This window comes from Proteiniclasticum ruminis (assembly GCF_900115135.1).
Taxonomy (GTDB): Bacteria; Bacillota; Clostridia; order Clostridiales; family Clostridiaceae; genus Proteiniclasticum; species Proteiniclasticum ruminis_A.
Genome location: NZ_FOVK01000008.1, coordinates 1 through 55,566, shown reverse-complemented (window position 1 = coordinate 55,566; position 55,566 = coordinate 1). Strand labels below are relative to the sequence as shown.

Sequence of the window (55,566 nt, the reverse complement as noted above, 5' to 3'; positions counted from 1 at the left end):
GTCCTAAAAGCAGATGGATTTTCATTGCTGTTCACATTCAACCACTTATTTTAGCAGCAGTTCTACAAAGTCACTTTTTTATAGCTTTCATAATTTGGTCGTATACCATTGCAAGTGCATCTCTGATAAATATTCTAAGAGAGAAGGTTTACCACCGTTTGTTAGCAGGAGCTCTTTGTGCAATGGCTATTATCATCTTCATCTTAAGTGACATTGCCCTTCCCTTACCCCTTACCCTAATTTATTTACTCTATATGTTAAAGGTAGTCTACTGTTTTTCTGTAAATCATACTGGGAATCCTTAATTTTCCATTGATTCTGGTTTGGCCTCATAGTATTTGCTGATTGAAAATGATTTATGGTCAAACATTGCCTTGTCATTCACCGCATCCACTTAATCATTTCTAATAGTTAACTCCACTCATGAATCCCTTGAGGTGAAGCTGAAAGCAGTTTTTGAGAAATGATCTTGTTTTCTGATGTATATAGAACTCTAGTCCAAGTACACGTTCTCTGCACTCATATAGATAAAAACAAAGAAAGACCGTACTCTCTCCTTACCAAAGAGAGCTCGGTCTTTCTTACCTTTTTGTATCATTTTACCCTTCACAGCTTAAACATTAAGGTACTCTATCAATCTTTCCTTCTGTGGCGGAATCGCTTCTGAAGAGTTCAAAAACCTGAGAAACTCCTCTTCTCTTAACCATTGGTATCCAATAGTCTCCCCTTCCTGAAGCTTTACAGAGGTCTTGTCACAATCTGTAATGACCAGATAACTAATAAATATCGTATTCTCTGTGTATGTCTTTCCAATTTCCTGAAATGAAATCCCTGTTAGGCCAGTTTCTTCTTGAAGCTCCCGCTTGGCTGCTTCCACCGGTGTTTCTCCCTTTAGGGCACTTCCCCCTGCCGTCGCTTCCATCCACCCGGGATATCCTTCCTTCTGAAAGTCCCGCTGCACGAGAAGATAGTCTCCATCCACATGCCTCACAAGCATCTCGGATACTAGATGATATAACCCATAAGGAATGGGCTCCCCACGGATGAGATCTCTATCCGCTCTTCTTCCATCCTGATCATACGCGTCCCAAAGTTCCATATACTTCACCTCATTAATATCTATGGCCTATATTCTATGCTTTCTTCCTCAAAAACAACAGCACCTAGGCGATCATAGCTTACAATCTTTTGAAATTCTCCCTCACTTTCCCAAGTTAAAAGAAACATATCTCCATAGAACTTTTCTTGTGTGAGCACTATCCCTTCAGTTAAATATATTTCCAGTCTATCTATGCTCTTATCATTGACGATACCATAAACTTTTTTTCTATTATCTGAGCTAGACCAGGTATAAGAAATCGGTTTTTCTTCATTTACCTCAATGCCAGTTACCTGGCTCCCGAATCGCCAGAATATACCTAAGGCTCTATTAACCGTATTACAGGAGATCCATTGTTCATATTTTCCAAGATAATATTTACCACCTGGAAAGCTCTCTATATGGAGAACTTCTGAAGGTCCATAGTGAATACTTCTCTCAGAAGCCTTATGGGCGGCTAAAGGATCCAAGTAAAGATTGCTTGTTGTGATAAAGAGAAAGGAAAACGCCATAAGAAGTACAGTATTTCTAATAATCTTCTGTTTTCTATTCATGAGCACCACCTGCCTGTAGAGGGATTTCGAACTTATAATATCTGTTGTAGTAGTCATATTCTATATTAAGCATCTTTGCTTCTTCTGGGAAATCATGAATCGTCCGTAAGCTTTTAGAAAAAATCCCTCCGGTAGAAAATCCTGAACCATCAAAAAAATCTTTTCCAGTATCATCCGTGATAATACCCAAATTTCCAAAGGACCAACCTCCCCCAAAAAGCCTAGTATCCACATCGCTGTAGATGATATGGAGATTTCCATTTATTTCATAGATGATTTCTTCCACTTTGATGATACGGTCATCAATCTTTCTCTTCTCATTCACTTCAATGGAATAAAGAATATTTTCTTTGGGAATGGTCTTGGATGGATTCCGACCAAAAAAAGACATGCCAAAAGGAACCATAATCGTAAAGATCAAATAGAGGCTTCCTACAAAAAGCAATACGTTCGAAATATACAGAATCCAACCGATGATAGGATTATGCTCCTTATTGAGCGCTTTTCCGATTTCCTTGGGATCCCCAAAATTCTCCAAAGCCATTTTCTCAGCTTCTTTAGGAGTGTAGCCTTCTGATATATAGTCTTCCACGCGCTCCTCCAGATGACTTCTGAGCTCTTTCTTAATAAACTCATGATCAAACGAGAACTTCACCTGAGAAAGCACCTCTTTCAGATAGCTCTCTTTATCTTGCCAGCTCATACTGCCCCCCAAAAACAACCTTTTCCACAGACTCGGTAAAGACATTCCACTGCTCTTTTTCAAGAGCCAGCTGTTTTTTTCCTCTCACCGTGATCTGATAATACTTCCTTTCTCTTCCCGCATCCCCTTTGGACAGATAGGACTTCAGCCATCCCATATTCTCCATCTTATGCAGCACTGGATAGAGCGTTCCCTCTTTGAACTGGAAAGAGCTGTCCGAGCGAAGCTCCAGCTCCTTGATGATCTCATAGCCATACATATCCTGACTGGAAAGAAGAGACAAAAGGAGCAGCGCCGTGGTTCCACCCAATAGATTTTTATCAAAATTCATAAGAAATCCTCCTTTCTTTATACCTAGACCTTCTATGATTAGAATACCTTGAACTTCGAGGTATGTCAATGAGGAACTTTTCCATTTTACCACGTAAAAAAATCCGCCAGCCTTCGCCAGCGGACTTCATTATAACTAGGCTATTCTTCTGGAAGGAAACTTTCTTGGATGATCTCTTCGGTATCGGCATCCATATATTTTAGGTGAAGCTCCACTTCTTCCCCCTGGAATGTCTGATAAAATCCTACAGATAGAAGAATCGTTAACCCAGAAAAATCAAATGCATTCTCATATCCTGCCCGGTCCACATACACTTCTACTTCTTTGTATCCATTGCTTGTTCTGATGTCTTTGATATACGGCGTATCTTCTCCTTCAATGAGTTCATTGAAAGTTTCTTTGATGCTTTCTGACATCTCTTCCATCATCTCTTTATGCTTATCTCGGGACATCTTGATCCAAAGAGAACCATCCTCCATGACCTTAGCATCAGAAAAATCCGGGTTCTCTTTCAGATACACTTCTCTGTCAAAGCCGCTGAGATCCCCAGCCATGTCAGGAGGCAAAGTCACCTCAACACTGAGAAGATTCTTGTCCACATTAGGTCCAGCTGATTCTTCTTCCTCTCCGTCTGTCCCTACCGGTGACCCCTCTTGAGGTTCCTTCACTTCATCTTTCTTTGAGCATCCAAAACTGAATGCAAGAAGCAGCAGCATAAACCCTGCAATGATCTTCCTTTTCATTTCATCTCCTCCAATTTTTACTTAATTCAAATTGTCTGCTCTGATATAGAAATCAGAATTCGTATTAAACATATTGTCCTTGAACGCCAATACAAGGCTTCTACTGTCCTTGTGCGTGCCAAAGAACATCACTGCTCTGCTCTTTGCGCCCTTGATTGTCTCAGTGGGATATTCATCTGAGAAGTTGGGATACACATATCCTGTATTTCCCTGTTCATCAATGAGGGTGAAGGAGTACTCTGAAATGTACACCGGTTCCTCCATACTCACATTGGCATAGCTGTAAGCAATCTTGTAAACAGCCTCTGGGTTCTTCACTTCATACTCATTTCTCTCAGAGGTTTTTTCAACCGAATCTATGGTCACGGTATATACACCGTCTTCTGTGGTAATTTCAATGGTCTCTCCCACAGCAAAGGTATTCTCATACTCTGGCAATGTCCCGTTCAGATTCACTTCAGCCTCACTGCCTACTTGCAGGGAAAACACACAATCGGACTGGGATGAAAAGAAGTTGTCATAATAATGGACCTGAATCTTGCTGCTTTTTTCGGTGGTACCTACAGCGAAGGAAGCAAGGGTTTTCGCTCCCATTGGCGTATATTCCGGACTGAATCCAGAATCTACTGGATACGTGTCCATCATGTTACCCCCTTCATCCACCATCTTGAACTCCATATCAGAAATATAGATTTCATCCTCGCTGCGAAGATTCTCATAAAGATACTCAATGAGAAGCACCTGCTCCACCTCTTTCTCCGAGAACTCGTTGCGCTCCTCCGTTTCCTTCACACTGACAATGGTCAATGCATACTGGTCATCAAAAGCGATCCGGTCTCCAATGGTATACACAACATCTTCATCCTGTTCATCCACAGCATCTTCCGGGGCATCCACAGGTTCTTCCTTCTTCACCGGCACATCTCCATCGGTTTTCTTCACAGATTCTACACTGGAACCGCACCCAGAGAGTGCAAGAATAGACAAAAGCACTACAGCAATCCAGGTTTTTTTCATTTTACATTCCCCCATTATTGATTCATATAGTTCTATACGTACACTGTAGCACTTTCATTGTCCCGAAAACCGTACAGATGTTAGAGTGTTCATCTTTAATAATTACCACATTCGTTTTTCAACCAATGAAAAAAGCTCCAGCAAAACCGCCAGAGCCTTTCAATTTCATATCTCTTCCTTGAATGTCCATAAAGTAGGGTCAGATCTATTAGAGAACTGCAAGCTTTCATCCTTTAGGCTTTAACCGCCCACCTGAGCTTTGCTGATCTTGCCCTGCCGTTGCTTCTGATTTCCTCATCCGAAGGTCTGATGGGACTCTTGGCCACATCACTGTAAATGCCTTCCCTTTGATAATGCTTGAACGCTTTCTTCACAAGCCGGTCTTCCCCGGAATGGAAGGTAAGAATGGCGACACGTCCGCCCGGTGCCAGCACATGGGGAAGCTTCTCCAAAAACTCAAAGAGCACTTCAAACTCGCTGTTCACATCAATTCTCAATGCCTGGAAACATCTCTGACAGGACTTCTTGATGTCGTCTTTTCTCGTTTTTTCGGGAATGAACTGCAGCGCCTCAGAGATGATCTCCCGCAGCATGGTGGTGGTGGAAATTTCGATGCCCTTCTTATTGTACTTGGTAATGGCCTTTGCTATAACATCTGCATAAGGCTCATCAGCATTCTCGATGAACATCCCCTCTAGCTCTTCTTCTGTGAGGGATTTCAGCCGCTCCGCTCCAGAAACACCTTTCTTCGGATCCAGTCTCAGGTCCAATGGTCCATCCACCTTGAAGGAGAATCCTCTCTCCGGATTGTCGATCTGCATGGAAGACACCCCAAGATCCGCCAGGACAAAATCAAGAGGTCCTGACTCTTTTGCCACCTCATCAATCTCAGCAAAGTTTCTTTGAAGGATGGTGAGAATCTCCGGTCCAAATCCTTGGGCGGCCAGTCTTTCTCTTGTTTTCGGAAGCTCTATGGGATCCACATCCAAAGAATAGAGATGCCCTTTCCCCTGAAGCTTCGCTGCCATTTCTTTTGTGTGACCGCCATAGCCTAAGGTCGCATCAAGCCCCGTCTGGCCTGGCTGGATGTTGAGAAACTCCAGAATCTCCTCCACACAGATGGACCGGTGCATCCCTGCTGGTGTGCTCCCCTTCTCCATGACCTTCTTCACGGTATCCTGATACTTCTCCGGCTGAAGCTCTTTATACTTTTCCTCAAACTTCTTCGGATGGGTCCCGCTGTATCTTTTTCTTCTTTTATGTTTGATCTCTGTCTGCTCTACACTTTTCTTCTCGTCCATGTTCTATGTAAGAAGTACTTCCTAGGTAAACTCATTAAAAAGATGGGCTCTGCCTTTTTCCTTCTTCTCCTCCTTTAAAACTATTCTTTACTACCCATACTACCTTATTTTCAGTGTTTTGTAAGCTATAAGAATTCAGTCCTCATTGAAACAGGTCTCATCTTCCTTCTCAGACCTTTCCCTGAAAAACAAAAAATGCACAGATTTTCATCCATGCATTTTTGTGTAGTCAAGCTATAGAGAGCTGTTAGAAATTTCCATCTGCCTTCATTTCTGTAAGAAGGGTGTTTGCTAGTTTCAGGTAGTTATCCCAAGCTCCGTTTCTCACGGTGAATCCACTGGAAGCGTAGTTTCCGGATTCATCGATGGCTGGAAGCTCACTTAGATCCAGAAGATCCTGAGTGTCCACTACCTTTGCATTCAGCGCATCCATCTGGACATTGAATCCGATTCTGGATGGCTCATCGTACTGTACAGAACCATATTTGGAAAGACCATAGTACATTTTCTGAGCTGGAGCTTCAATGTCTTTCGCTGCATCTGCAAAAATCTCATCGTATCTGACAGAGGTGATCTTCTTGTCTTTCAGGGTCACCTGAAGACGGCCTGTAAGTCCACCGCTCAGTTCTTCAGAGATCTCATAGTACTTTTCAGTGGCAGGTTCAGCCATCAGTGCAGACAGCTTTTCTGCCAGAGGAAGCATGGACTGGTTGATGCTGTTGGAAGCTCCTGAAACCACTTCAAACTCTCCAGTGAGGCTCTGGGATTCCATCATCTGCTTTTCCACCAGAAGAACGCTCTCAATCCAAGCAGCGCCCTTTACGGCCTTCATGTCATAGTTGTATTCTGATGTACGCTTTGGCACATTCTGATAAAATCTGTTGTAATAGTTCGCTCTTGTCATTTCATTGAACTCCACAAGAACCATCTCATCTCCATTCATGACCACTTCAAGAATCCCTAAGTGACCCTGTCTGAAACGTTCTTCTACACGGAAGTAGTCTCCCTTGGTGATGCCAAGCTTTGGCTGGATGCTCCATTCGGAAGCTTCCACTTTTTCCTCTTCCTGAGGAGTTTCTGCTGGTGTTTCAACCTGTGGCGCTTCCTTTGCTGCACATCCGGAAAGAGTCAGCACAAGGCCAAGAGCAGTGATTCCTTTAAGAAGGTTGCTGATGTTTTTGTTCATATTCTGTACCCCTTATTTGTTTTATTTTGATCTTCGTTCCTGATTTTTGTTACGTATTTATCATACTAATCTTTCCAGGAAATCAGAATGCACAAAACAAGGGCAGCACCCCAACAAAACATGGATTCGTTAATTTCTAATCAATCTTCTCTTCCTTCATCCGGGCACGGTACTCCATGGGCGTTTCTCCCGTGGCCTTTCTAAACTGCTTTGCAAAGTACTCGGCGCTTTGATACCCAAGCCGCTCCGCAATCTCATAGCTTCTCAGCTCCTCCTCCTGAAGAAGCACCATGGCCCGCTGGACTTTGACACGGAAAAGATATTCGCCTAAGGTCAGTCCCGTCTCCTCCTTAAACACTTCACCCAGATGATTTTTGGTGAGGTAGAACTTTTCTGCCAAGCGGTCCAGAGTCAGCTTTCCTTCAGGATGCAAGAGGATAAACTCTTCCAGTTCCCTCACCAGGGGATGCTCTCCTTTATCTGGCAAAAGGTACGCCATGATGCTTACCAGTCTGCCCATTCGATCCATAAACTGAAGTTCCAGTTCCTGAATCGATGCCTCTTTGGACAATCGGGATCTGCTCATTTGGTAGTGCGGATAGAGGGGTGCCAGCCAGGGACTTCTTCTCTCCACCTCCATTAGAATCTCCTCATAAACCTTCTCCAGCACCAGTGCGGTTTTCAAAAGATCGAGATTCAGGGCATCGTAGGCGGTGTTCACTAAGGATGCACTTTTCTTTAACGCATCCTCCTGTCCAGAAACGATCCTTTCTGTGAGATCCAGCACTTCCTTTTGAGGATAGTAGAGGTCCACACTATCTAAAAGCTTTTCTTCCAGAAGTCTCTTTTCTTCTTTTTCCTTCTCCACCTGGGATAGATGAGCCGAAACCTTCAGAAAAAGACTCCGAAGCTCCTCCTCTTTCACAGGCTTCACAAGATAATCAAAAATACCAAAGGCGATGGCCTCCTTCGCCAAAGAAAACTCCGCATAATCACTGAGAAACACCACATACTTCGAAAGATTTCTGGCCTTCACTTCCTTCAGAAGCGAAAGACCATCCATCCGGGGCATTCGGATATCTGAGATGAGAAGATCCACCGGTTCCTTTTCCAGCATCCGAAGAGCTTCTATCCCATCTGCTGCTTCCGCATGAAGAAGGAAAGAAGAGTCTTCGTTCCACAGGGGCAGTCTACGGATCTGCCTTCTGAATACTTCCATATCATCCACAATCATGACCTTCCATGGTCTTTTCATCTAAACTCTCTCTCCTTCTTTTGGAAATCTCAGGTGCACTGCAGCACCTGCTCCTGGATTTCCTTCCATGGTAATCTCTCCCTGATGCTTCTCCATGATCTTTTTGACCGTGGCAAGGCCAATGCCCGTTCCTTCAAATTCTTCTTTATTGTGCAGCCTTTGAAGCACTTCAAAGAGTTTCCCGGAATCTTCCATATCAAACCCCGCACCATTGTCTTTGATGGTGAGAACATACCCTTTGTCCGTATGCTCTGCCTGCACCTCAACCACTGCTTGCTCTACGTTTTTCGTAAACTTCACTGCATTGGACAGAATATTTCTTAGAGCCTGCCTGAAGAGCATCCGGTCAGCCCATAGATCAGGAAGGGACTCCTCCATCTGAAGGACGATGTTTCTCTCCTCACAGGAAGCTTTCTGCTCCAGAAACAGGGACCACACTTCTTCCCGCACATGAATCCACTCCATCTTCAGCTGGGTTTTGGACACCACTGAATACTTCAGGAGCTGATCAATGAGGGCAATCATTTCCGTTGATGTTTTCTCAATCTGATGCAGCATGTCCTTGGGATCCTCTGCTATGGAGTCTGCCAGGTCCTCCTTCAGCATCTTCACATAGGCATCAATGGCCTTTAAGGGAGATTTCAAGTCATGGGAAATGGTATACGAGAAGCTTTCCAGCTCCGATACCGCCTTCTGAAGATCCTTTGTTCTTTCCTCTACCCTTTGGCTGAGCTCCTGATTGAGTGTGCGCACTTCATCCATGGCCTTCTGATAATTGGTCACATCTCTCCCCACAGAAATAATCTTCGGCTGTCCATCCTGCTCTTCCATTTTTGCATGGAGCCACAGATAATGGCGCTCCCCTTCTTTTCCAAGAATGACCACTTCAAAGTTGTTCACTTCTTTCTCTTCTTTCAAAAGCTCCACCAGCTCTTCCCGGACAAATGGATCCAGATAAAGGTCTTCCATGTTCTTTGTAAGAAGCTCCTCCACCTCATAGCCGAGGATCTCTTTCACCGAAGGAGAAGCAATAAGAACCTTGCCGCCCAAGGTGGTCTCAAGGTAAAGATCATGGATTCCTTCAAAAATGGTCATGTACTTCTTTTCGCTTTTAAGAAGAGACTCCTGGTTTTCTAAAGCTCTCTGAAAATACCGCACTGCAATGCCACCCATGATGATGAATAAAATCGTGGACAAAAAAAGCGTCACTTTCGTTTTATCATCGGGAGGCATCAGCCATTCTCCGACCTTTTTCTCCTCAATGATGCCATTTTGGATGGAAAGAATAAAGCCAATGAAAAGAAGCCCAAAAGAAACCATCCCTGCCATGATCCGTCCGCTGTATCTGCTGGAGGACGAGGACTTCAGGCGTAGAATCCTTCTTGCTGGTGGGAGAAGAAGCACTGCATCGCAGACCGCAACGAGCACGGATTCCATGAGGATCCCCCTCATAACAAAGAGCACCACGATGCTTCTGCTGATTTCCGTCACTGCTTGAGGATTCCAAAAAGGAGGATTCCAGCGGAAGAGAAGCGGAAAAAGAGTGCTGTACAATATCCATCGCACTGCAGCATGAAAGGCTTGAATCACGTACAGGTTCGTAAACCAAACCTTCTCCTTTTGTCTCCACTCTGCACCCTTTCCATGAAGATAGATCCAAAGAAGAAACGACAGGGCAGGCACCATTGATGCCCACCCATTGGAAAAGCCCAGTATAAAAGGGTACAGCACCGTGCCCCCAAAAAGCGCACTGATGAGTCCGTAAAAAGGTCCCCAGGCCAGGCTAACAAGAAGTGGAAATCCAATGCTCCAGACAAAATTCAGCCTGAATCCACTGAAGTTGAGCCTGATGGAGGCATAGATCAGTATCAGTCCCAAGAGTCCAGAAAGGAGAGAGACTGTTACTTTATACATCCTGTCAGAATCCTTCCCGAGCTGCTTTTTGTCTGCTGTTTCCATCTTCTTCCCCCCCTCACTCATCGCGAACTAAACTTTGTTTTCATTCTATCATAATTTCTGGTTATCCAAAGAAAATCTTAATCGAAAAATATATCAGAGAATATCACGTAGTGTTCATAAAAGAACTGTAGTGTTGTATGGCAAAGAATAGGAGAACCAAACGCATCCTCTTTCAACTGGCTTCAGTTTGCTTCCTTCAATGGAGTCCCCATAGTGTCTTTAATCTCTCATTAAAAAAGGCAATGAGCTCCATTACTCATTGCCTTCTACACCAGTGCAATCATACACTGCCCTATTCCTCTGTATCAAAATGATAAAAATCCAGATCTTTGCGGTAAGTTTTCTCTGTAAAATCTGACATCATCTCATGAAAGCTTCTCTTCTGCTTTTTCAAGCCTAAAGTTCTTCTGCTGACAATGACATGAAAATATTTTTCTTTCACATAGAGATGAAGATGTGCGGTTCGTTTTCTAAGAATCCGATCGGCAGGCTCGCATGACTCTATCTCCTCAAAAGAAAGTGGATATACAGCTTTAACCTTTGTCTGCCACTTATTAAACACATACAGCGTATAACCTCTTTCATCCAGAACCACAAACCCGGTGTCATTCAGAAAGCCTGAGGTGCCGCTCCAGAAAGCCACGGATAGAATAAACAGTATATTGAAAAGCCTGATCTCTGAAAACAGCACATAGAGGATGAAAAAAGCAAGTGCCATCCATCCTAGTATTTTCTTTCTCTTGGTCCAAAGAATCCGCTCATCATCCTCTACGCCATTGAGAATGATGAGATATAGTACTTTTTCCACCTTTGCAGAAGGATCCACAGCTCTGATGGCTTTTTCCACAGACTTATCCCGCAATATAAACATAGGTTACTCCTCCACGATGTCTTATTTGAATAATACTTATTGTCACTATCTAGTATGCACAATTTTACTCCATAGGACAATGCTTTTTCTGACGCCTTATGAGTATATGACTGTGGTGGATTCTAGTCCGTCAAAAAGTACCGGACCATGATGGCGCCAAACCCCAGCACTAAAAACATCAGCACATACACAAGCCACAGCTCCGCGGATCCAATGCCGCTGCCTCCCTGATTTCCAGACTCTCCTACAAGAAGAGACTCTGTGATGTCTTCTCCCGTCTCATCGTAAAAAGACACATCTGTAAGGTGATAATTGTATAACTCCTGATTTTCACTTTTCTTCAGCTCCTCCACCAGAGCCTCTAAAGAAAAGACTTCCAGAAACTGCAGGTTTTTCACAGGAAATGTAAGGGTCCTCTCTACTCTCTCATCCGATGCCCATCCTGGTGACTTATACGCACTGAACTCCAGCCCGTACCGTGCAATGTCTTTGGAAAGACTGTATCCGCTGACAACCACCTTTTTTTCTTCCTGATTTTCCCAGTTAAAAGTCTGGATCACAGAGCTGTAGGCTGAAGTTCTTAGATCTGCCCGGATGATCCGATACTTTCCATTGATCCCCTTCTCAAATTCTGCAACGCCGTTTCTCGTCTCTCTCTTCAGATCCTTAAAAGAAACAAGAAGTGCTCCAGCCTCAAGACGCAGGGTCTCCAGGGCATACCCTTCAAACTCTTCTTCAAAAGGAGAGACATAGTCCGTCACCGCTTTGGACAACTCCCCTTGATCCAAGGTGTATCTGAATTCATAGCTGTAGATGCCAAAAGCAATAACTAGCGCAAAAAGTGCACTCAGCACTGCGCCAAGAAGCTTTGTTTTCTTCACTTTTTTTAAAAAATTCAGTTCTCTTTCTGGCGCTTTCTCCATATGCTCCATCTCATGAGAGAGATTCTCCGCTTTTTTTCTGCAGGATGCACAGCCTTTCAGATGCCCCTCCATAAATTCATTGGTTTCTTCCCTTGTGAGCTCCTCCAGAAAACTTGGGAGCAGATCTTCCACAATGCTGCACTCTATCTTACTTTTCATTTGTTTCCACCTCCATGATCTTCTGCTTTCCTCGGTAAAAAGTTACACGCGCCCAGTTTTCTGTGCGTCCAAGAATCTCTCCAATCTCTCTGAAACTCAGATCCCCAGAAAGCCTTAACTGCATGACCTCCCGTGTCTTCTCCTCAAGCTTTTCGATTCTTTCGTAAAGAATCTTTTTCTCTTCTCTTTCCAGCATTACCTTCTCTGTCTCTTCCCCCGATGCCAGAGTATCCATAATCTCTTCCAGAGGTTCCGGCTTATACAGGTTTCTTCTTTTTGCTTCCTTATACCAAAGATGCTTTGCAATCTGGCAGAGCCAGACAGAGACCTTGCAGTCCCCACGAAAATCCTTGTAGCTTTTCACCGCCTGATAGAAGGTTTCCTGGGTCAGATCCTCGGACAGATCTGCGCTGCCTGAAAGCACATACAGGTATTTATATACCGTCTGAAAATATTCTTCATAAAGCTTTCCTACGTCTTTCACCTTCCACCTCCTGTTACTGATATGAGTATATAGACGCCGTTTCGTTACAGAATCTCAAAAGTTTTTTCACCCCAACCCCTACTGCCTTTTGATTCATTTAAAGATATCGGGTGGGAACCCTCTAAAGGTAGCGTACCATATCCTCAAAAGCCTTGCCATGAATCCTTTTTTTCTAAAAATAAAAACAAGGCAGTGGTCACATCATGCTTCCACTGCCTCTCATATATAGTTCTACTTTTCTTCTTCCTCTTTCTTCCAGGCAAGATACTGCTCTCTGCCCAGTTCATAAAGATCATTTCCCTTACTGTCAATGATGACCGTCACAGGGAAGTCTTTCACTTCCAATCTTCGGATGGCCTCAGGTCCCAGTTCCTCGTAGGCGATGGTTTCCTGGGCCAGAATGGTCTTTTTGATGAGAGCCCCTGCACCACCGATGGCGGCAAAGTAAATGGCCCCATGCTCCACCATTTTTCTCTTCACTTCCACATTTCTCTTTCCCTTGCCAATCATCCCCATGAGTCCCAAATCGAGAAGTCTTGGGGTATAAGCATCCATTCGAAGACTGGTGGTAGGTCCCGCAGATCCAATAACTTCTCCTTCTCTTGTGGGGGTGGGTCCTACATAATAGATCACTGCTCCCTCAATGTCAAAGGGCAGCGCTTCTCCTTTATCCAAACGCTCCATGAGCTTTTTATGGGCTGCATCTCTAGCGGCATAGATGGTTCCTGATAAAAGCACATTGTCTCCAGGCTTCAGGTGCATGACCTTTTCTCTTGTTAGTGGCGTTGTCAGTTTAATCTCCATTATAAGGTCACCTCCTTATGACGGGTGGCATGACAGTTGATGTTCACAGCCACAGGCAGTCCTGCGATGTGGGTCGGGAAATACTCGATGGCCACCTTCAGTGCTGTGGTCTCTCCCCCAAAGCCCTGGGGTCCGATGCCCATGGCATTGATGGTTTGAAGAAGCTCTTTTTCCATCTCCGCATAGTAAGGATTCTCGTTGTAGTCTTCCAGCCTTCTCATGAGCGCCTTCTTCGCCAGATAGGTCACCTTGTCAAAGGTGCCCCCAATACCAACGCCAACCACCATAGGTGGACACGCATTGGGTCCAGCCAGCTCCACGGTCTCTAGGATAAACTGCTTGACTCCTTCGACTCCTTCAGAGGGCTTCAGCATCTTCAAGCGGGACATGTTCTCAGAACCAAATCCTTTTGGCGCCACCATGATTTTCAAGGCATCTCCTGCCACCAGCTCATAGTGGATGACCCCTGGGGTATTGTCTCCCGTATTCTTTCGGTTTAAAGGATCTCCCACCACGGATTTGCGAAGAAGCCCTTCTTCATAGCCCTCCCGGATTCCCTGGTTTATGGCATCCTCCAGCAGTCCATTTTCAATGTGGACTTCCTGTCCCATTTCCACAAAGACCACCACCATGCCGGTGTCCTGACACATGGGTACCATATCTCTTTCAGCGATTTCCGCATTTTCGATGATCATCCCCAAGGTATTGGTGGCCAGGATCCACTTTTCCTTTTTCTTCTGCTCTCGAAGGGAGGTCATGACATCCTCGGGCAGGAAGTAATTGGCATCCATGACCAGTTTCTTGACCTCTTCCGTGACCTTTCTCGCATCAATTATTTTCATTTCGTATCCACCTTTATCTCATTCATCGATCCAAACAAGAAATGCCGCACTTCCTACATTCCATAGCTTGTGCGGCATACTTTCCTATCTACTGATTCTGTCTTCTTTTGGCCAGGGCCAGCACTCTGTTCATTTCGTTGTTGACGATCATGAAGCCTTCATCCACGCCCATACCAGGCTTTGCCAGCACCTGCTTGGCTCCGCAGGCCATACCGATGTTGGTGCAGACCTCTGCACTTCTGTTGGTCTCATTGCAGGTTCCGCCAAGATAGGCGCCAATGCCTTTTTCCTTGCAGTACAGGATGGCTTCAATGGAGTTGTTCACGCCGCCAAGATCCGGGGTCTTCACCTGAATCATATGACCTGCCTTATTGTCCGCGAAGTACACCACGTCATCATAGGTGTTGCACCACTCATCTGCCACCAGCTCCACATTGATGTTTCGATCATCAAGGATCTTAGTGAGGTCACGAAGCGCTTCCATCTGTTTGGTTCTTTCACCCACATCCATGGGTCCTTCGATACGAAGAAGAAATGGCTTTGCAGCCTCTTCCAGTGTCTTGAGATACTCTGCCATCTTCTCCAGGTCCTGGTTGAAGATTCTTCCGATGGTGCCATAAACATCCACATGGAAGATTGGGGTATAGTCTTCTGTCATCTTATACTGAAGCACTCTATTTCTCATCCAGGTGATGTAGTTTAAAAGGATTTCTCCGTTTTCACCAAGCTTTTCCTTCACATTGTTGATCAGGGCATGAGGCATGACGTCTGTGCCCTTGATGATCATCTTGTCCACATTGTTATACCTGTCGTCTCCACTCTGGGCAAAGATCGGTACACGGCTTAGTGTTACCCCTGTCTCATATTCCTTCTGAACAATCTCAGCCATGGTGACTCTGTTGCACTTGGCTGCCGCATCCAGAAGCGCCTGGGTCATCCCATAACGGATGGCGGTATGCAGTCTTTTCCCTTCATGGGACAGGCTGTCGATCTCATCTGCCAGAGGCTTGAACGAAGAGGCATCTTTCCCAATGAGATGCTTCTTTGCTATGTCTTCAATGACTGGAATAAAGTCCTTTGCAATGAAAAGAGGATCTCTTCCGCCTGCACCGGAGTACTGAACTGCAGCGCAGTCTCCATGAGCGATTTCTCCATTTTCCAGAATCAGCATCACAGAGATGCTCTCTCCAGGAACTCTGATGGAAGTGAAGCCCTCCGTCTCTGGTTCTCCCACATACATAAACCCGTCATGACCTGCACCATTCACAATGGCCTTCTGGTCATCAAAATAAAACCCGGTTCTGCCTTCTGAACACACCACATCAATAATCTTCATTTTACTTCTTTTCCTCCGGTCTGCCGATGAGATTTCCCTTACCAACGGCAAAAATATCGTCTACGGTCATCTGGAAAGTCACGTCTCTATTTTCAAAGCGTCCTCTCTCCATGAGTTTTTCTTTGTTGAAATCTATGAGATCCTGGGTGAAAGGAAGATTTCCTGGCATCAGGTATCTTACCGCTCCCTGGTTGTCTCTGGCAGGCATCATCTTTCCAGCGTTATACTTGCTTGGCGCAAATGGAATGTCCACAATGCCCAACTTGAATGCTTCCACCGTACCTCTGGCAAAGTCTCCCTTGCCCACTTCATACACACTGTCCAGCATGCACTTGGTTTCTGCCTTGATGATCCTGATTTCCATTTCCAGCTCCTTGCTCATGGGCATTCTCTGTCCCCGGAGCATGTTGAGGGTCATCTTGGTGTCTCTGATGCCCTGAGCGTTGGCTTCCATGGTTGGAATACCTAATGCTTCATGAGGCGTTTTTACGATAACCTTGGTGGCTCCTGCCATGGCTGCAGTGGCTGCGCCGAGAGAGATGACGCCAAAAGCCTTGGCTTCATCTGCTGGGAACCCGCCCATCCACTGATGGAATACTGTGGTGACAAACACATCGTTGTATCCGAATCTTTTCAGATATTCTTCTGTCTGCTCTTCCAGGGCACGGATGGCGGCCACGTCCTGGATGATGTTTCCACACTGTCCATAGCCTACGGTGATGTTCTTCACGCCCTGCTCTGCTGCAAGAAGCGCTTCCAGAATCGCCACAGTGTTGGAGATGGAAGGGGGCACCAAGGTCCCGGTCAGTGGTCCGAAAGGCTCACGGTTCAGTTCTATCCCCTGCTCCTGATACCATCCGGTGAGTCTGTCGCAGTACTGCCAGTCTCTGATGGTTCTTTCCATGGATACGCTCTTGGCGTAGGGAATGTTATAGCTGATGCCGCCGCCTTCATTGGAAGTCCATCCGGAAGCGGTGATGATTTCACTTAAAAGCCTTGCGTCCGGTGTGCCATGTCTTGCCTGGATGGGGTTCTTGATGGACTCATAGACTTCTCTGCAGCCTTTGACCCCATGATTCACCGCTGGGAATCCATTGAGAAGAGATCTTCCCGCCTTGATGGATTCGTCGATGCCCACCTGGCATTCATTATAGCGGTTCTGTCTGGTGTAGGAATCGATGGTGGAGGGCAGAAGATCTGCGCCACCTTCCTCTTCCAGGTAGTTTAACAGCTTGATGTGTTCACTGATGAGTGCCACACCTGCTCTTGGCTGAGCCAGGGTCACCCCTTCTTCCTTGGCTTTTCTGAGCTTTTTGGCAAAGTTCTTCTCATCAGGTACTTTCTTCAGATATTCTACAGCTTCTGTCAGGTCCACATCTTTTCCTGTGGGCCAGTGGGTGAGAATCTCTTCCCGGATCTTAAAAAATTGCTCTTCTGAGAGTTTTTTGTTTTGCAGGTCCATTTTTTTCTCCTAACATTTCACAACATATTTTTTCAGCATTCGTAAGGCTTTTTCCTCGTCCACCATGGCCAGTAGTCCAAGGGCGGAGAGTACATATTTTTCATCAATGAGATACTTCGGATGTCTTGGCTTCAGTGAATCCAGATCTTCCTCATGGAACAGTCCCGCTTTCAGGATCTCTTCCGGATTTCTGGAATTCACAATGACACCACCGGTGCCTACCAAATAAGGAAGCTCCATGAGATCCTTCCCTTCCTGGGAATACATCATCCCAAGAGGTGAATAGACTGGCGTCACAGTCCCCGCGTGACGTTTCATGGAGATGTCCACACAGATTTTCGCCATGACTTCATCAAACTGAAGCTCGTCTTCCGTGGAAGGCACAAAATCCGTATGCTCATTTCTGAAGGTGAACTCTTTCTCCACATCCATCTCTTCCAGGTGGCTGAGTTTATAACGTCTCAGATATCTTTTACCCGCCGCCTCATAAAGAGAAAGAGCGGAGTATCTCATCCCCAGGTCCCCTTCAACCGTTCTCTTTGCCACGGGCTCCTCCAGTCCTCTTAAGACCACAGAAGGCTTGCTTGGAGCTCCTTCACAAACGCTGTGCACATCTGTGGTGGCTCCTCCGATGTCCACTACTACAAGGTCGCCGATGCCATCTTCATGCTTTGTCCCCTGACTGAGCACTTCAGCAGCTTTAAGCACCGCTGCCGGTGTTGGCATCAGAATGCCACTAATCAGATCTTTGGCCTTGGACATTCCCTTGGCTTTCACAATATTTTCCATGAAAATATTCCGTATGGTCTCACGGGCAGGCTCCACGTTGATCTGATTGAGACTGGGCATCACATTTTCTGTGATGTGATAATTCATCTGCCCTTCAAATATCTCAATGATTTCATCGTTTGCGCTCTTGTTCCCCGCAACCACCACCGGAATCTTAATTTCCGCATCTTTCAGCATCCTGGCATTATGGATGATGACGTCTGTATTTCCTCCATCGGTTCCTCCTGCAAGAAGAATCATGTCTGCCTTGGCATTCTTGATTCTCTTCACTTCACTCTGGTTCAGTTTGAAACTGAATACATCTGTGACTCTGGCTCCTGCGCCCAACGCAGCTCTTTTGGCTGCTTCCATGGTCAGCTCAGGCACCAGGCCAATGGAGACAATTTTTAACCCGCCTGCAGCCGAAGAGCAGGCGAGTTTCTGTTCAAATTCTATATCATTGGGAAGATCGTTCATGAGCAGCTCAAAAGCTTTTCCGAACCCTTCCATCACGTCGGTCTCCACAGTCGTATATGATTTTGCAGTGGCCAGGATGAGGTCTTCCTCTTTGCTTACTGCTGTAAGCTTGGTGTAGGTGCTGCCAAAATCAATAAATAGATATGCTTTCATGGCGCATTATGCCCCTACCACAGCTTCAAGTAAACCCAAGTCTTCCTTCAGGTCATGAATGGCTGTCGCAACAGTGGTTCCAGGTGGATATACCCGGTCAAAGCCCATCTGCATGAATCTCTTCTTCACTTCCTGGAAGTCCTGCTTTCCTACTACGATGTTTCCACCGACATACAGCTTAATGCCAGAAAGTCCTGCTTCGTCACACTTTTCTCTCATGCCTCTGCAGTCAATTTCCCCGTGACCGTAGAGAGAAGAAACCATGATCACTTCTGCTCCCGTTTCAATGGCAGCATTGATGAAGTCTTCCTGTGGAGAAAGAACTCCAATATTCACCACATGAAATCCTGCTTCTGTAAGAGAATAGTCGAGGATCTTGTTTCCCACCGCGTGGCAGTCGGCTCCAATTACCCCTAGAACGATTGTCTTTTTACCCATATCTTTTTGTACACTCCTTATAAGTGAATGATTATTATCATTTTGTGTAGGCACTTTCTAAAATCAGTGTCATGATCCTGCAAGTTTTTCTTTCATGATTTTACGGCCTTCGACCTTCTTTACACTCTCATCATAGCACAGATTTTAATAGTTTCAAGAGGCCATTAAACCATGAAAACCCTTGTAAATTCAATGGTTCCATAATCATGCACCCCCTATTCCCCATGAGTGTTTGTCTCCGTTTCCAATCTGAATTCACATTTTCTCAAACTTTCATTTTAGGGGCAAATTGAATCAAATCTTGCATAAAACGATTCCATTCTGCAATTACAACCGCCAACTTATTCAGAGAGGTGGTTCATAAATATACTTCTCTTTATGCACTTTTTGTATAAATATTCACAAAAAATCCGAAAAAATATTTTTGATACCCTTTACATTCTTAATATTTTCTGAAGACGACGGATTTTATCTCCCATTCTTCTTTCCAGATTCCTGTGATAGAATGATATCAAAAGTAGAAAGGAGCAACGAGCATGAAAGAGATTTCAATCCATGAACTGGATGGTTTTTATATCGGCAATGCAGAGGATCAGGAGGGAGGAACCGGATGCACTGTGATTCTCTCCCCTGAAGGCGCAACTCCTGGGGTGGATGTGAGAGGAGGGGCTCCTGGTACCAGAGAGACGGATCTCATCGCTTCAGAAGAGATGGTGGACAAAGTACACGGACTTCTTCTTGCAGGCGGCAGTGCCTTTGGACTGGATGCCGCTTCAGGGGTCATGACTTTTCTAGAAGAGAAAGGCATCGGATTCGATACAGGTTTTGCAAAGGTGCCCATCGTACCCGGGGCAGTTCTTTATGACCTGGGTTATAAAAACGCAAAAAAAAGACCGGACTCTGCCATGGGTTTAAAGGCAGCAGAGAGCGCCATGGAGAGAAACTACAGGGATGGCAGTTTCGGCGCTGGAACAGGTGCTACTGTGGGTAAAATACTGGGACCAGAGGCTTCTATGAAGTCCGGCATTGGATCCTTTGCTGTTTCCCTGGGAGACTTAAAAATTGGATGCATCATTGCCGTCAATGCCTTTGGCAGCATCTATGAAGGAGAAAAGATTTTAGCAGGCCCCTGCCAGGGTGATGTGCTTCTTCATACAGAGGAACTTCTTTATAAGGGGTATGCTGCAAGTTTCAAAGGGAACACCACCATCGGATGCATCCTAACAAATGCAAATCTCACCAAGAGCCAGGCAAATAAAGCAGCTTCCATGGCACAAGATGGTATGGCAAGAGCCATCCGTCCTATCCACACCATGGTGGATGGAGATACACTCTTTGTACTTGGAAGTGGAGAGGTTTCCTGTGATGTCACAGTGCTTGGCACAGCTGCTGCCCATGTGGTGGAAAAGGCCATTCATCAGGCCGTAAAAAGCGCCTCCTGCAGTATATTAAAAAGCGTTTCCAGTGTTGGACATGTATAATATGCTCATAGGATGAATCATCGATTACCGAGAAAAAATAAAGAGCTGGGATCTCACTCACGATCTCAGCTCTTTTCTATACTTATTTTTCATCGGAACAATGAACATCAGGGGTGTACTTTAGCGTTCCGCGAAAAGTCTCTTAATCTCTTTCTTGAATTCCGGACACAACATCAGCCATATTCTTCGCATGATCTCCCACACGCTCCAGATTCGAAATGACATCCAGGAACAGAATGCTCGACAGAGCTTTGAATCTTCCCTGCTGCAGTCTCCTGATGTGGCTCTGACGGAACTCTTTCTGAAGGGCATCAATCTTTCTTTCCACCGCTTCAATCTTCATGGCATAATTCTTGTCATTCTCTTTATAACATCCAATGGCGATATTCATGGCATTCTCTGTTTCTGCAAAAATCGCACGAAGCTCTTCAGCACCCTCTGGTGTAAGGTCCGCTTCCTTTTTCTTTTTCTCTATGGCCAGTTCAAGAATATTTTCCGCATGGTCTCCCACTCTTTCAATGTCATTGATCACATGATAAGTGTTCCCGATTCTTCTGAATTCTTCTATGTTGATTTCTGTTGCAGAAAGCTCCACCAAAAAGTTCGTGATGATTTCTGTTACTTCATTGATTCTTTCTTCATTCTTCATGATTTCATCTTCATGAGTCAGGTCTCCGGTGAGAAAAGCCTCTGTAGCCAAATGAACATTTTTCTTGGCAAGTTCAGCCAGTTTTACGGTTTCAAGCACTACCTGACCTTCTGCAATGGTTGGCGTCTGAAGCAGTCTTCTATCCAGAATTTCATTATCCATTTTCACTTCATCCCCTACAATCCTATTAGCCATGGTGATGAGTACATTTCTGAAAGGAAGAAGAATGAGGGTGTTGGACAGGTTAAAGAACAGATGGATAAAGGAAATCTGATACTTCACGCTTTCTGGAGAAATTCTTGTGACAATAGAGATGAGCAGTCCTCCGAGCGGCAGGAAAATCAGTGTTCCTATGACATTAAACAGAAGATGGATCACAGCAGCCTTCTTCGCTGTTTTGTTAGCTGTAATGGAAGAAAGCAGCGCAGTGATACATGTACCGATGTTGGCTCCGAGAATTATTGGAAACGCAATCTGAATGGTGATATTTCCCGTATTGGTCAGCGCCACCAGAATACCCGTTGTTGCCGAACTTGACTGTATGATCAGGGTGATACCAAGCCCTACCAGCAGACCAAGATACCACTGGTTGCCAAGACTTACAATGAGCTCCCTGAACATTTTAGAGTCTCTTAGAGGATACATGGCATCACTCATAAGACTCATACCAAGCATCATAATACCAAAACCAAGTGCAATAGATGCGATATCTTTTCTCTTTTTGGCCTTGCTAAAAAGCATCAGAATAGAACCGAAAAATAAAAATACTGGTATGATGGCATCTACATTCAAGGACACAAGAAATGCTGTCACCGTGGTTCCAATATTGGCTCCCATGATGATTCCTGTAGCCTGAACCAGGTTGAGAAGTCCTGAGTTCACAAACCCAACCACCATGACCGTGGTCGCAGAACTGGACTGAATGAGCATGGTGACAAAGGTACCTACAAGAACTGCTTTAAAAGGGCTGGACGTGACTTTTTCAAGAATGAACTTCAATCTGCTTCCCGCTGCATTCTCCAGTCCGTCTCCCATCATTTTCATACCATATAAGAACAAACCAAGCCCACCTAAGAGCGCGATGATCATTACTGTATCCACTATGCTTCCTCCAAAATTTTATACTTTTTATGAATCCTAAGTCATTCTACTCCAATGCAAATCATTTGAAAAGAGCGTTCCTTCTCATTTAACAAAGACTTAACCCATCTCTTCTTGTGGCTATAACAAAAGAAAGCATCCCGGACATAACGTCCGAAATGCTTCCTGAAAATTTTGTATGATTAATCTCTTTCTTTGATTTCTGCAATGGTATCAGCAATGTTCTTTGCGTGGTCTCCCACTCTTTCCAGATTGGAGATGAGATCCAAGAACAGAATTCCTGCCAGAGCACTGCATCGACCCGCATTGAGTCTTCTGATGTGTGCATCTCGGTATTCTTTCTGCAGTTCATCAATTCTCTTTTCTGTCTGCTCTATACTTACAGCCTTTTGCTTGTCATTGTTCTTATAGCTTTCAATGGCTATGTCCATGGCAAGATTCGTATAATTGTAGATGTTTTTCAGTTCTTCCACACCTTCTGGTGTGATCTCCACATTCTTTCTGCTTCTTTCTTCTGCAAGCTCCATGATGTTCTCAGCATGATCCCCGATACGCTCAATATCGTTAAGCACATGATACGTATCTCCCACCCGTGCAAACTCATTGATGTCAATATCACTTCCAGAAAGTTCTACAAGAAAGTTTGTGATGATTTCTGTTACTTCATTAATTCTAGCTTCATTTTTATAAACTAAATCATGATCTTTCTGATCATTATATATAAATGCATCTGTGGCAAGCTTCAAGTTTTCTTTCGCAAGCTCAGCAAGCTTAACTGTTTCGAGAATAACCTGACCTTCTGCGATACTTGGTGTTTGAAGAAGTCTTCTGTCCAGAATTTCCTGAGCCTTGTCTTCTTCCTCTCCAACTACTTTATTGGCTATGAGAATCAGAAGTCCTGCAAACGGCAGAAGTGCTAGCGTATTGGACACGTTAAAAATTAAATGTATAAAAGAAATCTGAAGTTTGATGCTTTCTGGTGCCAAGTAAGTAACTACGTTGATCAGATATTTGCCAAGCGGCAAGAATAGGACGGCTCCCATGATATTGAAGAGCAAATGGATCACAGCTGCTTTCTTTGCCATTTTATTCGCCGTAATAGAGGACAGCAAAGCCGTGATACAGGTACCAATGTTGGCACCTAAGATCAAAGGAAATGCAGCCTGAATACTGATTCCGCCTGTCGAAGTAAGTGCAACCAACAGTCCTGTGGTCGCAGAGCTCGACTGAACCAGCATCGTAATTCCTAATCCAAGAAGGATACCTAAATACCACTGAGTACCTACAGTCAGAATGAGATCCTTAAACACTTGTGAGTCTCTCAGAGGATACATGGCTTCACTCATGAGCTCCATACCCAGCATGAGAATACCGAATCCCAAAAGGATACTAGCCAGATCTCTTCTTCTCTTTGCCCTGGTAAACAAATACAGGAATGACCCTAGAAAAATGAGTATAGGGACAATGGCATCAATATTCATAGAAACAAGAAACGCAGTTGTTGTTGTTCCGATATTTGCACCCATGATCAATCCAGTTGCCTGGACCAGATTCAGGAGACCTGAGTTTACAAAGCCAATTACCATGACTGTGGTAGCCGAACTGGATTGCATGAGAATTGTTACTACAGTACCGATCAGCACAGAACTGATTGGATTTGCTGTTACCTTGTTGAGTATAAACTTCAGCTTGGAACCCGCCGCATTCTCAAGACCATCTCCCATCATTTTCATACCATACAGGAAAAGTCCCAGACCACCCAAGAGTCCTATGATCATAGCAATATTCAAAAGAATGTACCTCCCACTCGAGATTTCATATATTTCCTAGTCTATAATACCGCTAAATAAGAGCACTGTTAACTCTATGTTACAAGTTTTAACATAGAATTAACCTGGAAAACAGACTGATAATTTTATGTTCAAGTCTTTTGAAAATGGAAACATTGAAACATTTACATTTTTCTAAGTGTAAGCTTACTATCCCAACCTTAGACAACCAATTCCTTTGCTCAGAGCCAGGATATTCCGACTCCATTCATCGTACAAGTTCTTCAATCCTATCCGTATTCCGTTCCAGGAAATGAAGCACATTTCCTGCATCCTGAGCTCGTTTCTCATCTTCCACAGAGAGAAAATACACAATGAAAAGATACTCGATGCTTTTCATCACAACAACCACAGCATCCCGCTCGTCTTTTAGGAGTGGATTCACTTCATTATACCCATTTATCACTTGGGGAAGAATCTCAAACCACTTCTTTTCTTCCAGAAAATGGCTGTCCTCTTTGATCAGCAGTCCCAGCATAAAATAACATAAATCAAAAATACGGATGTTGCTCTGACTGAGATCAAAATCAATATATCCGGAGAACTCCCCCTCATAGAAAAGGAAGTTGCCCAGATGGACATCTCTATGAATCAGCTGTTTCGGAAGCTTACTGTAAAGTTCTTCCAGACGTGTGAGTACCTTCTGAAACTCTTCTTTATTCACATAGGACGGGTTGAATTTCTCCACCCCTTCCTGAATCCACCCACTCATTTCTTCCAGCAGACTGTTCTGCCAGAAACTCATGGCATGATCACAAATCTCAAAAGCTCTGTGAAGCTTTCCCAGAATACGGCCAAACTCCACAAAGAAGGGCTTCTCCAGCATTTCTGAGTTCACCAGACTTCGCCCACGTAGACGTCCAGTAAGAAGATACATTGCTTCTGCAGTTTCTACATACCAGCTTCCCTTTCGGGTTTGTACCACTTCAGGAACCGGAAGGTTTTGTTCTTTAAGAACTCTCAGGAATGTCAAGTTTCTTTTCAGAGTACTTCGTTCTGTGTATTCTTTCAGCACGTATTGCTCCCCAATGCCCCAAGTAGTATGATGCATGGCCACTGGGACTTCATCAAGATTCCATTCCTTCAACACATCTTGGATTACTTCTCTCTTCTCTTCCATTTTCCTTTTCTCCTCCAGGATGATTCTTCTTATGCTTTTTTCCGAAAGATGAAACTTCTCCGCAATCCGTCCAAAGGATATGCCTTCTAGAAATTTCCCGTAAATCTCTCGATTGCGTAGTGCAAGTTCCTTCTTTATATAGGTGCTGTCTCCCCAGTTTTTTTTCGAGCCACTTTTCTTGGGGATATATAGATAAAGTCCTTGGGTATAATTCTGAATCTCCTCAAACAGTTTTTCTGGAAGCACATCTCTACCATTCACGTATTTCATCAATTCCACCTCTTAGACAGCTTATCACAGATACTGCAGAGAATCATGCCCATTCTTATTTCTGTGCAGTCCATGAGAACAGCAGGTACATTTTTCATCATCGTCCGAAGGATCTTGTTTATGAGCAGCAAAAAACCTTCCAGCATAGCTGAAAGGTTTTGAATAAACAAATATTCGTCTGTATTATCTCTTGGAGAACTGTGGGCTTCTACGAGCCTTCTTCAGACCATACTTCTTTCTTTCCTTCATTCTTGGATCTCTTGTCAGGAATCCAGCCTTCTTCAGCTCGCCTCTAAGGGTCTCATCAGCCTTCAGAAGTGCTCTGGAGATACCATGTCTGATTGCTCCAGCCTGTCCGGAAAGTCCACCACCGTGTACATTTACAAGAACGTCATATGCGCTCTTTGTGTTTGTAAGAACAAGTGGCTGATTAACAACAAGAATCAGAGTCTCAAGACCGAAATAGTCCTTGATGTCTCTCTTGTTGATTGTAACTGCACCTGATCCAGGTACAAGTCTAACTCTTGCGATAGATTTCTTTCTTCTACCAGTTCCCATGTATTGAACTTTTGCCATTTTTATTTCCTCCTCCCGACTAGTACTTTAGCTCAAGAACTTCTGGGTTCTGAGCTGCGTGAGGATGATTTTCTCCTCTGTACACTTTAAGTTTCTTAGACTGGTTTCTTCCCAGTACTCCCTTAGGAAGCATTCTTCTGACTGCTTCGGAGAAGGCTAGTTCAGGCTTCTTTGCAAGTACTTCTCTGTAAGGAGTCTCCTTCAGTCCACCTGGGTACTTGGAATGGCTTCTCATCATCTTCTGATCCAGCTTCTTACCGGTAAGAACAACCTGCTCTGCATTGATGATGATGACAAAATCTCCCATGTCTACATTTGGTGTAAACTCTGGCTTGTTTTTTCCTCTTAGAATCAGTGCCACCTGGCTCGCTACTCTACCGAGAGGCTTTCCAGCAGCATCGATGACATACCATTTTGGCTGATATGATCCTGGCTTTGCTAAATATGACTTCATTTCTTTCCTCCCGAAACTCCACAATTGGGGTTCCTATTACTATTCTTTCTTAGGTTTTACTCCATTGCGTGATCCGGGGCTAGTGGATCAGCACAAGTATTTTTACAAACATGAATATTATAGAACATCTTCCACTAGATGTCAATAATCCTGTTTTTCTGGTACCTAAACATTATACATGATACTTCCTTGGAAAGAAAGAGGTTTTCTCAGGTTTTAAAAGATTTTCCTAGTGAAATTTTTCTGCTCATTTCACCCCAAAAACCTTGGCTGCAAAGCCAATTGAAAACTCAGGATCTTATGGATTTCGGTAAGGCAATCTGAAAACATACCCCGCCTTCACGGTTTTTCACACTACAGGTCCCCCCTTGGGCTTGCACCGCCGCCCGAACAATGGCAAGTCCAAGCCCTGTGCCCCCATCTTCACGATTTCTTGAAGCATCCACCCGATAAAAGGGTGTCCATATCTTCTCTAGATGTTCTTCTGCTATGTTCATACCTTCATTATCCACCGCAATGATCACCTGGTCCTTGGTACTATAAAGAGATACTTTAATCGTTTCGCCTTGGGGTGTATGAGCTATGGCATTAGAGGCAAGGTTCGATACGATCTTATGTAAATTCTTGGGATCCCCCCTAAAGTGTCCCTCTTCCAAAGCCCATTGGAGCTTTATGTTTTTCTTCTCCACATGAAGGTTCAGAGAGAACCACACCTCTCTTATCAATGCAGCCAGATCCACCTCCTCCATGGATAAAGAAAGCCCTGACTCCAGCCTTGACAAATCCAATAAACTGCCCACAAGATTGGCCATGTTATCGCACTCCTCTAGCACAACATCCAAATACCCCTCTCTTTTTAAAGGTGCAATGTTCTCTTTTGCAGACTCCGCATGGGCTCGAAGAATGGCCAAGGGGGTTTTCAGTTCATGGGCCGCAGAACGGGTGAAGCTGCGTTCCCTTTCCAGCTCCTCCTCCACACGTTTTTTTGCTTGCTCAAAAGCCACCCCAAGAGTATTGAGCTCTTCAATGGGCCCATCCACTAGACTTCGCCCATCTTTCACATTTCTAGAAAGCTCCTCCACTGGTAAAGACACTTCTTTGGAGAGCTTGGCTGAAAGAATCACTAGGACAAAGATGGTGAGTGCTGCAGAACTTAGATAGAGCCCTCTTTCTTCTTTTAGTGCCGCAGGCAGAAAGTCCACATGAGCAGATACTCCTCGAAGAACCCCTTGATCATCAGAACTTCTACTTACGAATGTATCTCTATCTCCTACCCACTGACCTGGACTTTCCATTTCCTTATGGAGTATGTCCTGGGCTTCCCGAAAAGAGGACAAGCGTCTCTCCATATTTATCGGGCCATCTTTTCCATTACCCCCAAAAGGTGGGAGTAGTACACTCTGAACCCTTAGAAAAGCAAAGTCCCAAGTCTGCCCTGGACCTTCTGCCGCCGTTTCTACCATAGTTTCCACAGTATCTTCATTTGAAAAAATCTCTATTCTTTGCACCAAAATTTCATACCCAGGACGTTCTATACCTGTAACCCTTGCAAAAACTTCTTCTCCCTGGGCTGAAGAAGTTTCATTGTTGAAGGTGTAGCCCCATCCTTCACGATTGTGAGTGATCCACTGAGCCAAGTCCAGTTGTCCTTGATCATCTAGTCCTTCATCCAGAGTAAGTATCCACCTTTGACCCACCTCAGGCCCTTCAATATAGCCCCACCCCCAGGACAACTGACTTTCAGCATAGCCCTCTTTTACACGCATCACAAAGGACATTCCCCCGTCCATCTCACTCACTTGTCCTAAAGATAAACTACTTAGAAAATGACTCATTATGTGCTTTGCCTCCACACCAAGGTTATTTTCTAGATTTCTTTCATAGAATTCATTGTAAAATTCATCCATGCGACTTTGAGCACTCCCCATGTTCATGCGCACACGAGTTGCAATCTCATCTACACGATTATTGGTGATTAGCATCATGGTACCTACCCATAAAATCAGAAAAGTGATCGCCAGAGGCCTGAGCAATTGAAGTCGGAGCCTTCTAGGATGATTTTGATAAACTTTTTTCATCATGACTCCTCCTCCAACTTGTAACCCATCCTATACATGGTCTTGATCTGTCCTCCAGCAGAACCAAGAGCGAAGCGTAAACTACGAATCCGCACATCCACCGCCCGGTCCTCTCCCTGAAAATCCAATCCCCAAACTTTATCCAGCAGCTGTTCTCGACTCATCACTTGTCCTTTATTGCGCATGAAACAAACCAGCAGCTCATATTCCCTGGGTGAAAGCTTCACTTCCCCACCCAAAACCTTACATAAATGTCCTCGCGTATCCACAGAAATGGCTCCACAAGTTAAGACTCCTGATGGGTTCTCGCCATGTCCCCGACGTATAAGGGCTCTTGTTTTGGCCAGTAACACCGCCAAAGAAAAGGGCTTCGTCACATAATCATCTCCACCCAAGGCATAGCCTTTGAGGGTATCCTCTTCTGATCCCAGAGCTGTCAGAAACAAAATAGGAACTTTACTTTTCTTCCGGATTTCCTTACAGAGGGCAAATCCATCTAACCTAGGCATTAGAACATCTAAAATCATCACATCATATTCCTTGATTCTTATGCACTCCAGTGCTTCTACGCCATCTCGAGCCACATCACAAGTCATCTCATGGGCTGTGAAATAGTCTAAAATAATGTCTCTGATACGCCCTTCATCTTCTACCAATAATACTGTCTCTATAAGTCATCCCACCTTTCTCCTAAATAGTAGCAATACAATATGTCCTGAGGATGTTCATGAACTTTTCACTCTTCTTAGATTTCTTCCTAGTTCATCCCTTTAAAAGATACTCAACCTTGGGCACAGACTTTTACTTCATTAGTGCTCTTGACTTACCTATACTTAATAGTTAACAATCCTTCATGGTCATACACCTTTACTACCTGGCCATGCCCCAAAAGAATTTTCTGAGAAATACTCATCCTAAAAAATATGTTCAATTCACTTTTTTCGTATCTAGCCTATATCTTTTCATTAGTTCAATTCTACAAGGTTTTTATAGCTATCGTCAATTTCTCCAAGTTGAGAGAAGGCTTTTCAGAAAGGTTTTTCAGTAAGACTTTTCCGCTTCGTCAATAAAGAAGACTATGCTACAATTCTGTACAGAAAAAAAGCCGCTGAATGGACTCTCTCTCAAGAGCCACAGCCGCTGTTTCAAAACTTTTAAATTATTTTTTCCAGACAAAAGTCACTTCCTCTTCACCTGTCGTTTCATCAAGCTCAATGCTTGCCTGAGTGAATCCTTCTCTTATATAGAAAGCAACAGCTCTCTCATTCTTAACAAAGGCTTTCAAAGTGAGCGTATCCATTTTACGCTTAGCTTCCTGAAGAAGTTTTCTCCCTATTCCCTGTCCTTGCTTCACAGGATCCACAAAAAGTCCCAGAATAAATCCATCTTCTATACCCAGAAATCCTGTGACAGTATCCTCTTCCTCAGACACCAGTACGGTTACTTTCGGCAAGAGCTCTCCAAGCATCGGAAGATGATCTAGAAAGAACTCTTCAGCTACAAAAGCATGTGCTTCTCTATTTCCCTTCAGCCAGATTTCTTCAATTTTCTTCAAGTCCTCTTTTCTATATCCACGTATTCTCACTTTCTTCCTGTTCCTCCCTGGAGTCTTTTCTCTCCTTTCTGTAGAGAGCCTTATACTGATACATATTCTGATCGGCTTTTCTGTACATTTCCCGCATAGATTTCAATGCAGTTTTTGATTCATACCCATAGCTGAATGAAATCCCACGCATGACAGGGTCTTCCAGCTCCTGAAGTTTTCTTTTCAGCTCCTTCATATGAAGCGGCACTTCTGGCTCGTCTTCCATAAGAATCACTGCAAACTCATCCCCACCGAGTCTTGCCACAAATCCATCCTCCAGAAACACCTGACGGAGAAGACCGGAAAACTGTGTGAGCACTTCGTCTCCCTTCTGATGGCCATACTGATCATTGATGTTTTTGAATCCATTCAGATCCAGAATCAGGAGACCATAGGGGATCTTTGAGTCTTCCAGATATTCCACATAGGATTCGAAGCTTTTCCGGTTATAGACCTTGGTCAGCACATCCTCCTCAGAGGGAGTAGTCTCCAAAAACACATAGATGCCAAGAAGCCCGATGACAAGAGAGCTCCATCCTAGATGAAACGTAGGCTCAAAAATCGAAATGATCATACCAATGACAGGCAGGATGAACAGCAGCATAAACATCAGAATTTCATTTTTCGACAGTTTATCTTTTACCTGATGCAGAAAATACAGCATATAGGCATAGAAACCGAGGACCATCACATAATGAAACCACTTGATGGGTCCTGAACCATCATAATGATTGGTCACAGGATCAATGCTGTAGTATATAGGTATCCACAGATTGACCAAAAGGATCATAACAGAGATCAGCGTCATCTGCTGATAAAAGCGCTTCTCATAGACTCTGGAAGGATTCCTGTAGATCCGATAATCCAGATACGACATAAAAAGACCTGCCAGTACAGGTGCCAGAAGATAAAGCAAAAAGTTGAACACATGGTTCAGTATAAATGCTCCTGTGAACTGGCGCTCATCCAGGATCCAGGAAAACGGCTCCACAATAAGGGATGCGGCTACCGCATAAATCATCAGTTTGATGAGCTTTTTACTGAAAGTCTTGATGGTAGAAAGCTTCACAAAAAGATGCAGTATAATAAGGACCAGAATACCTAATATATTGCTCTGAAACCGAACCAGATAGCTCATCTTACCCCTCCTCTTTTGTTGCACAGATTGTTAAAGAACTGAATATTCATGACATATTCCGTTAATTTATTTTACAACTTTATAAACACCGTGGTCAAACAAAATAACACTTTGATACACCCGTGTATCAAAAAAAGAGGCGCCTCTTTTCATTGGCAACCTCTTATCACGCACCCGTTCTACAGGCCTTCTGCCATACTCTCCGGCAGATTTTTCTCTTTTTTGGACAGTTTCTTTTGGAGATACATTTTCTGGTCCGCTTGCTTATAAAGATCATCGATGCTCATATCCATATAGTGCTTTTCAAATCCATAACTGAAGGTCAGGGACTTCAGCACTTCATCCTCTGTTTTCTGGAGATAGGTCTTCACTTTATTGATATGGGTGTCCACATGGTCCCGGTTTCCTCTTAATATGACGGCAAACTCGTCTCCACCAAGCCTTGATGCGAGTCCCTCTTTAGAAAACACATGACTGAGCGCATTGGCGAAGTGGAGCAGCACTTCATCTCCTTTATGATGGCCATGCAGATCGTTGATCTCCTTAAAATCATTAAGATCAAAGATGAGAATACCAAAAGGCTTCCTGCTTCGTACAAGATAGGACAGTTCTGTCTCATAACTTCTTCTGTTGAAAAGTTTTGTCAGATAGTCCTCATCAGAAGGCATGGTCTCAAGAAAGATATACACCATGAACAGTCCAATGACAATGGATGTCCAGGAAAAATGCAGTTTAGAATCAAAGATCTGAACCACCATCCCTAAGATGGGCGTCAGAAAACAGATGGCATAAATCAGCACTTCTTTTCTTGTGATTTTCCTCCAGTGCCTGGCTAAAAAATAAAGCATAAATAGATAGCTAAGTGCAAGGACCCCATAATGAATCTCTTTTAGTGGCCCACTGTTGAAACTGTTGGACTCCCGGTTGATCCGAAAATAGATGGGATTGAATATATTATACACAAGCACCAGAAACGTCATGATGGAAGCCTGCTGGTAATACACTCTATTCTGAATCCTTGTGGCATCATTGAAGATTCGGTAATCCACATAGGAAAGGAGAAGACCCGCTATGACTGGTCCCACAAGAAAGAGAAGGAAATTTGTGCTGTACTCAAGAAAATAAGCACCCTGGAACATCATCCCATCAAAGATCCATGTCAGTGGCTCCAGCACAATAGACGCCGCTGTGGCATAGATGATCCATCTCAACAACCTGTTGGTGAAAGTTCTGAGCTTTGAAGTTCTCATAAAAAGATATAAACTGAGCAAGATGCCCAGCGCAAAAACATTAATCTGAAACTGAACCAAATAATCCAGCATTTCTATCCCCCATCCCAAAATCCGACGCAATCCTCTTCCTTACTTCTATCCATCTTCAAACTGTAATGAAAACAGCATTGTAGAAGTATTCTACATTTATCGTCAAATTTTATCAAGCAAATTCCGTCAATTCCCTATGTCCGCCAATGAAAATTCATATTTCGTTCAAATATTCTGATGAACTGCTCTATATTTTTCTTCCTACTAAAAAAAAGGATGAAACTTCTTCATCCTTACTTCACTTCCATCTCTTCACTTTTATAATAAACCTCTTCCAGATAAAGCCCCCAGGGAGGCATCACCATGGATTTTCCCCTGCTGCCGCTTTTCAGGATCTCTTGGATATCTCTTGGGGTCACCCGGGAAAGACCCGCATCCAGCAGCGTGCCTGCCAGGATTCTTGCCATATTATAGAGAAATCCTGATGCCGTGAAGGACATCACAAGAAACTCACCTTCTTCCCAGATTTCAATCTTTCTCATTTCCTTCACAGGATTCGGGTCGGTGCTGCCCACAGATTTGAAGCCTGTAAAATCATGGGTGCCTAGAAGCACCTCCGAAACCTCTCTCATTTTCAAAAGATCCAGTTCCTGTGGCACGAAGGCTGCATAGTTCCTAAAAAGCGCTGACGGGGTCTTTCTCCGGAGCACTCGATAGGTGTAGGTTTTTCCTCTGGCATTTTTTCTTGCATCAAAACTGCAGGGCACTTCCATGGATGCTCTGACCTTCAGGTCCTCTGGTAGTAGCGGATTCAGAGCAAAGGCCATTTTTTCTCCTGGAATGGAGGACTGCGTCGTGAATGTCACTGGATACTTCCTCGCATGAACCCCTGCATCAGTTCTGGAAGAGCCGGAGAGCACTGGTTCTTCATGGAGGAGTTTATTCAGCGCTTTCTCCAAGGTTTCCTGAACAGTCCGTACATTTTTCTGCCTCTGCCATCCATGGAAGTTCGTTCCATCGTATTCTAGATACATCAGTATTTTCTTCATGCTGCTTCCTGCCTTTTTATGATTTGAAAAAAGAGACGCTCTTTCGATTTTCCAAAAGAGGTCTCTTTGATTGTACTACAGAATATTGGTGTAACGCAGACCGAAGGTGATGAACACCAACAGGAAAAACACCGCAAAAGCTGTAAAATCCCTGGTTTCATACTTCAGCTGTTTCATTCTGGTTCTGCCTTCTCCGCCTCGGTAGCTTCTTGCTTCCATGGCCATGGCCAGTTCTTCGGCTCTTCTGAAGGAAGAGATGAAAAGCGGCACCAAGAGCGGAATCAGGCTCTTTGCTTTCTTGATGATGTTGGTGGATTCAAAATCCGCACCTCTTGCCATCTGAGCCTTCATGATCTTGTCTGTCTCATCCATGAGGGTTGGAATAAACCGCAGCGCGATACTCATCATCATGGCCAACTCGTGGGCTGGAACTCCGATCTTCTTGAATGGCTTCAGAAGACTCTCGATGCCATCGGTGAGTTCTATGGGAGATGTGGTCAGGGTCAGGATGGAGGTTCCCATGATGAGGAACACCAGTCTGAAGGTCATAAAGACTGCCTGGTAGACACCCTCCCGATAGATCTTGAACACCCAGAATTCCAGAAGAAGCGTCTCTTCTGTTCCCCTTGTCACAAACATATTCAGAAATGCCGTGAAGAGAATCAGCACAAAGACAGGCTTGATTCCTTTATACAGATACTTGGGTGAAAGTCTTGCAATCCGAACCATCATCATGATAAACAGGAAAATAAACAGATACGCAGTGAAGTTCTTCACGAGGAAGAGATTCACAATAAAAAGGATAGAAATCAGAATCTTGGTTCTAGGGTCCAGTTTATGAATGAAGGACTCTCCGGGAATATACTGCCCGATGGTGATGTTCTTAATCATGACACTGTCCTCCTTCCTTCAGCACCCGCTGTATTTCTGCTTTGGCTTCCTTCACTGTGAAGATGTCTTCACGTACAGAAAGGCCTCTTTCTTTCAGCGCCCGCATGAGGTAGGTGATCTGAGGTGCTCCCAGTCCCACTTCCTCCAGCATGCTGATGTTTGTGAACACCTCTCTTGGGGTTGCTTTGATGAGAACCTTGGCTCCACTCATGACGATGACTTCATCGGCGATCTCCGCCACATCCTCCATGGAGTGGGTGACTAAGATGACCGTATGCTTATATTCTTCATGGAGCTTTTTCAGCTGCTTCAAGATGGCGTCTCTGCCTCTTGGATCAAGCCCTGCAATGGGCTCATCCAGAATCAGGACCTTCGGCTCCATGGCTACGACACCTGCGATGGCTACTCTTCTTTTCTGTCCGCCTGAGATCTCAAAGGGAGACAGATCTTTGTATTTCTCATACTCCAGCCCCACCATCTCCATGGCTCTCTTGACTCTTCTCAGCACTTCCTCTTCATCAAGGCCTAAATTTCGAGGACCAAAAGCAATGTCCTTTTCGATGGTCTCTTCAAAAAGCTGATACTCTGGATACTGGAACACCAATCCTACTTTTTTCCGGATCTCACTCATTACAGTCTTTTTATCCGTGATGTCTGTCCCATCCACAAAGATCTTTCCGCTGGTAGGCTTCAATAGACCATTTAAGTGCTGGATCAGGGTAGACTTTCCAGAACCTGTATGACCGATGAGGGCATAAAATTTTCCCTCTTCCAGCTCCAGATTGATGTCATCCAGAGCAATGGTCTCAAAAGGAGTCTTTGGCATATATACATGTGTTAGATTTTCTATTTTAATCGACATAACGCCTCCACCATCTCTTCGATGTTGAGGATGCCCTCCGTAAGGTTCATCCCGTCTTTAATGAGTTCATGGGCAAGCTCCGTCACCTGAGGAACATCCAGCCCGATACTTTTGAGAAGGTCCACATTGCTGAAGACATTTCTTGGGGTATCATCCATGATGACCTTTCCTTCTTCCATGACCACGATACGGTCTCCTTGTACAGCCTCTTCCATGAAGTGGGTAATATGGACGATGGTGATGCCAAAATCTTTATTCAGGGCTTTGATGGTCTTCATGACTTCCTGACGTCCTGAGGGGTCCAGCATGGCTGTAGGCTCATCCAGAATGATGATTTTAGGACGCATGGCAATGATGCCTGCGATGGCCACCCTTTGCTTCTGACCGCCGGAAAGAAGGTGCGGCGCATGTTTTCTGAAGTCAAACATCTGCACATCCTTCAGCGCCTTGTCCACACGTTTTCTGATTTCTTCTGGTGCTACCCCAAGATTTTCAGGCCCAAAAGCCACATCTTCTTCCACCACGGTAGCCACCATCTGGTTGTCCGGATTCTGGAAAACCATTCCGGCTCTTTTTCTCACTTCCCAGGTATTCTCCTGAATGCTTCCATCGATGCCGTCGATGTAGATCTTACCGCCCTGGGGCAGAAGCAGTGCATTCATATGCTTTGCGAAGGTGGATTTTCCAGATCCGTTATGACCCAGCACCACCAGGAACTCTCCTTCCTTCACAGAAAGGTTGACTCCTTGCAGAGAATACTCCTTTTCTCCAGAAGGACCATCATCATAATAATGCATGAGATCCACAGCCTCTATGATTGGTTTGTTGTCTGTATTTCTTTTTGTTTCCATTTCTTCCTCCTGCATGTACCCACATAGGTAAGGATCCTCACTGACAGCTGACCACGATGTATGCTCTAATGGGCACTTTAAACACTAGAGAAGTCCCATCAAACCTCTATACTGTTTACTGTACCATCATAACATTTATTATGGAAAAAAGGGACTAAGTTTCCTTAATCCCCTTTCTTCATCTTTTAAAGGGAAGCTGAACTTCCTCTTTTATAAATTCTGATTATACAAGCTCCAGAATTGCCTTTTCAGCACCGTCGCCTCTTCTTGGGCCGGTCTTCAGGATTCTTGTGTATCCACCATTTCTTTCAGCATACTTTGGTGCGATGTTGTCGAACAGGTTCTTTACAACCTCTTCTTCATGAACATAAGCGAGAACCTGTCTTCTTGCGTGGAGATCTCCTCTCTTTGCAAGGGTAATCATTTTCTCAGCGATGTTCTTTGTTTCCTTCGCTCTGTAGAATGTGGTTTCTATTCTGCCAGTCTTTAAGAAGTTTGTAACAAGACTTCTCAGCATTGCAGTTCTCTGGTCGGTTGGACGACCAAGCTTTCTTAGTGTAGCCATTTAACTTACCTCCTTTACTCGTCAGTGGACTTTAAAGATAAATCCAAGTCCTTTAACTTTCTCTCAACTTCTTCAAGAGATTTCTTTCCTAGATTACGAACCTTCATCATATCATCCATGGTCTTTTCTGTAAGCTCATGAACAGTATTGATGCCTGCTCTCTTTAAGCAGTTATAGGATCTGACGGACAGGTCCAGCTCTTCGATGGTCATCTCCAGAACCTTTTCCTTCTTGTCATCTTCCTTCTCGATCATCACTTCCACGTCATTGGCGTGATTGGTCAGTGTCATGAACAGCTTAAAGTGCTCAATCAGCACTTTTGCAGCAAGGCTGATGGCCTCTTCTGTCAAAATGGTGCCATTGGTCCATATTTCAAGAGTCAGCTTGTCATAATCTGTGATCTGACCAACTCTTGTATTATCCACTGTGAAATTGACACGCTTCACAGGGGTATATATTGAATCCATTGGGATGGTAGAAAGTGGCAGGCCTTCCGCCTTGTTTCTCATCTGAGAAACATATCCTCTTCCTCTGTCCACATTGATTTCAACATACAGCTTTGCATCCTCTTCCAAGGTGGCGATATAAAGATCCTTGTTGACGATTTCCACATCTCCATCGGTCTTGATGTCTCCTGCAGTTACTACTCCAGGTCCCTTGGCATCGATATAGATCTTTCTTGGCCCTTCTCCGTTCATCTTGATGAACAGTCCCTTCAGGTTCAGGATGAGTTCTGTGACATCTTCCCGAACACCAGGTACTACGGAGAATTCATGGAGCACACCGTCAATCTTTACAGATGTGGGTGCTACTCCTGGCAGTGAGGATAAAAGCATTCTTCTCAATGCATTACCTAAAGTAATCCCATAGCCTCTTTCTAACGGTTCTACTACGAACTTACCATAGGTTCCATCTTCGCTTGTTTCTACACACTGAATCTTTGGCTTTTCTATTTCAAACATGAATTTAACCCTCCTAAAGAATATTGGCAACATAATCCTGAGGGCAACTGATTCTTAAGGTCCCAGATCTAACGCCCAGGTATCTTAGGACAAATTGAAACTAAACTCTTCTTCTCTTAGGTGGTCTGCATCCGTTGTGTGGAATTGGAGTAACATCCTTGATCAGAGTAATTTCAAGTCCTGCAGCCTGTAGTGAACGGATGGCCGCTTCTCTACCTGAACCAGGTCCCTTTACGTAAACTTCAACACTCTTCAGTCCATGCTCCATAGCTGCCTTAGCTGCAGTTTCTGCTGCCATCTGTGAAGCGTATGGTGTGCTCTTTCTGGAACCCTTGAACCCAAGTGAACCTGAACTAGACCAGGAAAGTGCATTTCCTGCCGCATCCGTGATGGTAATGATGGAGTTGTTGAAAGTAGACTGAATATGAGCCTGTCCATGTTCAATGTTCTTTCTTTCTCTTCTTCTTCTTACGACTCTTTTAGTATTCTTAGCTGCTGCCATTATGACTTCCCTCCTTACTTCTTCTTATTTGCGATGGTCTTCTTAGGACCCTTTCTTGTTCTTGCATTGGTCTTGGTCTTTTGTCCTCTTACAGGAAGACCCTTTCTGTGTCTGATGCCTCTATAGCATCCGATTTCCACAAGTCTCTTGATATTAAGAGCTACTTCTCTACGAAGATCTCCTTCTACCTTGACGTTCTTAATGATATACTCTCTGATTGCATTGACGTCTTCTTCTGAAAGATCCTTCACACGGATGTCACCATTGACACCTGTTTCCTTGAGGATGTTTCTTGCAGTGGACAGACCAATGCCATAAATGTATGTAAGACCAACTTCAACTCTTTTCTGCTTTGGTAAGTCTACACCTGAAATTCTTGCCATTAAACTCTACACCTCCTGGTATATTTGAAAATTTACTTTTATTAGCCTTGCTTTTGCTTGTGCTTAGGGTTTTCGCAAATTACCATAACCCTACCGTTTCTCTTGATTACTTTGCACTTTTCGCAAATAGGCTTAACTGATGGTCTAACTTTCATCTCGCTAACCCTCCTTAATTACTTTGCTCTCCAGGTTATACGCCCCTTTGAAAGGTCATATGGACTCATTTCAATGGTCACGCGATCTCCTGGTAGAATTCTGATAAAGTTCATTCTTAACTTTCCTGAGAGATGTGCATTTATGATATGACCACTTTCGAGCTCCACCACAAACTGTGCATTGGGTAGGGATTCTTTCACCACACCCTGCATCTCTATAACATCTTCTTTTGACATAAGGTACTTATACCTCCTTTGCCTCAAGCGCTAAACGCCTGATTATATTTTGCAAGCAAGCTTCATCCTGACGAAGGATTCCTTGAAGAATCTCGTCTTCCGCTTTTGTAATAATACAAAGATGTTTTTTGTTTTTTCTTTTTTGTCTTTTATAATCAAACTTCTTGCCATCCATGAGAAGCACGTGGAAACGGTCCAGGATGGAAACCACCACATAGAATTTTCCTTTGTCTCTTCCTTTTTTAGATACAACAATTTGTCCGATCCAATCTTTGTCCAATTACTCCACTCCCGTTCTCGAATGAAAACACTCTTTTCTAGCAGAAACACAGACGCTCCATTTCTTAAACAAGTGTCGTGATCAGCGGTCCCTCTTCGGTAACAATCACAGTATTCTCATACTGGGCAGATAGGCTGCCGTCTCTTGTGACAGCGGTCCAGTTGTCTTCCAGTACTTTTACGTGATAGAGTCCGAGGTTTGCCATGGGCTCTATGGCCAAGGCCATGCCAGCACGAAGTTTAGGTCCCCTATGAGCTGTCCCATAATTGGGGATACTAGGACTTTCATGCAGATCTTTCCCGATGCCATGACCGGTAAAATCCCGAACTACGCTGAGTCCATTGGATTCCAGGTGTTCCTGAACTGCACTGGATATGTCCCCGATGCGGTTGTCTACCCGTACCATTTCAAGTCCTTTAAAGAAGCTCTCTTCCGTTACACGGATGAGTCTGTCTGCTTCCTCACTGACGCGCCCAACCCGGAAGGTTCTAGCCGCATCGCCATGAAATCCATTGATATATGCTCCACAGTCTATGGTGATGATATCGCCTTCCCGAAGAATGATCTCCTTGCTGGGAATGCCATGTACCACCACTTCATTGACGGATGCACAGATGGATCCTGGAAATCCGTTGTAATTCTTGAAGGATGGAATTGCTCCACTCTTCATTATAAATTCTTCACAGATTTTGTCCAGTGCCAATGTGGAAATTCCTGGTCTAATAGATTCCTCTACCAGATTCAGGGTCTCACCCACAATTCTGCCTGCTTCTTTCATCCGTTCTATTTCCCACTGATTCTTAATGATGATCATTTGCTTCTCCTAAAATTCTGATGATGTCCTCAAAGACCTCATTGATGGCCTTTGTCCCGTCTACTGTTTTCAGCTTACCCTTCTCTGTATAATACGCAATCAAAGGGGCGGTTTGAAAATCATAGATTTCCAGTCTTTCCACAACCGTCTCTCGCTTGTCATCTTCACGCTGAATGAGGTGTGACCCACAGTCATCGCAAATACTTCGAAGCATCGGCGGGTTGAATTCCAGATGGTAGGAAGCACCGCAGTTGGGGCAAACCCTTCTGCCTGTCATTCTCTGAATGATAAACTCTCTGGGGACTTCGATCTGCAGGGCCACATCAATGGCCACGCTCTGCTCTTTGAGAAGCGCTTCCAGCACTTCCGCCTGATGTATGGTTCTTGGAAAACCGTCCAGCAAGAATCCATTACGGGTGTCATCCTCTTTCAGTCTGTTCTTCACAAGATCAATGGTCACATTGTCCGGTACTAAAAGTCCCTTATCCATATAACTTTTGGCTAAGATCCCGAGTTCAGTTCCCCCTGCGATATTCTTTCTGAAGATATCACCTGTGGAAATCTGTGGGATATTATACTTGTTGCTGATTGACTGCGCCTGGGTGCCTTTTCCGGCTCCAGGAGGTCCCAGTAATATGATTCTCAACGGTATCAACTCCAACTAATTTTCTATTTGCTCAGGAATCCTTTGTAGTGTCTCATCACAAGCTGTGATTCGAGCTGTCTCATGGTATCCAGTGCCACACCCGACATAATGAAGATGACGGTTCCTCCGAATGCCAGACCCTTGAATGGGGTATAGCCTTCCAGGAAGATGGGGAACACTGCGATGAGTGCTGCAAATACACCACCGATGAGCGCTACCTTTGTAAGAATTCTTTCCAGGTACTTTGCAGTAGCAACCCCTGGTCTGATACCTGCCACATAACCACCGGATTTGGCCATATTATCAGCCATATCTTCTGGTTTCATGGTAATTTGTGTATAGAACACCGCAAAGAAAATAACCAGTACGACATATGCTACCATATATCCGATGGAATTCACTTTGAAAATGCTCCAATTGCTTGTAGTGAGCCATTCCAGCACTTTAGAACCTCTAAAGAACTCTGCCAGTGTTGCAGGGAACTGCATCACAGACATGGCGAAGATGATTGCGATAACGCATGCTGAACTTACGCTGACTGGAATATGTGAAGACTGGCCTTTGATCTGCTTTGTTCCGGAAACTCTACCTGCATACTGGACCGGAATACGTCTTTCTCCCAGGGAGAAAGCCACCGTGCCCACAAAGAGAGCCACCATTGCAAGAGCAAAGAGTACCAGGCTGACGATATCCACAGCACCACCGGAGTAGAGCACACCCACCTGAGTGGCCATCATAGGGATTCTGGATACGATGTTGATGAAAATGAGAACAGACACGCCGTTCCCCACACCCTTCTCGGTGATCCGGTCTCCAAGCCAAATCAGGAACATGGACGCTGCAAGCAGTGTCATGATGATCAGTACAGTATTAAGGAAGCTGTCCTTCTCCACAGCACCGGCATTGTATATCAGTACGTAGGTACCGTATGCCTGAACTGCTCCGATGACGATGGCCAGATACTTGGTATAATTCTGTATCTTAGCTCTTCCTTCCTGTCCTTCTTTAGAAAGCTGTTCCAGCTTGGGGATGATTACGTTCATGAGCTGCATAATAATAGATGCATTGATGTAAGGCGTCACACCCATAGCAAATATGCTAAAGTTTGAGAACGCGCCACCAGAAATCAGATCGTAAAAACCAACAAGTGTCTGGGAATTAGCAAGATCCTTTAACGCATCCGCATTAATGTTCGGTACTACGATAAAGTTTCCGAGTCTGAAAATGAAAACTATAAATACTGTGAACAGTATTCTTTTTCTTAGGTCTGGCAGTTTCCATGCATTCTTCAGCGTCTGTAACATTAAATCACCTCAACTTTTCCTCCAGCAGCTTCTATCTTCTCCTGTGCTGATTTTGAGAATCTACTTACTTTAACGGTTAAGGACTTGGTCAGTTCACCATTACCAAGGATCTTCACGCCATCCAATGTCTTGGATACAACGCCTCTTTCCTTTAATAATGCTTCAGTTACTTCTGTGCCATTTTCGAAGATGTTCAGTCTTTCAACATTCACCTCTACGATCTGCTTCGCGAAGATATTGGTAAAACCTCTCTTAGGAAGTCTTCTGTACAGTGGCATCTGTCCACCTTCAAAACCTGGCTTTACGCCACCGCCTGAACGGGATTTCTGACCCTTCTGTCCTTTACCGGAAGTCTTACCAAGACCTGAACCAGTACCTCTACCTACTCTCTTTTGAGCTTTTCTTGAGCCTTCAACGGGCTTTAACTCATGAAGTTTCATATCTATTTACACCTCCTCTTACTTTTACGCTTCTTCTACCTGTAGAAGATATTCGATCTTTTTGATCATACCTCTAACTTGAGGAGTATCATTATGTTCGATTGACTTGCCAATCTTTGAAAGTCCAAGTGCCTTGGCGGTACCGATATGGTCCTTCTTTCTTCCAATTAGGCTCTTTTTCAGTGTTACCTTAATCTTAGACAAGTATAACCCCTCCTATCCTATAATTTCTTCAACAGTCTTGCCTCTTAGTGCTGCAATTTCTTCAGCGGATCTAAGACTAGCAAGTCCATTAATGGTAGCTTTTACCATGTTGCTTGGGTTGTTTGAGCCAAGAGACTTTGCTCTTACATCCTTGAAGCCCGCAAGCTCAAGAACTACTCTGGCAGGACCACCTGCAATGATTCCAGTACCTTCAGCGGCAGGCATAATAACTACCTTACCAGTACCGAAAATTCCATTGATCTGGTGTGGAACGGTGGTTCCGTCAATCCTTACTGAAACAAGGTTCTTCTTTGCGTCTTCAACGCCTTTTCTGATTGCTTCAGGAATTTCGATGGACTTACCCATACCGACTCCAACGTGGCCATTTTCATCTCCTACAACTACTAGAGCTGCGAATCTGAAGTTTCTACCACCCTTAACAACTTTAGTTACTCTACCTATGTGTACAACTTTTTCCTTTAGGTCTAGTGTGCTAGGATCAATTCTCACTTCTTTCTTCCTCCTTCTTAGAATTCTAGTCCAGCTTCTCTAGCTGCTTGGGCAAGGGCTTCAATTCTTCCGTGGTAAATAAATCCACCTCTGTCAAATACAACAGCCTTGATTCCCTTATCCAGTGCTTTCTTCGCAACTAAAACTCCAACTTTAGCAGCTGCGTCCTTATTGCTACCTGCTCCATCGAAATCCTTCTCTACTGATGAAGCAGAAACAAGAGTTACTCCGTTCACATCATCGATGATCTGAGCATAAATATTCTTTTCACTTCTGTACACAGAAAGTCTTGGTCTTTCTGCTGTACCGCTGACCTTCTTACGAACCCTAGCGTGACGTCTAACTCTAGTCGCCCTTTTATCTTCTTTCTTGAACATTCAGGTTCACTCCTTTCTTATTTCTACTTACCAGTCTTACCAACCTTACGTCTGATTACTTCGCCTTCGAACTTAATACCCTTGCCCTTATATGGCTCTGGCTTTCTCCAAGCTCTGATATCAGCAGATACGTCACCTACAAGTTCCTTATCAATTCCCTTGACGATGAGCTTAGTTGGGCTTACGATTTCGAATTCAATTCCATCGATGGCATCGAACTCTACTGGATGGGAGAAACCAAGGTTCATCACCAGTTTCTTCCCCTGGAGCTGCGCTCTGTAACCAACACCAACAAGTTCCAGTGTTTTCTTGTATCCTTCGGATACTCCAACTACCATATTGTTCACAAGAGCTCTTACAAGTCCGTGAAGTGCTCTGTTTTCTTTATCATCGTTGGGTCTAGTTACAATAACCTGACCGTCTTCAACGCTAATAGTGATATTCTTGTGCATAGCTTTTTCCAGTGTGCCCATAGGTCCTTTTACTGTTACAACATTTTCAGGTGAAACATTAAAGGTTACTCCGGCAGGAATTGCTATTGGCATTCTACCAATTCTTGACATTCATCTAACCTCCTGTTAATTAAGATCGTAATCTTATTGACTACCAGATGTAGCAGATTACTTCTCCACCTAGTCCAAGCTTTCTTGCTTCTCTATCAGGTAATACCCCTTGTGATGTTGAGATAACAGCAACACCCAGTCCGTTTAGAACCTTTGGAACTTCGTCCGCTTTACAGTATACTCTTAGGCCTGGCTTGGAAATTCTCTTTAAACCAGTGATAACTCTTTCTTTGTTGCTACCATACTTCAGGGCAATTCTCATCATAGGCACAACACCGTCGTTGTACTCTTCGATTCCCTTTACGTATCCTTCGTTCAGTAATATATTTGCAACCGCCTTCTTAACATTAGAAGAGGGTACTTCTACAACTTCATGTCTAGCAGAATTCGCATTTCTAACTCTAGTTAGAAGGTCTGCTATAGGATCAGTCATAACCATTTATTTGCCTCCTTTCACTATTTAAAGTATTACCAGCTTGCCTTCTTGACACCAGGAATTTCTCCCTTGTATGCAAGTTCTCTGAAACAAATTCTGCAGATACCATACTTGCTTAATACAGCATGAGGTCTACCGCAAAGGTTGCATCTTGTGTAAGCCTGTGTTGGATACTTTGGTGTTTTCTTCCATTTTTCTATAATTGCCTTACGAGCCACGTTATTCCCTCCTTATTATTGAGCAAATGGCATTCCGAGGAATCTTAACAGTTCCCTGGCTTCTTCATCTGTCTTCGCTGTAGTGACGAATACAATGTCCATTCCTCTGATTGCGTCAATCTTATCATACTCAATTTCTGGGAATATCAGCTGTTCCTTGATACCTAAAGAGTAGTTACCTCTTCCATCAAAGGACTTGTCAGATACGCCTCTAAAGTCTCTTACACGTGGAAGAGCGATATTGATCAGCTTGTCAGCAAACTGGAACATCTGGGCCTTTCTTAAAGTAACCTTGCATCCGATTGGCATATCTTCTCTCAGCTTGAAGTTCGCAACGGACTTCTTTGCCTTAGTGATAATTGGCTTCTGTCCTGCAATGATTGTAAGATCTGCAACAGCAGATTCCAGAATCTTTGCATTTTCCTTTGCCTTACCAACACCCATGTTGATAACAATCTTTTCGAGCTTTGGTACTTCCATAATATTCTTATATCCGAACTTTTCCATCATCTTTGGGATGACCTGTTCATTATAAACTTCTTGTAATCTTGGCATCTTCAGTGGTCCTCCTTTCAAAATTTACTAAAGTACGGTGCCGCACTTTTTGCAGACTCTAACTTTGCTTCCATCTTCTGTGATCTTCTTGGAAACTCTTGTAACAGCCTTGCACTTTTCGCAGTAGAGCATTACCTTAGCACTGAATATTGGGGCTTCTGTTTCAATAATTCCGCCGTTCATATTCGCTCTGCTTGGCTTCTTGTGCTTCTTGACCATGTTTACGTCACGAACAAGCACTTTGCCAGTCTTTGGTAATACCGCGATGACTTCGGAAACCTTTCCTTTGTCCTTACCGGAAATTACCATAACTTTATCGTTCTTTTTAACATGTACCTTCATCTCTTAGCCACCTCTCCTTCTAAAGAACTTCAGGTGCTAGAGAAAGTATTTTAGAGAAGGTTTCCTTGTCTCTAAGTTCTCTTGCAACTGGCCCGAAAATACGGGTACCTTTTGGGTTCTTGTCTTCCTTAATGATAACTGCTGCGTTCTCATCAAATCGGATGTATGTTCCATCAGGTCTCTTGGTTTCCTTGACAGTTCTTACAACTACCGCCTTAACCACTTCACCTTTTTTAACAACTCCGCCTGGTGTTGCACTCTTAACGCTAGCAACGATTATATCTCCTACTCTGGCATATCTTCTTCTTGTTCCGCCGAGTACCTTTATACACATGATTACCTTAGCTCCAGAATTATCTGCAACCTTTAGCAATGTCTGCTGTTGAATCATGATTTACCTCCTTTCAGCTATATATGCTACTTAGCCTTTTCAACGATCTCCACAAGTCTCCATCTCTTATCCTTAGATAAAGGTCTTGTTTCCATGATCATTACTGTGTCATTGATCTGCGCTTCGTTGTTTTCATCGTGCGCTTTATACTTCATTGTTCTGTTCATTGTCTTACCATAGAGCGGATGTCTTACCTTAGTCTTTACCGCAACAACGATGGTCTTATCCATCTTGTCGGATACAACTACGCCTACTCTGGTCTTTCTGTTATTTCTCTCCATAAGTTAATGACCTCCTTTCACAGATTAATTGCTGACAGCCTTAATCTCTTCTTCTCTAATGATGGTTTTAATCTGAGCAATGGACTTTCTAACTTCCTTAATTCTCATGGGATTTTCAAGCTGACCAGTGGCTAACTGGAATCTCAGATTGAAAAGTTCTTCCTTAAGATCATGAAGCTTTGCTGAAAGATCTTGGGAGCTTGCGGCTCTTAAATTCTTTAACTCTTTCGCCTTCATTATTCTTCACCACCCATTTCTTCAAAATCTCTTCTTGTGACGAACTTTGTGGATATAGGAAGCTTGTGCTGAGCTAGTCTCATCGCTTCTCTTGCCTTTTCTTCGTCAACTCCTGAAAGCTCAAACAGAACTCTTCCAGGCTTCACTACTGCCACCCAGTACTCAACGTTACCCTTACCGGATCCCATTCTAACTTCAGCTGGCTTTTCAGTGATTGGCTTATCTGGGAAAACCTTGATCCAAAGCTTTCCTCCTCTTCTGATATATCTATTGATTGCAATTCTGGCAGATTCGATCTGATTGGATGTAAGCCATCCGCACTCAGTTGCCTGAATTCCAAAATCTCCATAGGCAAGGAAATTACCTCTAGTAGCTTTTCCTCTCATTCTGCCCTTCTGCACCTTACGACGCTTTACTCTCTTAGGCATTAACATGTCGAATTCCTCCTTTCTTCGTCTATTGGATTAAGCGTTAGTCGCTTCCTTATTCTTCTTAACAGGAAGTACTTCACCCTTATAGACCCAAACCTTTACTCCGATCTTTCCATAAGTGGTGTTCGCTTCTGCGAAACCATACTGGATATCTGCTCTTAGTGTCTGCAGTGGAATGGTTCCTTCACGGTAGGATTCGCTTCTAGCGATTTCAGCTCCGCCAAGTCTTCCGCCACACATTGTCTTTACACCCTTAACGCCAGTTGTTCTCATGGCTCTCTGGATGGTCTGCTTCATAGCTCTTCTGAAGGAGATTCTCTTCTCAAGCTGCTGCGCAATGCTTTCAGCCATCAGCTGTGCATCTCCGTCAACATACTTTACTTCAACGATGTTCAGTAAAAGAGTCTTGCCGTTTACAAGAGGCATCATTTCTTTCTTCAGGGCTTCAATTCCTGCTCCACCTCTACCGATGACTACACCAGGCTTTGCAGTATGGATATTAACTTTAACTCTCTTTGCTGCTCTTTCGATTTCGATCTCGGAAATTCCAGCATTAAAAAGCTTCTTCTTGATGAATTCTCTAATTTTCTGGTCTTCTACAATATTGGCAGCAAATGTCTTCTTGTCTGCATACCACTTTGCGTTCCAGTCCTTGATAACACCGACTCTAAGGCCGTGTGGATTTACTTTCTGTCCCACTATTCAAATACCTCCTTTTCTAAGCTCTTTCTTTTACCACTACAGTGATGTGTGTGGTTCTCTTCATGATGCTGAACGCTCTTCCCTGTGCATGAGGCTGGTATCTCTTAAGAACCGGTCCTGGTCCACAGTAAGCTTCAGATACATAAAGGGAATCTCTGTTGAGTTCCAGGTTGTTTTCTGCATTCGCAACAGCGGACTTCAACACTTTATTGATAACAACAGCTGCATCCTTGTGTGTGTACTCAAGAATTGCCATTGCTTCTTCTACATTCTTGTTTCTAATAAGGTCCAGAACGATTCTCACCTTCAATGGTGACATTCTAACGTACTTATTAATAGCTCTAGCTTCCATTAATGATCCTCCTTTCGATTACGATAAAACTATCTCATCTTTGACTTCTTTTCGCTTACATGACCTCTGTAAGTTCTTGTAAGAGCGAACTCACCAAGCTTGTGGCCAACCATATCTTCAGAGATATAGACTGGAACATGCTTTCTTCCGTCATGAACTGCGATGGTATGCCCAATCATTTCTGGAAAAATTGTTGAGCTTCTTGACCAAGTCTTGACAACTTTCTTGTCCTTAGCCTTGTTCATTTCGATTATCTTCTTCATAAGACCTTCGTGCACGAAAGGCCCTTTCTTTACTGATCTACTCACGTTTAATTTTCCTCCCTTCGGAAATTATAAGGTTGTAGAAGAAACTCTTCCTAAAAGGAAGAGGATTCTTCCTACTTTGTTCTTCCCTTGATGATAAGTCTGTCTGAGTACTTCTTGGTCTTTCTTGTCTTGTAACCAAGTGCAGGCTTACCCCATGGTGTAACTGGTGCTGGTCTACCGATTGGTGTTCTACCTTCACCACCACCGTGTGGATGATCTACTGGGTTCATTACAGAACCTCTGACTGTAGGTCTGATACCCATATGTCTCTTTCTACCAGCCTTACCAATCTTGATGATTTCGTGTGTCTGGTTGGAAACAGTACCGATGGTTGCTCTACATTCGATTCTGACATATCTCATTTCCCCTGATGGGAGTCTCAGTGTAGCGTAGTTTCCTTCCTTCGCCATAAGCTGAGCGGAAGTACCAGCGGATCTTACCATCTGTCCACCCTTACCAGCTGCAAGCTCGATGTTGTGGATGAAGGTACCTACTGGGATGTTCTGCATTGGAAGAGCATTTCCTGGCTTGATGTCCGCATTTGGACCGGAAACCAGAACGTCTCCAACCTTGATGCCTACTGGAGCAAGAATGTATCTCTTTTCTCCATCTGCATATACTACCAGGGCAATGAATGCGGATCTGTTTGGATCGTATTCGATTGTTGCCACTCTAGCAGGGATGTTATCCTTATTTCTCTTAAAATCAATGATTCTGTACTTTCTCTTCGCACCGCCACCACGATGTCTTACAGTAATCTTACCTTGGGCATTTCTTCCCGCGGTTCTGTTCTTCGCAACAAGAAGTGACTTCTCTGGCTTGTCTGTGGTGATTTCCACGAAAGCATTCACGGTCATATGTCTTCTTGAAGGGGTAGTTGGCTTATAACTCTTAATAGCCATAATTACGTTCCTCCTTAATTCTCTTATCTGGTTTAAGAAACCAATAGTTTGACCAGTCCTAGTTCATGTTGTCGAAGAACTCGATGGTCTTGCTGTCTGCCTTCAAGGTTACGATTGCTTTCTTTGTGTCAGCTCTCTTACCTACGTGCACACCCATTCTCTTGTATTTTCCAAGAGTATTCATGGTCTTTACATCTTCAACCTGTACGCCGAAGACTTCTTCTACAGCCTTCTTGATTTCAACCTTGTTTGCACTTGGATGCACCAAGAATGTGTACTTTCTGTCTGCCATGGCATCCATGGACTTTTCAGTGATCACAGGCTTTCTGATGATGTCATATGCTGTTAACTTTTTCATTATGCGTACACCTCCTCAAGCTTAGATACTGCATCCTTTGTGATGATCAGGTTGTCATATTTCAGCAGGTCGTATACGTTGATGTTGTTCACAGGGATTACCTGGATTCCTTCAACATTTCTTCCTGACTTGTAGACATTGGCATTAGACTCAGCAGTAACGATGAGCGCCTTCTTTACATCGAAAGCTTTCAGCATGGTTACGATGGTCTTGGTCTTTGGTGCATCCAGATCCAGACTTTCAAGAACGATCATTTCATTTTCAAGAACCTTAACGGTCAGAGCAGACTTCATAGCCACTCTTCTCATGCTCTTAGGAAGTGAAACTCTGTATTCTCTTGGCTTTGGCGCAAATACGATACCTCCGCCAGCCCATTGTGGAGATCTGATGGACCCCTGTCTTGCTCTACCAGTACCCTTCTGTCTCCATGGCTTGATTCCACCACCTCTGACTTCAGCTCTGGTCTTTGCAGACTGTGTACCCTGTCTCTTGTTTGCAAGCTGTGCAACAACTACCTGGTGCAGTACTGCCTTATTAACTTCAACGTTGAATACGCTCTCGTTCAGAGTTACGTCTCCAACTTTCTTTCCTTCAATATTGAATAATCCTACTGTAGGCATTTTGTATCCTCCTTTCAATTAAGATTTATGCCTTGACTGAATTTCTAATTACAACCACACTCTTGTTTGGTCCTGGGATTCCACCCTTAATTAGAATTACATTCTTTTCTGGCATTACTTTGACGATTTCAAGATTCAGTACGGTGGTGTTCACATGACCCATTCTTCCAGGCATCTTCTTGTTCTTGAATGTTCTGGATGGTGAGGATGAAGCACCCATGGAACCTACTGCTCTATGGAACTTGGAACCGTGTGTTTCTGGTCCTCTATGGAAGTTCCATCTCTTGATAACACCAGCAAATCCTTTACCCTTTGAAAGACCGGAAACGTCAACCTTTTCTCCAGCTTCAAATATATCCACCTTGATTTCGGAACCTACTTCCAGGTTTCCTCCTTCAAGTTTGAACTCCTTAAGAAGTCTCTTCACGCCAACGCCAGCCTTCTTGAACTGACCCTGTCTTGGCTTGTTTACTAGATTTTCTCTGATTTCGCCATAACCAACCTGAATTGCATCATAGCCTTCTTTTTCAGTTGTCTTTACTTGAACTACAACGTTAGGTGCAGCTTCAACAACAGTTACAGGAACGATTTTCCCGTTTTCGTCAAAAATCTGGGTCATACCAATTTTGGTACCCATAATTGCTTTTTTCATTTTCTTACCTCCAAACTTATTAGCGGATCGCACAGTTTCCTATGCGGTCATAACAGTTCATAGAGTGAACTATAAACTATTCTTACAGCTTAATTTCGATATCAACGCCAGCTGGTAGATCCAGTCGCATCAGTGCATCCACAGTCTTAGGTGATGGATTCACGATGTCGATCAGTCTCTTGTGAGTTCTAACCTCAAACTGCTCTCTTGAATCCTTGTACTTGTGCACTGCTCTAAGAATTGTGATGATTTCCTTCTCAGTAGGTAGTGGAACTGGTCCTACAACCTTTGCTCCTGAGGACTTTGCAGTCTCAACAATTCTTTCAGCGGATGCATCCAGCACGCTGTGATCAAAAGCCTTTAGTCTGATTCTGATCTTCTGTTTTGCCATTTTGTTACCTCCTTTTTCTTTGTACGCTATACTTCTTTCGCACAACAGCGGATATCGTAAACTGCACCGGGTGTTTCATACATTGAGTCCGCACCAGAATACAGCCAGGATACCCTCGCCGGGTTCGTGACCTGACTTGCTCATCAAGAATTACCTGTTAAGTCCAGCAACCTCTTGAATCTTCGCTGTTTGCTGTAACTATAACATTATACAATATTATAGCGCTCGTTTCAATGAAAAATTCACTCTCCGGCAAAGATTCATGAATCTTTCACTGAACATCCTTTTTATTATACTTATTTTCACCTGTTAGGGCAATAATTTTATAAAAGTATTTTTTACATAAGCAATTATTATAAATAACGTAGAAACAGCCGGAAATCTCCAGCTGTTTCTTAATATATTCACGTTTCTATTATGCATCCCGATGAAAAACCGCTTTCACACCATGATGGATTCAGGAAACTCCGCTGATGGGAATACGTTCGATTCTCTTACGGTCTACATACAGCATCTCATCATAGGCATTTTTATTCTCCGGAATGAGAATGTGACTTACATTCACAACGGTCAGTTCTGGCAGGTCCAGAATGGTTTTTTCAATCGCCCTTGCTGTATCATAGTCAAGACTTTGAAACGCCTCATCAAGAATCAGAATCTCCGACTCATTGAGCAGAGCTCTCGCGATGGCAATACGGGATCGTTCACCACCAGAAATATTCCGGCCGTTGTCTTCTATGATCGTCTCCAGACCACTCGGAAGGTTCTCAACGAACGAACGAAGACCCGCTCTATTAATAGCCTCCTGAATTTTCTCTTCAGGAATATCTTTCAAAAGCGTCAGGTTATTTCTCACCGTATCATCGAACATGAAGACGTTCTGTTCCACATTGGAAAGATGTTTGAAATAACTTTCCTTTGTAATGTAATTCAACGGTTTACCATCAACATAAATACTGCCCGACTGAGGATGAAAGTACTTTCGGAGTAGCTTCAGAAAAGTGGACTTCCCCCCACCACTCGGACCCACAATGAGATATTTCCCATTCTTCTTTAGGGACAGAGTGAGATCCTCCAGCACTTTATTCTCACCATAAGAAAATGTGACTCCTTCAAATGAAATTCCCTCCTGGAAACTGTGAAGCTCTTCTTTCTCTTCCTGGAGATCCTGGTTCAAAAGGGATTCATCCAAGACCTTGAACAGCGCTTTCGTGCTGAAGATCTTAGGAAGAAGTTCGCTGGCTCTCTGGAACGGACCGATGAGCGATGAAAAATTGTTGAGGATTAGAATGACGCCACCGAAGGTAATCTTGCCAATCACTGCGTAGTATACTGAAATCCCCATAACAAAGAGCACCACAAAGTTAATCATAAAATTCTGGACCGCATAGATATAGGTAGACTTCTTCTCAATCTCATAGCTTTTAGACTGCAGATTCTCGCTTCTTCCTGTGAACTGTTTTTCTACTCTTTTATAGAGACTGTTCACCCGAATAATCCGAAATGCAGAAAGCACTTCCTGAAGATAATGGGTATATTTGTCGTACAGTCCGCTGCGCTCCTCATAAAGTTTTTGGATTGGTTTGGAGAGCACATTGGAAAGAAATCCAACCAAAGCACCTACAACGAGCACGATGATCAGCAGCTCCATACTGACCCCTCCGATGATGACGATGGTAATCACAAAGGAAATCACAGATAGAGCCAGTTCAAAAATACCATCAATATAATCCAGATCCACCGTATTGAGATCACTCATCATGTGGGACACATATTTCGCATTGCTGTCCTTGTTGAACTCATTGATGTTCTTCTGAAAGATTTTTTCCAGATAATACATTTTAAGATTCACATTGGTCTTTTTACGGTAATACCCTTTTACGAAGGAAAGCAGTGTTTCCAGCAGAAACAGCACAAAGGCAAACAGGACCATCCGCAATGCAATCTCACGAAAACCAGGCATACCTGGCAGAAATGAAGTGTCCACCAAGTCTCTTGTCAGAATGGTCATGTAGCCGCTTACTCCTTTGGCTACGGCACCGACAAGAAGAGTTGCCACAAGAAGAATCAGGGTTTTATTATAAATTCTCTTCAAGGACACGCACCTCCTTCAGATAATCTTCCATTTTTTTCAGATGAAGTCCTCCATTCTTGATCTCAATGACCGCATCATATTTCTCTGTAATCCCGTCATAAAAGCGATGCGAAATGGCAATGACTGTGGTATCCAGTGACAGAATCGTTTCTTCCACAAGCCTTCCTAAGTGTTCATCTAGGGAAGAAGTCACTTCATCCGCAAAGAGAATCTGCGGATTTCTGATGATTGCTCTTGCAATAGAGATTCTCTGGCGTTCTCCTCCAGAAAGGTTTTTACCATTTTCTTCAATGGCTTCTTCCATCCCCTTCTCTTTCTTCTTTAGAAGTGGCAGCAATCCCGCCCCCTCCACTGCACGGTTAATATCGGTCTCTTCATACTCCCTGTAAAGACAAATATTGTTTCTGATGGTATCTTCAAATAAAAATACATCCTGGTAGATGAAACTCACATTCTGATTAAAACTATCCTCAGAGATCTCCCGCAGGTCCCTCCCATCGATCAGAATCTCGCCCTCATAGTCCTCATAGACTTTGGAAAGCAGCTGGATAAACGTGGACTTCCCCGCACCGCTGGCTCCTTTAAGAAGATACTTCTTTCCTTTCTCCAGAATCACATTGCCTTTGGTGATGATTCTCCGATCTCCATAGGAGAACGTCAGATTCTGCACTTCAATGGTCTTCTTAAAGTCATAGGGTTTCTGTTCCTCGCTTCTCTCCCCATCCTCCTCTTTCCGAAGAATATTTTCAATGATGGTGCCATTGGATTTCAGCACATTGAACAGTGGCATGATTTCTGTGATGGGCCATATGGTGGAACTGGCCATGGAGATGACAAACATGACTCTCGTCAGGTCATATCCAGGCTCCAGTCTGCTGATGATGTAATAAAGGATGAGGATTGTTGTGATAAATCCCAGGAAATTTGAAAAGCGCCCCTGCCAGAAAGTAAAGATATTGACACTGGCTTTTCTTGTCTCCAGCTGCTCCGTTTCTCTTTTCGATCCAGAAAGAAATCTCTCTTCAATCCGGTTCAGCTTCAGAATTTCTAAGCCCGAAAAGGTATTGGCGATATTCACGGTAAACCGCTCACCACTTCTTTGCACATCTTCCTGCATCCGGATGGTTCTCTTTTGAAAAGAACGGTTGATGAGGAAAATCACAAAGGACACGACCACCATGATCAGTGCCAGATCCCATTCCAGAAAGAAAAGAATCAGAAGGCTCGCCAGATAGATTTCTGCTCCGAAGATGAGGTTCAGCAGCGCATGAAAATATTTACCTTCAAAGGTATTGATGTCGTTCACGAGGTTAGAGATGTACTCATTCTTCAGCTTCCTATTGAAGGAGCGGGTGGTTCTCGTCATGATGTTCTCAAAGGCTCTTCTTCTGATCCTCAGGGTGGTATCTCTCATAAATCCAATTCTGAGAAGCCTCGAAAAGATAAAAACCACTGCAGCGTAAACAAATGCAAGAAATCCAAATATCCCATACTTGAGAAGATCCGAGAGATCTCCGGACTGCACCACTCCAGCAATTTTGGCAATGGCATAATTCGTCAATAAAAACTCAGACAGCAAAATAAAACATCCAATCAGATACCTTATAAAACCTTTCTTATCTTCCAGGAGCAGTGCAGTCATCGATGTATCCCCCCATTCTTTCTTTTCACTCTTTCATCACTATAGCATAACATTGTTACGCTGTAAACCCTGTCATTCATTTTGTCATTATTTTGTAATACCCTATGCAAATGAGAGTCTTCCGTCTTTCTATCATATTGTTATTTTCTGCATTGTTCTGCGAGAAACGTAACAACCCTCATGCTGACAAAAAAATAAACCGGAGAGATTGCTCTCTCCGGCTTACAATTCAATTATTCGTTGATGGTAGTAACAACGCCTGAACCTACAGTTCTTCCACCCTCACGGATAGCGAATCTCAGTCCTTCGTCCATTGCGATTGGGGTGATCAGCTCAACGTTCATGTCGATATGGTCCCCAGGCATTACCATTTCCATTCCTTCTGGAAGCTTGATGTTTCCAGTTACGTCAGTGGTTCTGAAATAGAACTGTGGTCTGTATCCGTCGAAGAATGGGGTATGTCTTCCGCCTTCTTCCTTCTTCAGTACGTACACCTGTCCTACGAACTTGGTGTGTGGCTTAACAGATCCTGGCTTAGCAAGAACCTGACCTCTTTCGATTTCAGATCTCTGGATACCTCTAAGAAGTGCTCCGATGTTGTCTCCAGCTTCAGCAGAATCCAGAAGCTTTCTGAACATTTCTACTCCTGT

68 protein-coding genes and 1 pseudogene (1 of these 69 only partly in view) are annotated in these 55,566 nt (G+C 43.8%); 2 read left to right on the top strand and 67 right to left on the bottom strand.

The genetic code is table 11. The annotated features are described in order from the left end of the window. Positions 1–305: the 3' portion of a hypothetical protein gene (locus tag BM243_RS11170; protein WP_074912439.1), read on the top strand. Its footprint begins 247 nt before the window's first position; the window shows 305 of its 552 coding nt (coding positions 248–552); its start codon lies off the left edge, out of view; it ends in the stop codon at positions 303–305. Positions 306–613: 308 nt separating this feature from the next. Here BM243_RS11170 and BM243_RS11165 read toward each other — a convergent pair whose 3' ends face one another. From BM243_RS11165 to glmS, 19 genes are all read right to left on the bottom strand, one after another. Next, a complete protein-coding gene (locus BM243_RS11165; protein ID WP_074912438.1) occupies positions 614–1,099 on the bottom strand; it encodes an NUDIX hydrolase in 486 nt (161 codons plus the stop codon). A gap of 20 nt (positions 1,100–1,119) precedes the next feature. Continuing rightward, positions 1,120–1,653: a hypothetical protein gene (locus BM243_RS11160; protein ID WP_083422768.1), complete on the bottom strand. Its 534-nt coding sequence runs from the start codon at positions 1,651–1,653 to the stop codon at positions 1,120–1,122. Next, positions 1,646–2,356 (bottom strand): permease prefix domain 1-containing protein, encoded by a 711-nt coding sequence (locus BM243_RS11155; protein ID WP_074912436.1) that lies wholly within the window; start codon positions 2,354–2,356, stop codon positions 1,646–1,648. Before BM243_RS11155 ends, BM243_RS11160 begins: the two co-directional genes overlap by 8 nt. After that, positions 2,340–2,687: a PadR family transcriptional regulator gene (locus BM243_RS11150; RefSeq protein ID WP_074912435.1), complete on the bottom strand. Its 348-nt coding sequence runs from the start codon at positions 2,685–2,687 to the stop codon at positions 2,340–2,342. The genes BM243_RS11155 and BM243_RS11150 overlap by 17 nt, the downstream gene beginning before the upstream one ends. Positions 2,688–2,827: 140 nt before the next feature. Further along, on the bottom strand, positions 2,828–3,430 hold the full coding sequence (locus BM243_RS11145; protein WP_074912434.1) for a hypothetical protein: 603 nt from the start codon (positions 3,428–3,430) through the stop codon (positions 2,828–2,830). Positions 3,431–3,451: 21 nt separating this feature from the next. Next, entirely contained in the window at positions 3,452–4,447 is a 996-nt protein-coding gene (locus BM243_RS11140; RefSeq protein WP_074912433.1) for a hypothetical protein, read from the bottom strand. A 233-nt stretch (positions 4,448–4,680) separates the two neighbouring features. Then, on the bottom strand, positions 4,681–5,748 hold the full coding sequence (rsmH, locus tag BM243_RS11135; RefSeq protein ID WP_074912432.1) for a 16S rRNA (cytosine(1402)-N(4))-methyltransferase RsmH: 1,068 nt from the start codon (positions 5,746–5,748) through the stop codon (positions 4,681–4,683). A gap of 247 nt (positions 5,749–5,995) precedes the next feature. Further along, a complete protein-coding gene (locus BM243_RS11130; RefSeq protein ID WP_074912431.1) occupies positions 5,996–6,934 on the bottom strand; it encodes an FMN-binding protein in 939 nt (312 codons plus the stop codon). 136 nt (positions 6,935–7,070) lie between these two features. After that, positions 7,071–8,189, bottom strand: a complete 1,119-nt coding sequence (locus tag BM243_RS11125) for a response regulator (protein ID WP_074912430.1) — start codon at positions 8,187–8,189, stop codon at positions 7,071–7,073. After that, complete coding sequence (locus BM243_RS11120) at positions 8,190–10,148, bottom strand: sensor histidine kinase (RefSeq protein WP_074912429.1); 1,959 nt, start codon at positions 10,146–10,148, stop codon at positions 8,190–8,192. Between the two features lie 292 nt (positions 10,149–10,440). Next, on the bottom strand, positions 10,441–11,019 hold the full coding sequence (locus BM243_RS11115; RefSeq protein ID WP_074912428.1) for a hypothetical protein: 579 nt from the start codon (positions 11,017–11,019) through the stop codon (positions 10,441–10,443). 122 nt (positions 11,020–11,141) lie between these two features. Then, positions 11,142–12,101 carry a zf-HC2 domain-containing protein gene (locus BM243_RS11110; RefSeq protein ID WP_074912427.1) on the bottom strand — a complete coding sequence of 320 codons (960 nt, stop codon included), beginning with the start codon at positions 12,099–12,101 and terminating at the stop codon, positions 11,142–11,144. Continuing rightward, positions 12,091–12,585 carry an RNA polymerase sigma factor gene (locus tag BM243_RS11105; RefSeq protein WP_074912426.1) on the bottom strand — a complete coding sequence of 165 codons (495 nt, stop codon included), beginning with the start codon at positions 12,583–12,585 and terminating at the stop codon, positions 12,091–12,093. The genes BM243_RS11110 and BM243_RS11105 overlap by 11 nt, the downstream gene beginning before the upstream one ends. A gap of 231 nt (positions 12,586–12,816) precedes the next feature. After that, entirely contained in the window at positions 12,817–13,389 is a 573-nt protein-coding gene (locus tag BM243_RS11100) for a Fe-S-containing hydro-lyase (RefSeq protein ID WP_074912425.1), read from the bottom strand. Beyond that, positions 13,389–14,231, bottom strand: coding sequence for a fumarate hydratase (locus tag BM243_RS11095; protein ID WP_074912424.1), 843 nt, complete (start codon positions 14,229–14,231; stop codon positions 13,389–13,391). Before BM243_RS11095 ends, BM243_RS11100 begins: the two co-directional genes overlap by 1 nt. An 88-nt stretch (positions 14,232–14,319) precedes the next feature. Further along, positions 14,320–15,567, bottom strand: coding sequence for a methylaspartate ammonia-lyase (locus BM243_RS11090; protein ID WP_074912423.1), 1,248 nt, complete (start codon positions 15,565–15,567; stop codon positions 14,320–14,322). A 1-nt stretch (position 15,568) separates the two neighbouring features. Then, entirely contained in the window at positions 15,569–17,029 is a 1,461-nt protein-coding gene (locus BM243_RS11085; RefSeq protein ID WP_074912422.1) for a methylaspartate mutase subunit E, read from the bottom strand. Positions 17,030–17,038: 9 nt separating this feature from the next. After that, on the bottom strand, positions 17,039–18,427 hold the full coding sequence (glmL, locus tag BM243_RS11080) for a methylaspartate mutase accessory protein GlmL (RefSeq protein ID WP_074912421.1): 1,389 nt from the start codon (positions 18,425–18,427) through the stop codon (positions 17,039–17,041). Between the two features lie 6 nt (positions 18,428–18,433). After that, positions 18,434–18,865 (bottom strand): methylaspartate mutase subunit S, encoded by a 432-nt coding sequence (gene glmS / locus BM243_RS11075; protein WP_031577301.1) that lies wholly within the window; start codon positions 18,863–18,865, stop codon positions 18,434–18,436. Between the two features lie 536 nt (positions 18,866–19,401). Between glmS and BM243_RS11070 the strand changes: the two genes are divergently transcribed. Next, positions 19,402–20,346, top strand: coding sequence for a P1 family peptidase (locus BM243_RS11070; protein ID WP_074912420.1), 945 nt, complete (start codon positions 19,402–19,404; stop codon positions 20,344–20,346). A gap of 142 nt (positions 20,347–20,488) precedes the next feature. Here BM243_RS11070 and BM243_RS11065 read toward each other — a convergent pair whose 3' ends face one another. The 48 genes and pseudogenes from BM243_RS11065 to tuf form a co-directional block, all read right to left on the bottom strand. After that, positions 20,489–22,084 carry a Na/Pi cotransporter family protein gene (locus BM243_RS11065; RefSeq protein ID WP_074912484.1) on the bottom strand — a complete coding sequence of 532 codons (1,596 nt, stop codon included), beginning with the start codon at positions 22,082–22,084 and terminating at the stop codon, positions 20,489–20,491. A 194-nt stretch (positions 22,085–22,278) separates the two neighbouring features. Then, positions 22,279–23,874 carry a Na/Pi cotransporter family protein gene (locus BM243_RS11060; RefSeq protein ID WP_074912483.1) on the bottom strand — a complete coding sequence of 532 codons (1,596 nt, stop codon included), beginning with the start codon at positions 23,872–23,874 and terminating at the stop codon, positions 22,279–22,281. Between the two features lie 259 nt (positions 23,875–24,133). Further along, a complete protein-coding gene (locus BM243_RS11055) occupies positions 24,134–25,315 on the bottom strand; it encodes a CD3324 family protein (protein ID WP_074912419.1) in 1,182 nt (393 codons plus the stop codon). Positions 25,316–25,498: 183 nt separating this feature from the next. After that, positions 25,499–25,891: a 30S ribosomal protein S9 gene (gene rpsI, locus BM243_RS11050; protein ID WP_031577305.1), complete on the bottom strand. Its 393-nt coding sequence runs from the start codon at positions 25,889–25,891 to the stop codon at positions 25,499–25,501. A gap of 19 nt (positions 25,892–25,910) precedes the next feature. Next, a complete protein-coding gene (rplM, locus tag BM243_RS11045; protein ID WP_031577306.1) occupies positions 25,911–26,345 on the bottom strand; it encodes a 50S ribosomal protein L13 in 435 nt (144 codons plus the stop codon). 290 nt (positions 26,346–26,635) lie between these two features. Next, positions 26,636–28,426, bottom strand: a complete 1,791-nt coding sequence (locus tag BM243_RS11040) for a sensor histidine kinase (RefSeq protein ID WP_083422766.1) — start codon at positions 28,424–28,426, stop codon at positions 26,636–26,638. Further along, positions 28,423–29,079 (bottom strand): response regulator transcription factor, encoded by a 657-nt coding sequence (locus BM243_RS11035; RefSeq protein ID WP_242943546.1) that lies wholly within the window; start codon positions 29,077–29,079, stop codon positions 28,423–28,425. The genes BM243_RS11040 and BM243_RS11035 overlap by 4 nt, the downstream gene beginning before the upstream one ends. Positions 29,080–29,582: 503 nt before the next feature. Next, positions 29,583–30,008 carry a GNAT family N-acetyltransferase gene (locus BM243_RS11030; protein WP_083422765.1) on the bottom strand — a complete coding sequence of 142 codons (426 nt, stop codon included), beginning with the start codon at positions 30,006–30,008 and terminating at the stop codon, positions 29,583–29,585. After that, positions 29,989–31,146 carry a GGDEF domain-containing protein gene (locus BM243_RS11025; protein WP_074912416.1) on the bottom strand — a complete coding sequence of 386 codons (1,158 nt, stop codon included), beginning with the start codon at positions 31,144–31,146 and terminating at the stop codon, positions 29,989–29,991. Before BM243_RS11025 ends, BM243_RS11030 begins: the two co-directional genes overlap by 20 nt. Before the next feature lie 179 nt (positions 31,147–31,325). Then, positions 31,326–32,468 (bottom strand): GGDEF domain-containing protein, encoded by a 1,143-nt coding sequence (locus BM243_RS11020; RefSeq protein WP_207646193.1) that lies wholly within the window; start codon positions 32,466–32,468, stop codon positions 31,326–31,328. Between the two features lie 233 nt (positions 32,469–32,701). Next, a complete protein-coding gene (truA, locus tag BM243_RS11015) occupies positions 32,702–33,457 on the bottom strand; it encodes a tRNA pseudouridine(38-40) synthase TruA (RefSeq protein WP_074912415.1) in 756 nt (251 codons plus the stop codon). A gap of 75 nt (positions 33,458–33,532) precedes the next feature. Further along, positions 33,533–34,348, bottom strand: a complete 816-nt coding sequence (locus BM243_RS11010) for an energy-coupling factor transporter transmembrane component T family protein (protein ID WP_074912414.1) — start codon at positions 34,346–34,348, stop codon at positions 33,533–33,535. Then, positions 34,341–35,210, bottom strand: a complete 870-nt coding sequence (locus BM243_RS11005; protein WP_074912413.1) for an energy-coupling factor transporter ATPase — start codon at positions 35,208–35,210, stop codon at positions 34,341–34,343. The genes BM243_RS11010 and BM243_RS11005 overlap by 8 nt, the downstream gene beginning before the upstream one ends. Further along, positions 35,195–36,061, bottom strand: a complete 867-nt coding sequence (locus BM243_RS11000; protein ID WP_074912412.1) for an energy-coupling factor transporter ATPase — start codon at positions 36,059–36,061, stop codon at positions 35,195–35,197. The genes BM243_RS11005 and BM243_RS11000 overlap by 16 nt, the downstream gene beginning before the upstream one ends. A 223-nt stretch (positions 36,062–36,284) precedes the next feature. Further along, positions 36,285–36,626 carry a 50S ribosomal protein L17 gene (gene rplQ / locus BM243_RS10995; protein WP_031577562.1) on the bottom strand — a complete coding sequence of 114 codons (342 nt, stop codon included), beginning with the start codon at positions 36,624–36,626 and terminating at the stop codon, positions 36,285–36,287. A gap of 14 nt (positions 36,627–36,640) precedes the next feature. Then, entirely contained in the window at positions 36,641–37,588 is a 948-nt protein-coding gene (locus tag BM243_RS10990; protein ID WP_031577560.1) for a DNA-directed RNA polymerase subunit alpha, read from the bottom strand. Between the two features lie 100 nt (positions 37,589–37,688). Beyond that, positions 37,689–38,090 (bottom strand): 30S ribosomal protein S11, encoded by a 402-nt coding sequence (rpsK, locus tag BM243_RS10985; RefSeq protein WP_031577559.1) that lies wholly within the window; start codon positions 38,088–38,090, stop codon positions 37,689–37,691. Positions 38,091–38,104: 14 nt separating this feature from the next. Continuing rightward, positions 38,105–38,473: a 30S ribosomal protein S13 gene (gene rpsM / locus BM243_RS10980; RefSeq protein ID WP_074912411.1), complete on the bottom strand. Its 369-nt coding sequence runs from the start codon at positions 38,471–38,473 to the stop codon at positions 38,105–38,107. 41 nt (positions 38,474–38,514) lie between these two features. After that, positions 38,515–38,628: a 50S ribosomal protein L36 gene (rpmJ, locus tag BM243_RS10975; RefSeq protein ID WP_031577557.1), complete on the bottom strand. Its 114-nt coding sequence runs from the start codon at positions 38,626–38,628 to the stop codon at positions 38,515–38,517. 18 nt (positions 38,629–38,646) lie between these two features. Beyond that, positions 38,647–38,865 carry a translation initiation factor IF-1 gene (gene infA / locus BM243_RS10970; protein ID WP_031577556.1) on the bottom strand — a complete coding sequence of 73 codons (219 nt, stop codon included), beginning with the start codon at positions 38,863–38,865 and terminating at the stop codon, positions 38,647–38,649. A gap of 7 nt (positions 38,866–38,872) precedes the next feature. Next, on the bottom strand, positions 38,873–39,145 hold the full coding sequence (locus BM243_RS10965; RefSeq protein WP_036909529.1) for a KOW domain-containing RNA-binding protein: 273 nt from the start codon (positions 39,143–39,145) through the stop codon (positions 38,873–38,875). Positions 39,146–39,209: 64 nt separating this feature from the next. Next, entirely contained in the window at positions 39,210–39,959 is a 750-nt protein-coding gene (gene map, locus BM243_RS10960; RefSeq protein WP_074912410.1) for a type I methionyl aminopeptidase, read from the bottom strand. Continuing rightward, positions 39,946–40,605, bottom strand: a complete 660-nt coding sequence (locus tag BM243_RS10955; protein WP_074912409.1) for an adenylate kinase — start codon at positions 40,603–40,605, stop codon at positions 39,946–39,948. Before BM243_RS10955 ends, map begins: the two co-directional genes overlap by 14 nt. A gap of 23 nt (positions 40,606–40,628) precedes the next feature. Next, a complete protein-coding gene (secY, locus tag BM243_RS10950; RefSeq protein ID WP_074912408.1) occupies positions 40,629–41,909 on the bottom strand; it encodes a preprotein translocase subunit SecY in 1,281 nt (426 codons plus the stop codon). After that, positions 41,909–42,349 carry a 50S ribosomal protein L15 gene (gene rplO / locus BM243_RS10945; RefSeq protein ID WP_031577551.1) on the bottom strand — a complete coding sequence of 147 codons (441 nt, stop codon included), beginning with the start codon at positions 42,347–42,349 and terminating at the stop codon, positions 41,909–41,911. The genes secY and rplO overlap by 1 nt, the downstream gene beginning before the upstream one ends. A gap of 24 nt (positions 42,350–42,373) precedes the next feature. Continuing rightward, positions 42,374–42,553 (bottom strand): 50S ribosomal protein L30, encoded by a 180-nt coding sequence (gene rpmD, locus BM243_RS10940; protein WP_031577550.1) that lies wholly within the window; start codon positions 42,551–42,553, stop codon positions 42,374–42,376. A gap of 12 nt (positions 42,554–42,565) precedes the next feature. Next, positions 42,566–43,063 (bottom strand): 30S ribosomal protein S5, encoded by a 498-nt coding sequence (gene rpsE, locus BM243_RS10935; RefSeq protein WP_074912407.1) that lies wholly within the window; start codon positions 43,061–43,063, stop codon positions 42,566–42,568. 17 nt (positions 43,064–43,080) lie between these two features. Then, positions 43,081–43,440 carry a 50S ribosomal protein L18 gene (gene rplR / locus BM243_RS10930; protein ID WP_074912406.1) on the bottom strand — a complete coding sequence of 120 codons (360 nt, stop codon included), beginning with the start codon at positions 43,438–43,440 and terminating at the stop codon, positions 43,081–43,083. A 23-nt stretch (positions 43,441–43,463) separates the two neighbouring features. Beyond that, a complete protein-coding gene (gene rplF / locus BM243_RS10925) occupies positions 43,464–44,003 on the bottom strand; it encodes a 50S ribosomal protein L6 (protein WP_074912405.1) in 540 nt (179 codons plus the stop codon). Positions 44,004–44,043: 40 nt separating this feature from the next. Beyond that, entirely contained in the window at positions 44,044–44,442 is a 399-nt protein-coding gene (gene rpsH / locus BM243_RS10920) for a 30S ribosomal protein S8 (protein WP_031577546.1), read from the bottom strand. A 29-nt stretch (positions 44,443–44,471) separates the two neighbouring features. Next, positions 44,472–44,657, bottom strand: a complete 186-nt coding sequence (locus BM243_RS10915) for a type Z 30S ribosomal protein S14 (RefSeq protein ID WP_031577544.1) — start codon at positions 44,655–44,657, stop codon at positions 44,472–44,474. 15 nt (positions 44,658–44,672) lie between these two features. Next, positions 44,673–45,212: a 50S ribosomal protein L5 gene (gene rplE, locus BM243_RS10910; RefSeq protein WP_074912404.1), complete on the bottom strand. Its 540-nt coding sequence runs from the start codon at positions 45,210–45,212 to the stop codon at positions 44,673–44,675. Positions 45,213–45,239: 27 nt separating this feature from the next. After that, entirely contained in the window at positions 45,240–45,554 is a 315-nt protein-coding gene (gene rplX, locus BM243_RS10905) for a 50S ribosomal protein L24 (RefSeq protein WP_074912403.1), read from the bottom strand. Between the two features lie 19 nt (positions 45,555–45,573). Further along, positions 45,574–45,945 (bottom strand): 50S ribosomal protein L14, encoded by a 372-nt coding sequence (gene rplN, locus BM243_RS10900; RefSeq protein ID WP_074912402.1) that lies wholly within the window; start codon positions 45,943–45,945, stop codon positions 45,574–45,576. Positions 45,946–45,971: 26 nt separating this feature from the next. Beyond that, positions 45,972–46,226 carry a 30S ribosomal protein S17 gene (gene rpsQ, locus BM243_RS10895; RefSeq protein WP_074912401.1) on the bottom strand — a complete coding sequence of 85 codons (255 nt, stop codon included), beginning with the start codon at positions 46,224–46,226 and terminating at the stop codon, positions 45,972–45,974. A gap of 24 nt (positions 46,227–46,250) precedes the next feature. Further along, complete coding sequence (rpmC, locus tag BM243_RS10890; RefSeq protein ID WP_031577539.1) at positions 46,251–46,463, bottom strand: 50S ribosomal protein L29; 213 nt, start codon at positions 46,461–46,463, stop codon at positions 46,251–46,253. Then, positions 46,463–46,897 (bottom strand): 50S ribosomal protein L16, encoded by a 435-nt coding sequence (rplP, locus tag BM243_RS10885; RefSeq protein WP_074912400.1) that lies wholly within the window; start codon positions 46,895–46,897, stop codon positions 46,463–46,465. Before rplP ends, rpmC begins: the two co-directional genes overlap by 1 nt. Before the next feature lie 30 nt (positions 46,898–46,927). Continuing rightward, the gene (rpsC, locus tag BM243_RS10880; protein WP_074912399.1) at positions 46,928–47,593 is read right to left on the bottom strand and encodes a 30S ribosomal protein S3; all 666 of its coding nucleotides are present in this window, start codon (positions 47,591–47,593) and stop codon (positions 46,928–46,930) included. A 19-nt stretch (positions 47,594–47,612) separates the two neighbouring features. Then, a complete protein-coding gene (gene rplV / locus BM243_RS10875) occupies positions 47,613–47,948 on the bottom strand; it encodes a 50S ribosomal protein L22 (RefSeq protein ID WP_031577536.1) in 336 nt (111 codons plus the stop codon). 29 nt (positions 47,949–47,977) lie between these two features. Further along, positions 47,978–48,256 (bottom strand): 30S ribosomal protein S19, encoded by a 279-nt coding sequence (gene rpsS / locus BM243_RS10870; protein ID WP_031577535.1) that lies wholly within the window; start codon positions 48,254–48,256, stop codon positions 47,978–47,980. A 71-nt stretch (positions 48,257–48,327) separates the two neighbouring features. Next, positions 48,328–49,158 carry a 50S ribosomal protein L2 gene (gene rplB, locus BM243_RS10865; RefSeq protein WP_074912398.1) on the bottom strand — a complete coding sequence of 277 codons (831 nt, stop codon included), beginning with the start codon at positions 49,156–49,158 and terminating at the stop codon, positions 48,328–48,330. A gap of 58 nt (positions 49,159–49,216) precedes the next feature. Further along, the gene (gene rplW, locus BM243_RS10860) at positions 49,217–49,516 is read right to left on the bottom strand and encodes a 50S ribosomal protein L23 (RefSeq protein WP_074912397.1); all 300 of its coding nucleotides are present in this window, start codon (positions 49,514–49,516) and stop codon (positions 49,217–49,219) included. Further along, on the bottom strand, positions 49,516–50,136 hold the full coding sequence (rplD, locus tag BM243_RS10855) for a 50S ribosomal protein L4 (protein WP_074912396.1): 621 nt from the start codon (positions 50,134–50,136) through the stop codon (positions 49,516–49,518). Before rplD ends, rplW begins: the two co-directional genes overlap by 1 nt. Before the next feature lie 25 nt (positions 50,137–50,161). Continuing rightward, positions 50,162–50,788: a 50S ribosomal protein L3 gene (rplC, locus tag BM243_RS10850; RefSeq protein ID WP_074912395.1), complete on the bottom strand. Its 627-nt coding sequence runs from the start codon at positions 50,786–50,788 to the stop codon at positions 50,162–50,164. A gap of 82 nt (positions 50,789–50,870) precedes the next feature. Next, a complete protein-coding gene (gene rpsJ / locus BM243_RS10845; protein WP_074912394.1) occupies positions 50,871–51,179 on the bottom strand; it encodes a 30S ribosomal protein S10 in 309 nt (102 codons plus the stop codon). A gap of 457 nt (positions 51,180–51,636) precedes the next feature. Further along, positions 51,637–53,274: an ABC transporter ATP-binding protein gene (locus tag BM243_RS10840; protein ID WP_074912393.1), complete on the bottom strand. Its 1,638-nt coding sequence runs from the start codon at positions 53,272–53,274 to the stop codon at positions 51,637–51,639. After that, positions 53,258–54,916, bottom strand: a complete 1,659-nt coding sequence (locus BM243_RS10835) for an ABC transporter ATP-binding protein (protein WP_074912392.1) — start codon at positions 54,914–54,916, stop codon at positions 53,258–53,260. The genes BM243_RS10840 and BM243_RS10835 overlap by 17 nt, the downstream gene beginning before the upstream one ends. 233 nt (positions 54,917–55,149) lie before the next feature. Then, positions 55,150–55,566: pseudogene (gene tuf / locus BM243_RS10830) on the bottom strand (elongation factor Tu); the annotation flags it as partial.

Excerpts from the sequence above, each read along its gene's own strand:
- rpsM (WP_074912411.1), bottom strand. The coding sequence starts at position 38,473 with ATGGCAAGAATTTCAGGTGTAGACTTACCAAAGCAGAAAAGAGTTGAA.
- BM243_RS11115 (WP_074912428.1), bottom strand. The coding sequence starts at position 11,019 with ATGTTTATATTGCGGGATAAGTCTGTGGAAAAAGCCATCAGAGCTGTG.
- glmL (WP_074912421.1), bottom strand. The coding sequence starts at position 18,427 with ATGAAAGCATATCTATTTATTGATTTTGGCAGCACCTACACCAAGCTT.
- rpsQ (WP_074912401.1), bottom strand. The coding sequence starts at position 46,226 with ATGGAGAGAAATAACAGAAAGACCAGAGTAGGCGTAGTTGTATCCGAC.
- BM243_RS11130 (WP_074912431.1), bottom strand. The coding sequence starts at position 6,934 with ATGAACAAAAACATCAGCAACCTTCTTAAAGGAATCACTGCTCTTGGC.
- BM243_RS11070 (WP_074912420.1), top strand. The coding sequence starts at position 19,402 with ATGAAAGAGATTTCAATCCATGAACTGGATGGTTTTTATATCGGCAAT.
- rplR (WP_074912406.1), bottom strand. The coding sequence starts at position 43,440 with ATGTTCAAGAAAGAAGATAAAAGGGCGACTAGAGTTAGACGTCACGCT.
- rplQ (WP_031577562.1), bottom strand. The coding sequence starts at position 36,626 with ATGGCTACACTAAGAAAGCTTGGTCGTCCAACCGACCAGAGAACTGCA.
- rpsI (WP_031577305.1), bottom strand. The coding sequence starts at position 25,891 with ATGGCAAAAGTTCAATACATGGGAACTGGTAGAAGAAAGAAATCTATC.
- BM243_RS11155 (WP_074912436.1), bottom strand. The coding sequence starts at position 2,356 with ATGAGCTGGCAAGATAAAGAGAGCTATCTGAAAGAGGTGCTTTCTCAG.
- rplB (WP_074912398.1), bottom strand. The coding sequence starts at position 49,158 with ATGGCTATTAAGAGTTATAAGCCAACTACCCCTTCAAGAAGACATATG.
- rplE (WP_074912404.1), bottom strand. The coding sequence starts at position 45,212 with ATGCCAAGATTACAAGAAGTTTATAATGAACAGGTCATCCCAAAGATG.
- BM243_RS11055 (WP_074912419.1), bottom strand. The coding sequence starts at position 25,315 with ATGAAATACGTGAATGGTAGAGATGTGCTTCCAGAAAAACTGTTTGAG.
- map (WP_074912410.1), bottom strand. The coding sequence starts at position 39,959 with ATGATCATCATTAAGAATCAGTGGGAAATAGAACGGATGAAAGAAGCA.
- rpsH (WP_031577546.1), bottom strand. The coding sequence starts at position 44,442 with ATGGTTATGACTGATCCTATAGCAGACCTTCTAACTAGAGTTAGAAAT.
- rplD (WP_074912396.1), bottom strand. The coding sequence starts at position 50,136 with ATGCCTACAGTAGGATTATTCAATATTGAAGGAAAGAAAGTTGGAGAC.
- BM243_RS10835 (WP_074912392.1), bottom strand. The coding sequence starts at position 54,916 with ATGACTGCACTGCTCCTGGAAGATAAGAAAGGTTTTATAAGGTATCTG.
- rsmH (WP_074912432.1), bottom strand. The coding sequence starts at position 5,748 with ATGGACGAGAAGAAAAGTGTAGAGCAGACAGAGATCAAACATAAAAGA.
- rpsJ (WP_074912394.1), bottom strand. The coding sequence starts at position 51,179 with ATGGCAAAACAGAAGATCAGAATCAGACTAAAGGCTTTTGATCACAGC.
- rplX (WP_074912403.1), bottom strand. The coding sequence starts at position 45,554 with ATGAAGGTACATGTTAAAAAGAACGATAAAGTTATGGTAATTTCCGGT.
- rplW (WP_074912397.1), bottom strand. The coding sequence starts at position 49,516 with ATGAAAAAGTTAACAGCATATGACATCATCAGAAAGCCTGTGATCACT.
- BM243_RS11110 (WP_074912427.1), bottom strand. The coding sequence starts at position 12,101 with ATGAAAAGTAAGATAGAGTGCAGCATTGTGGAAGATCTGCTCCCAAGT.
- rplP (WP_074912400.1), bottom strand. The coding sequence starts at position 46,897 with ATGTTAATGCCTAAGAGAGTAAAGCGTCGTAAGGTGCAGAAGGGCAGA.
- BM243_RS11165 (WP_074912438.1), bottom strand. The coding sequence starts at position 1,099 with ATGGAACTTTGGGACGCGTATGATCAGGATGGAAGAAGAGCGGATAGA.
- BM243_RS11125 (WP_074912430.1), bottom strand. The coding sequence starts at position 8,189 with ATGAAAAGACCATGGAAGGTCATGATTGTGGATGATATGGAAGTATTC.
- glmS (WP_031577301.1), bottom strand. The coding sequence starts at position 18,865 with ATGGGTAAAAAGACAATCGTTCTAGGGGTAATTGGAGCCGACTGCCAC.
- BM243_RS11090 (WP_074912423.1), bottom strand. The coding sequence starts at position 15,567 with ATGAAGATTATTGATGTGGTGTGTTCAGAAGGCAGAACCGGGTTTTAT.
- BM243_RS11060 (WP_074912483.1), bottom strand. The coding sequence starts at position 23,874 with ATGATCATAGGACTCTTGGGTGGTCTGGGACTTTTCCTGTATGGTATG.
- BM243_RS11140 (WP_074912433.1), bottom strand. The coding sequence starts at position 4,447 with ATGAAAAAAACCTGGATTGCTGTAGTGCTTTTGTCTATTCTTGCACTC.
- BM243_RS11145 (WP_074912434.1), bottom strand. The coding sequence starts at position 3,430 with ATGAAAAGGAAGATCATTGCAGGGTTTATGCTGCTGCTTCTTGCATTC.
- rpsK (WP_031577559.1), bottom strand. The coding sequence starts at position 38,090 with ATGGCAGCAGCTAAGAATACTAAAAGAGTCGTAAGAAGAAGAAGAGAA.
- BM243_RS11095 (WP_074912424.1), bottom strand. The coding sequence starts at position 14,231 with ATGAAAATAATTGATGCGAGAAAGGTCACGGAAGAGGTCAAGAAACTG.
- rpmC (WP_031577539.1), bottom strand. The coding sequence starts at position 46,463 with ATGAAGGCGAAAGAGTTAAAGAATTTAAGAGCCGCAAGCTCCCAAGAT.
- rplV (WP_031577536.1), bottom strand. The coding sequence starts at position 47,948 with ATGGAAGCTAGAGCTATTAATAAGTACGTTAGAATGTCACCATTGAAG.
- rplN (WP_074912402.1), bottom strand. The coding sequence starts at position 45,945 with ATGATTCAACAGCAGACATTGCTAAAGGTTGCAGATAATTCTGGAGCT.
- rplM (WP_031577306.1), bottom strand. The coding sequence starts at position 26,345 with ATGAAGTCATATTTAGCAAAGCCAGGATCATATCAGCCAAAATGGTAT.
- secY (WP_074912408.1), bottom strand. The coding sequence starts at position 41,909 with ATGTTACAGACGCTGAAGAATGCATGGAAACTGCCAGACCTAAGAAAA.
- BM243_RS11150 (WP_074912435.1), bottom strand. The coding sequence starts at position 2,687 with ATGAATTTTGATAAAAATCTATTGGGTGGAACCACGGCGCTGCTCCTT.
- BM243_RS11120 (WP_074912429.1), bottom strand. The coding sequence starts at position 10,148 with ATGGAAACAGCAGACAAAAAGCAGCTCGGGAAGGATTCTGACAGGATG.
- rplF (WP_074912405.1), bottom strand. The coding sequence starts at position 44,003 with ATGTCAAGAATTGGTAGAATGCCAATAGCAATTCCTGCCGGAGTAACC.
- BM243_RS11020 (WP_207646193.1), bottom strand. The coding sequence starts at position 32,468 with ATGCTGGATTATTTGGTTCAGTTTCAGATTAATGTTTTTGCGCTGGGC.
- rpmJ (WP_031577557.1), bottom strand. The coding sequence starts at position 38,628 with ATGAAAGTTAGACCATCAGTTAAGCCTATTTGCGAAAAGTGCAAAGTA.
- rplC (WP_074912395.1), bottom strand. The coding sequence starts at position 50,788 with ATGAAAAAAGCAATTATGGGTACCAAAATTGGTATGACCCAGATTTTT.
- BM243_RS11085 (WP_074912422.1), bottom strand. The coding sequence starts at position 17,029 with ATGGACCTGCAAAACAAAAAACTCTCAGAAGAGCAATTTTTTAAGATC.
- BM243_RS11100 (WP_074912425.1), bottom strand. The coding sequence starts at position 13,389 with ATGGAGATTAAACTGACAACGCCACTAACAAGAGAAAAGGTCATGCAC.
- BM243_RS11040 (WP_083422766.1), bottom strand. The coding sequence starts at position 28,426 with ATGATGAAAAAAGTTTATCAAAATCATCCTAGAAGGCTCCGACTTCAA.
- BM243_RS10990 (WP_031577560.1), bottom strand. The coding sequence starts at position 37,588 with ATGTTTGAAATAGAAAAGCCAAAGATTCAGTGTGTAGAAACAAGCGAA.
- infA (WP_031577556.1), bottom strand. The coding sequence starts at position 38,865 with ATGTCAAAAGAAGATGTTATAGAGATGCAGGGTGTGGTGAAAGAATCC.
- BM243_RS11160 (WP_083422768.1), bottom strand. The coding sequence starts at position 1,653 with ATGAATAGAAAACAGAAGATTATTAGAAATACTGTACTTCTTATGGCG.
- BM243_RS11025 (WP_074912416.1), bottom strand. The coding sequence starts at position 31,146 with ATGAGCTATCTGGTTCGGTTTCAGAGCAATATATTAGGTATTCTGGTC.
- BM243_RS11010 (WP_074912414.1), bottom strand. The coding sequence starts at position 34,348 with ATGATTAAGAACATCACCATCGGGCAGTATATTCCCGGAGAGTCCTTC.
- BM243_RS11000 (WP_074912412.1), bottom strand. The coding sequence starts at position 36,061 with ATGGAAACAAAAAGAAATACAGACAACAAACCAATCATAGAGGCTGTG.
- BM243_RS11005 (WP_074912413.1), bottom strand. The coding sequence starts at position 35,210 with ATGTCGATTAAAATAGAAAATCTAACACATGTATATATGCCAAAGACT.
- BM243_RS11065 (WP_074912484.1), bottom strand. The coding sequence starts at position 22,084 with ATGATCATCGCGCTCTTAGGTGGGCTTGGTTTGTTCTTATATGGTATG.
- truA (WP_074912415.1), bottom strand. The coding sequence starts at position 33,457 with ATGAAGAAAATACTGATGTATCTAGAATACGATGGAACGAACTTCCAT.
- rplO (WP_031577551.1), bottom strand. The coding sequence starts at position 42,349 with ATGAAACTTCATGAGTTAAAGCCCGTTGAAGGCTCAAGAAAAGCTCAA.